This is a genomic window from Massilia aerilata, from assembly GCF_042656905.1.
Classification (GTDB): Bacteria; Pseudomonadota; Gammaproteobacteria; order Burkholderiales; family Burkholderiaceae_D; genus Telluria; species Telluria aerilata.
In genome coordinates, this window is the sequence record NZ_JBHSMZ010000006.1 from 508011 (window position 1) to 563974 (window position 55964).

General features: G+C 67.5%; 53 protein-coding genes (2 of these 53 cut by a window edge). 11 read left to right on the forward strand and 42 right to left on the reverse strand.

Going from position 1 to position 55964, the window contains the following annotated elements; all coding sequences use genetic code 11:
- Together ACFPO9_RS11390 and ACFPO9_RS11395 are read left to right on the forward strand one after the other, a co-directional pair.
- A protein-coding gene (locus ACFPO9_RS11390) for an aromatic ring-hydroxylating dioxygenase subunit alpha (protein ID WP_379770692.1) crosses the window boundary here: on the forward strand, positions 1-44 show its 3' portion. It extends 1357 nt beyond the left edge of the window; 44 of the gene's 1401 nt are visible here — the last part of the coding sequence; its start codon lies beyond the left edge, outside the window; it ends in the stop codon at positions 42-44.
- Between the two features lie 41 nt (positions 45-85).
- Entirely contained in the window at positions 86-655 is a 570-nt protein-coding gene (locus ACFPO9_RS11395) for a 3-phenylpropionate/cinnamic acid dioxygenase subunit beta (protein ID WP_379770695.1), read from the forward strand.
- Positions 656-687: 32 nt separating this feature from the next.
- Here ACFPO9_RS11395 and ACFPO9_RS11400 read toward each other — a convergent pair whose 3' ends face one another.
- The 18 genes from ACFPO9_RS11400 to ACFPO9_RS11485 all read right to left on the reverse strand — a co-directional run bounded on the left by ACFPO9_RS11400 (position 688) and on the right by ACFPO9_RS11485 (position 20994).
- Positions 688-1908 (reverse strand): multidrug effflux MFS transporter, encoded by a 1221-nt coding sequence (locus ACFPO9_RS11400; protein WP_379770698.1) that lies wholly within the window; start codon positions 1906-1908, stop codon positions 688-690.
- The gene (locus ACFPO9_RS11405; RefSeq protein WP_379770700.1) at positions 1908-2942 is read right to left on the reverse strand and encodes an oxygenase; all 1035 of its coding nucleotides are present in this window, start codon (positions 2940-2942) and stop codon (positions 1908-1910) included. The genes ACFPO9_RS11400 and ACFPO9_RS11405 overlap by 1 nt, the downstream gene beginning before the upstream one ends.
- Complete coding sequence (locus ACFPO9_RS11410; protein ID WP_379770702.1) at positions 2929-3876, reverse strand: Rieske 2Fe-2S domain-containing protein; 948 nt, start codon at positions 3874-3876, stop codon at positions 2929-2931. The genes ACFPO9_RS11405 and ACFPO9_RS11410 overlap by 14 nt, the downstream gene beginning before the upstream one ends.
- A gap of 21 nt (positions 3877-3897) precedes the next feature.
- The gene (locus ACFPO9_RS11415) at positions 3898-4824 is read right to left on the reverse strand and encodes a quinone oxidoreductase family protein (RefSeq protein ID WP_379770703.1); all 927 of its coding nucleotides are present in this window, start codon (positions 4822-4824) and stop codon (positions 3898-3900) included.
- Positions 4824-5666, reverse strand: a complete 843-nt coding sequence (locus ACFPO9_RS11420; protein ID WP_379770705.1) for an SDR family NAD(P)-dependent oxidoreductase — start codon at positions 5664-5666, stop codon at positions 4824-4826. Before ACFPO9_RS11420 ends, ACFPO9_RS11415 begins: the two co-directional genes overlap by 1 nt.
- Before the next feature lie 24 nt (positions 5667-5690).
- Positions 5691-6497, reverse strand: coding sequence for an enoyl-CoA hydratase/isomerase family protein (locus tag ACFPO9_RS11425; RefSeq protein WP_379770708.1), 807 nt, complete (start codon positions 6495-6497; stop codon positions 5691-5693).
- Between the two features lies 1 nt (position 6498).
- Positions 6499-7464: a VOC family protein gene (locus ACFPO9_RS11430; protein WP_379770710.1), complete on the reverse strand. Its 966-nt coding sequence runs from the start codon at positions 7462-7464 to the stop codon at positions 6499-6501.
- A complete protein-coding gene (locus ACFPO9_RS11435; RefSeq protein ID WP_379770712.1) occupies positions 7457-9913 on the reverse strand; it encodes an efflux RND transporter permease subunit in 2457 nt (818 codons plus the stop codon). The genes ACFPO9_RS11430 and ACFPO9_RS11435 overlap by 8 nt, the downstream gene beginning before the upstream one ends.
- Position 9914: 1 nt before the next feature.
- Positions 9915-11063, reverse strand: a complete 1149-nt coding sequence (locus tag ACFPO9_RS11440; protein ID WP_379770715.1) for a WD40/YVTN/BNR-like repeat-containing protein — start codon at positions 11061-11063, stop codon at positions 9915-9917.
- 99 nt (positions 11064-11162) lie between these two features.
- Positions 11163-12518: a DUF1329 domain-containing protein gene (locus ACFPO9_RS11445; protein ID WP_379770718.1), complete on the reverse strand. Its 1356-nt coding sequence runs from the start codon at positions 12516-12518 to the stop codon at positions 11163-11165.
- A gap of 25 nt (positions 12519-12543) precedes the next feature.
- Positions 12544-14223, reverse strand: coding sequence for a DUF1302 domain-containing protein (locus ACFPO9_RS11450; RefSeq protein WP_379770720.1), 1680 nt, complete (start codon positions 14221-14223; stop codon positions 12544-12546).
- A gap of 211 nt (positions 14224-14434) precedes the next feature.
- A complete protein-coding gene (locus tag ACFPO9_RS11455) occupies positions 14435-15286 on the reverse strand; it encodes an SDR family oxidoreductase (RefSeq protein ID WP_379770722.1) in 852 nt (283 codons plus the stop codon).
- 88 nt (positions 15287-15374) lie between these two features.
- A complete protein-coding gene (locus ACFPO9_RS11460; RefSeq protein ID WP_379770724.1) occupies positions 15375-16547 on the reverse strand; it encodes a thiolase family protein in 1173 nt (390 codons plus the stop codon).
- Complete coding sequence (locus ACFPO9_RS11465) at positions 16544-17449, reverse strand: 3-hydroxyacyl-CoA dehydrogenase (RefSeq protein WP_379770726.1); 906 nt, start codon at positions 17447-17449, stop codon at positions 16544-16546. Before ACFPO9_RS11465 ends, ACFPO9_RS11460 begins: the two co-directional genes overlap by 4 nt.
- 12 nt (positions 17450-17461) lie before the next feature.
- Positions 17462-18334, reverse strand: coding sequence for a fumarylacetoacetate hydrolase family protein (locus ACFPO9_RS11470; protein ID WP_379770729.1), 873 nt, complete (start codon positions 18332-18334; stop codon positions 17462-17464).
- Complete coding sequence (locus ACFPO9_RS11475) at positions 18331-19425, reverse strand: amidohydrolase family protein (protein ID WP_379770731.1); 1095 nt, start codon at positions 19423-19425, stop codon at positions 18331-18333. The genes ACFPO9_RS11470 and ACFPO9_RS11475 overlap by 4 nt, the downstream gene beginning before the upstream one ends.
- Positions 19426-19558: 133 nt before the next feature.
- A complete protein-coding gene (locus tag ACFPO9_RS11480; RefSeq protein ID WP_379770733.1) occupies positions 19559-20191 on the reverse strand; it encodes a TetR/AcrR family transcriptional regulator in 633 nt (210 codons plus the stop codon).
- A 2-nt stretch (positions 20192-20193) separates the two neighbouring features.
- A complete protein-coding gene (locus ACFPO9_RS11485; protein ID WP_379770736.1) occupies positions 20194-20994 on the reverse strand; it encodes an SDR family NAD(P)-dependent oxidoreductase in 801 nt (266 codons plus the stop codon).
- A gap of 76 nt (positions 20995-21070) precedes the next feature.
- On the opposite strand from ACFPO9_RS11485, the gene ACFPO9_RS11490 reads away from it, so the two are divergent.
- Positions 21071-21832, forward strand: coding sequence for a DUF2889 domain-containing protein (locus ACFPO9_RS11490; protein ID WP_379770738.1), 762 nt, complete (start codon positions 21071-21073; stop codon positions 21830-21832).
- On the opposite strand, the gene ACFPO9_RS11495 is transcribed toward ACFPO9_RS11490, so the two are convergent.
- Genes ACFPO9_RS11495 through ACFPO9_RS11510 form a run of 4 tightly spaced genes read right to left on the reverse strand, consistent with a single transcriptional unit; the run spans position 21804 to position 26105 of the window.
- Positions 21804-23036: an NAD(P)/FAD-dependent oxidoreductase gene (locus ACFPO9_RS11495; RefSeq protein ID WP_379770740.1), complete on the reverse strand. Its 1233-nt coding sequence runs from the start codon at positions 23034-23036 to the stop codon at positions 21804-21806. The genes ACFPO9_RS11490 and ACFPO9_RS11495 overlap by 29 nt on opposite strands.
- Positions 23037-23063: 27 nt before the next feature.
- The gene (locus ACFPO9_RS11500) at positions 23064-24341 is read right to left on the reverse strand and encodes an MFS transporter (RefSeq protein ID WP_379770742.1); all 1278 of its coding nucleotides are present in this window, start codon (positions 24339-24341) and stop codon (positions 23064-23066) included.
- Between the two features lie 20 nt (positions 24342-24361).
- Complete coding sequence (locus ACFPO9_RS11505; protein ID WP_379770745.1) at positions 24362-25348, reverse strand: fumarylacetoacetate hydrolase family protein; 987 nt, start codon at positions 25346-25348, stop codon at positions 24362-24364.
- A 49-nt stretch (positions 25349-25397) separates the two neighbouring features.
- Entirely contained in the window at positions 25398-26105 is a 708-nt protein-coding gene (locus ACFPO9_RS11510) for an SDR family NAD(P)-dependent oxidoreductase (RefSeq protein ID WP_379770747.1), read from the reverse strand.
- Positions 26106-26238: 133 nt separating this feature from the next.
- On the opposite strand from ACFPO9_RS11510, the gene ACFPO9_RS11515 reads away from it, so the two are divergent.
- The 6 genes from ACFPO9_RS11515 (at position 26239) to ACFPO9_RS11540 (ending at position 30753) form a co-directional block, all read left to right on the forward strand.
- Complete coding sequence (locus ACFPO9_RS11515; protein WP_379770749.1) at positions 26239-26637, forward strand: Zn-ribbon domain-containing OB-fold protein; 399 nt, start codon at positions 26239-26241, stop codon at positions 26635-26637.
- Positions 26634-27827 carry a thiolase family protein gene (locus ACFPO9_RS11520; protein WP_379770752.1) on the forward strand — a complete coding sequence of 398 codons (1194 nt, stop codon included), beginning with the start codon at positions 26634-26636 and terminating at the stop codon, positions 27825-27827. The genes ACFPO9_RS11515 and ACFPO9_RS11520 overlap by 4 nt, the downstream gene beginning before the upstream one ends.
- A gap of 74 nt (positions 27828-27901) precedes the next feature.
- Positions 27902-28690: an IclR family transcriptional regulator gene (locus tag ACFPO9_RS11525; RefSeq protein ID WP_379770754.1), complete on the forward strand. Its 789-nt coding sequence runs from the start codon at positions 27902-27904 to the stop codon at positions 28688-28690.
- 85 nt (positions 28691-28775) lie between these two features.
- A complete protein-coding gene (locus ACFPO9_RS11530; protein ID WP_379770756.1) occupies positions 28776-28991 on the forward strand; it encodes a ferredoxin in 216 nt (71 codons plus the stop codon).
- A gap of 16 nt (positions 28992-29007) precedes the next feature.
- Positions 29008-29766 carry an SDR family NAD(P)-dependent oxidoreductase gene (locus tag ACFPO9_RS11535; protein WP_379770759.1) on the forward strand — a complete coding sequence of 253 codons (759 nt, stop codon included), beginning with the start codon at positions 29008-29010 and terminating at the stop codon, positions 29764-29766.
- 36 nt (positions 29767-29802) lie between these two features.
- The gene (locus tag ACFPO9_RS11540; protein WP_379770761.1) at positions 29803-30753 is read left to right on the forward strand and encodes a VOC family protein; all 951 of its coding nucleotides are present in this window, start codon (positions 29803-29805) and stop codon (positions 30751-30753) included.
- Positions 30754-30822: 69 nt separating this feature from the next.
- Here the strand turns inward: ACFPO9_RS11540 and ACFPO9_RS11545 are convergent, their stop codons facing one another.
- Genes ACFPO9_RS11545 through ACFPO9_RS11555 form a run of 3 tightly spaced genes read right to left on the reverse strand, consistent with a single transcriptional unit; the run spans position 30823 to position 36080 of the window.
- A complete protein-coding gene (locus ACFPO9_RS11545) occupies positions 30823-31755 on the reverse strand; it encodes an electron transfer flavoprotein subunit alpha/FixB family protein (RefSeq protein ID WP_379770763.1) in 933 nt (310 codons plus the stop codon).
- Between the two features lie 18 nt (positions 31756-31773).
- A complete protein-coding gene (locus ACFPO9_RS11550) occupies positions 31774-32523 on the reverse strand; it encodes an electron transfer flavoprotein subunit beta/FixA family protein (protein WP_379770765.1) in 750 nt (249 codons plus the stop codon).
- An 11-nt stretch (positions 32524-32534) separates the two neighbouring features.
- Positions 32535-36080 (reverse strand): indolepyruvate ferredoxin oxidoreductase family protein, encoded by a 3546-nt coding sequence (locus tag ACFPO9_RS11555; RefSeq protein ID WP_379770767.1) that lies wholly within the window; start codon positions 36078-36080, stop codon positions 32535-32537.
- A gap of 96 nt (positions 36081-36176) precedes the next feature.
- Between ACFPO9_RS11555 and ACFPO9_RS11560 the strand changes: the two genes are divergently transcribed.
- Positions 36177-37088: a LysR family transcriptional regulator gene (locus tag ACFPO9_RS11560; RefSeq protein ID WP_379770769.1), complete on the forward strand. Its 912-nt coding sequence runs from the start codon at positions 36177-36179 to the stop codon at positions 37086-37088.
- 25 nt (positions 37089-37113) lie between these two features.
- Here the strand turns inward: ACFPO9_RS11560 and ACFPO9_RS11565 are convergent, their stop codons facing one another.
- From ACFPO9_RS11565 to ACFPO9_RS11640, 16 genes are all read right to left on the reverse strand, one after another.
- Positions 37114-38238 carry an acyl-CoA dehydrogenase family protein gene (locus ACFPO9_RS11565; RefSeq protein WP_379770772.1) on the reverse strand — a complete coding sequence of 375 codons (1125 nt, stop codon included), beginning with the start codon at positions 38236-38238 and terminating at the stop codon, positions 37114-37116.
- A 26-nt stretch (positions 38239-38264) separates the two neighbouring features.
- Positions 38265-39065: a crotonase/enoyl-CoA hydratase family protein gene (locus ACFPO9_RS11570; protein ID WP_379770774.1), complete on the reverse strand. Its 801-nt coding sequence runs from the start codon at positions 39063-39065 to the stop codon at positions 38265-38267.
- Positions 39062-40108, reverse strand: coding sequence for an acyl-CoA dehydrogenase family protein (locus ACFPO9_RS11575; protein ID WP_379770777.1), 1047 nt, complete (start codon positions 40106-40108; stop codon positions 39062-39064). The genes ACFPO9_RS11570 and ACFPO9_RS11575 overlap by 4 nt, the downstream gene beginning before the upstream one ends.
- An 11-nt stretch (positions 40109-40119) precedes the next feature.
- Positions 40120-41265, reverse strand: coding sequence for an acyl-CoA dehydrogenase family protein (locus tag ACFPO9_RS11580; protein ID WP_379770779.1), 1146 nt, complete (start codon positions 41263-41265; stop codon positions 40120-40122).
- A 90-nt stretch (positions 41266-41355) separates the two neighbouring features.
- Positions 41356-42663, reverse strand: a complete 1308-nt coding sequence (locus ACFPO9_RS11585) for an amidohydrolase family protein (protein ID WP_379770782.1) — start codon at positions 42661-42663, stop codon at positions 41356-41358.
- 120 nt (positions 42664-42783) lie between these two features.
- Positions 42784-44058 (reverse strand): cytochrome P450, encoded by a 1275-nt coding sequence (locus ACFPO9_RS11590; RefSeq protein WP_379770784.1) that lies wholly within the window; start codon positions 44056-44058, stop codon positions 42784-42786.
- A 91-nt stretch (positions 44059-44149) separates the two neighbouring features.
- The gene (locus ACFPO9_RS11595) at positions 44150-44920 is read right to left on the reverse strand and encodes an SDR family NAD(P)-dependent oxidoreductase (RefSeq protein ID WP_379770786.1); all 771 of its coding nucleotides are present in this window, start codon (positions 44918-44920) and stop codon (positions 44150-44152) included.
- Positions 44921-44941: 21 nt separating this feature from the next.
- The gene (locus tag ACFPO9_RS11600) at positions 44942-46141 is read right to left on the reverse strand and encodes an MFS transporter (RefSeq protein ID WP_379770788.1); all 1200 of its coding nucleotides are present in this window, start codon (positions 46139-46141) and stop codon (positions 44942-44944) included.
- A complete protein-coding gene (locus tag ACFPO9_RS11605; RefSeq protein WP_379770791.1) occupies positions 46134-47207 on the reverse strand; it encodes a phosphotransferase family protein in 1074 nt (357 codons plus the stop codon). The genes ACFPO9_RS11600 and ACFPO9_RS11605 overlap by 8 nt, the downstream gene beginning before the upstream one ends.
- Positions 47204-48478 carry an acyl-CoA dehydrogenase family protein gene (locus ACFPO9_RS11610; protein ID WP_379770793.1) on the reverse strand — a complete coding sequence of 425 codons (1275 nt, stop codon included), beginning with the start codon at positions 48476-48478 and terminating at the stop codon, positions 47204-47206. Before ACFPO9_RS11610 ends, ACFPO9_RS11605 begins: the two co-directional genes overlap by 4 nt.
- Before the next feature lie 38 nt (positions 48479-48516).
- Positions 48517-49254, reverse strand: a complete 738-nt coding sequence (locus ACFPO9_RS11615) for an SDR family NAD(P)-dependent oxidoreductase (protein ID WP_379770796.1) — start codon at positions 49252-49254, stop codon at positions 48517-48519.
- Entirely contained in the window at positions 49251-51518 is a 2268-nt protein-coding gene (locus ACFPO9_RS11620) for a CoA transferase (RefSeq protein ID WP_379770798.1), read from the reverse strand. Before ACFPO9_RS11620 ends, ACFPO9_RS11615 begins: the two co-directional genes overlap by 4 nt.
- The gene (locus ACFPO9_RS11625) at positions 51515-52030 is read right to left on the reverse strand and encodes a carboxymuconolactone decarboxylase family protein (protein ID WP_379770800.1); all 516 of its coding nucleotides are present in this window, start codon (positions 52028-52030) and stop codon (positions 51515-51517) included. Before ACFPO9_RS11625 ends, ACFPO9_RS11620 begins: the two co-directional genes overlap by 4 nt.
- Before the next feature lie 172 nt (positions 52031-52202).
- On the reverse strand, positions 52203-52571 hold the full coding sequence (locus ACFPO9_RS11630; protein WP_379770802.1) for a Cif family virulence factor: 369 nt from the start codon (positions 52569-52571) through the stop codon (positions 52203-52205).
- On the reverse strand, positions 52568-53620 hold the full coding sequence (locus ACFPO9_RS11635) for a hypothetical protein (protein ID WP_379770804.1): 1053 nt from the start codon (positions 53618-53620) through the stop codon (positions 52568-52570). The genes ACFPO9_RS11630 and ACFPO9_RS11635 overlap by 4 nt, the downstream gene beginning before the upstream one ends.
- A 4-nt stretch (positions 53621-53624) precedes the next feature.
- A complete protein-coding gene (locus ACFPO9_RS11640) occupies positions 53625-54899 on the reverse strand; it encodes a cytochrome P450 (RefSeq protein ID WP_379770806.1) in 1275 nt (424 codons plus the stop codon).
- Between the two features lie 148 nt (positions 54900-55047).
- Between ACFPO9_RS11640 and ACFPO9_RS11645 the strand changes: the two genes are divergently transcribed.
- A complete protein-coding gene (locus ACFPO9_RS11645) occupies positions 55048-55755 on the forward strand; it encodes a TetR family transcriptional regulator (protein WP_379770809.1) in 708 nt (235 codons plus the stop codon).
- On the opposite strand, the gene ACFPO9_RS11650 is transcribed toward ACFPO9_RS11645, so the two are convergent.
- Positions 55752-55964, reverse strand: the final stretch of a protein-coding gene (locus ACFPO9_RS11650) for a phytoene desaturase family protein (RefSeq protein WP_379770811.1). Its footprint extends 1371 nt past the window's final position; only the last 213 of its 1584 coding nucleotides appear in the window; its start codon lies off the right edge, out of view — the gene reads right to left on this strand; the stop codon is at positions 55752-55754. The two genes, ACFPO9_RS11645 and ACFPO9_RS11650, sit on opposite strands and share 4 nt — an antisense overlap.

Consider the following 55964-nt stretch of genomic DNA (forward strand, 5'->3'; position numbering starts at 1 on the left):
CATGGTGGAAGTACTGGCACGAGCTGATGACGAGCGAAAAATGAACCAGCCGCCGGAAACCCTACAACGCCCTCAGGAGACACCTATGGAAAAGAATCCGCTCGAGCCGACGCCGCTGCCGCTTTCGCTGCGCGCCAACCGTGTGCCGGTCGGCAGCCCGCTGTACAACGACATGGTCGAGTTCATGTACGACGAAGCCGAGATGTTCGACACGCTGCGCCTGCGCGACTGGATCGCGATGGTCGCCAAGGACATCGAATACACCGTGCCGCTGCGCCACACCCGCGCAACCCGCGACCAGGACAAGTCCGTGGTGCGCACCGTCCAGCACATGTACGACGATTACCGCTCGATCATGCTGCGCGTGATGCGCGTGATGGACACCCGCAGCGCCTGGGGCGAGGACCCTCCCTCGCGCACCAAGCACCTGGTCTCGAACATCCGGGTCTACCGGACCGACAAGGAAGACGAGTTCAAGGTGCAAAGCTACCTGCTGTTGACCCGCAACCGCTTCGACAGCGCCAGCTTCGACCTGATCCCCTGTGAGCGCCACGACGTGATCCGCAAGACCGAGTCGGGCTACCAGCTCGCGCGGCGCGAAGTGATCATCGACCAGGCGGTGCTCGGCACGCCGAACCTGGGTATTTTCCTGTAACTATCCGGGAGTCCCGAGAACCGTTCGCAGCTTCAGGCCGCGGACGGTTTTTTATTGGACAGGCGCGAGGCAAGCAGCACGCCGGCGCCGGCGCACAAGAACAAGACGGCCGCGCCGAGCGCAAGCGAAATCAGGGATCCCCACAACAGCGGTGCCAGCACGGCGGCGATCAAGGCGTTGAACCCAGTCTGGACGAACAACTGCACGGACGAGCCCATGCCGCGCCGTTCGGGCACGCAGTCGAGTCCCCGGATGGTGATGGTCGGGACCACCAGCGACATGCCCACATTGAACACGAACAGGTGCAGGACATACCATCCGGCGCCTTCCGGGGCCGCCAAGCATACCGCAAGGTCGTAGGCGATCGCAGCACCCATCAGCGCAAACCCGGCCTGCAGGGTCCGGGCCACATGCCAGCGCGCCGCGACCTTTCCGGCCAGCGCCGAGCCGGCAACCAGGCCAAGCGTCGCCGGGCCGAACAGCCACAGGAAATCGGCTTCGCCCAGCCCGAGGTGACGCATCAGGAACACTGGCGCCGACAGTACGTACACGAAGAAGGCGCCGAACATCAGTGCGTAGGAAAGCGACCATGTCATGAAGGCGCGGTTGCCCAGCACGCGCGCATAGCCATGCGCAAGCGGCGCGAACCGGAAAGGCTGGCGCGCCTCGGCGGGCAGCGTCTCCGGCAGGCGCATGGCCACCGCCACGAACAGGCTGGCCGCCAGCAGCGCCAGGAACAAGAATACAGCGCGCCATCCGAAGCTCCGCTGCAGCGCGCCTCCAACCAGCGGCGCGATCGCCGGCGCGAGCCCATACATCATCACCACCTGCGACATCATGCGCCGCGCCAGCGGGCCCTCGTGCAGGTCCCGCACCACCGCGCGGCCGATCACGATGCCGGCGCCGGCGGACAGCCCCTGCAAGGCCCGCAAAGGCAGGAGATGGCCGACGCGCGTCGCGAACGCGCAGCCCAGCGAGGCCAGCGCATAGGCGGCCAGCCCGGCCAGCACCACCTTGCGCCGCCCGCAGGCGTCGGAAATCGCGCCGTGCCACAGCGACATGAACTCGAAGGCGGCGAAATACACCGATATCGTCTGCTGCAGCGCCACCCGGTCAGTGTGCAAGGCCTGTTCCATCTCGGGGAAGGACGGCAGGTAGGCGTTGATCGAGAACGGGCCGAGCATCGCCAGCCCGGCCAGGATCAGCGTAATGCCCGGCTGGCCCGGCATGCGGGCGGCGCCGACCGTCTCCACTAGCGCCGCATGCCGAGGATGTCTGCTATGTCGAGGCTCGGATCGGCGTCAGGGCCATAGCTGAAGTCGCCCTCGCGCTGGCGTTCGGCCAGGCGCGTCATCAAGACCCGGTATCGGTTGCCCGGCGCGTCGAAGCGCGAGCTCAGGTCGCGCCGCTGGCCGGGATCGAAGTAGCGCGCGTTCTGCGGCCGCAGCACCGAGTTGTCCTGCGGCTGGATGACGTAGGAGATACGCGGCATCAGCCAGCGGAAGGGCGCCGGCGCGTGCACCGTGTAATTGGTCTGGTCGACGCGCGAGCGGTGCCTCCCGACCGGCACGAAGGGCTGTACGTTGGGAATCGCATAGCCGGGCGTGAAGCTGGGATAGGAAATGCACAGGTTGTTGCGCAGGTGGACGTGCAGCACCGCGCGCAGGTCCTGGTACTGGGCGCGCACGCCGCCGATCCAGCGCATCACCGGCGCCACCGACTTGCGCGTGACGATGCGGGTGCGGGTCAGGGTCTCGGAGGTCGAGCTGAATTCGACCACGTCGCTTTCCGACTGGCCGTCGCCGATCGTGTTCGCATGCAGGAAGTCGGCGTGCGTGAGGTCGATCAGGTTCTCGACCGACAGCGGCGAGGCGGCGTCGAAGCGCACCGACCGCTGGGTGTAGCGCGGGATGCCCACGCCATCCTCAGGCAGGAACGGGATCCGGGGAATCAGGTCAGGGTGCGCATTGTCCGGATTACCGTACCAGACCCAGACGTAGCCGTAGCGCTCATGCACAGGATAGCAGGCGGACCCGCCAGTGAACGCGCTGGCCCTGGCACGCTGGCGTTCCAGCAGCTCGGGCCGGAACTCGGCCGCGCGTACCCGTCCCAGTTCGCGCCATAGGTAGACGTCCTGCGCATGCACCACCCGGCGCAGGGCGCGGTTTCCGACATCGGCGCTATAGGCCACCGGGAACCAGGTGTCGCGCAGGTCGAGGTTGCCGGGTATCCAGTCGCGCTTGGCGTCCGGCGCGGAGAAGCGTGCCGCCTTGTCATCCATATTCATGCGAAGTCTCCTGTACGGGCCGGGTCGATGCCTCGCCGCCGCCGCGCCGTTCACGCGAGGGCGCCGCTTCGAGCGCCGCGATGGCACGCCCGTCGACGATTGCGTGCACCGTGAAGGGCGCTGCGCCGGCCAGGCGATGCAGGCGCCAGCCCAGCGGTCCCGTTTGCGCACGCCCATGGGCGAAGCCACGCCACACCAGGCTGGTCGTCCCGCGCCTGTTGCGGGTGGCAGCGATGAACAGGGTCACCAGCGCCTGCTCGGCGGCGTCCAGCAGTTCCACGACGACGTCGCCGCCCGCCAGCGGCACGCGCGTACGCAACAGCAGCGGATGGTCGCGCACGAAGGCCGGGCCAAGTCCCCTTCCCTTCCACACGGCGCCGCGGTCGAGCACGAGATAGCCGCCATCGCGGCGCGGATCGCCGATGAAGAAGTCGGTGATCGTCACGCCGGGGAAATCCAGCAGGCATTCGGGGCCGTCGAGCATCACGTCGAGGTAGTCCTCGAAGGCGACGGCAGTCACCGCGCTGCCGGTGAACTCGCGCCCCGCCGCCTGGTAGCCGGCGCCGGGCAGCGCCTCCTGCGCCTCGCCGCTTCCCGAGTACACGTGGAGGAAGCCGTTCAGTTCGGCCACCGGGTAGGCGCGCGCCGCGGCCGGCGGAATCTTTTCGTCGCGCCGCAGGTTCGGAATATCGGTGCAGCGCCCGCTCGTCCCATCGAAGGTCCAGCCGTGGTAGGGGCATTGCAGGCCGCCCGGCCTGACCTGCCCCGGCGACAGCAGCACGCGCCGGTGCGGGCAGCGGTCTTCCAGGGCGAAGGCCTCGCCTTCGGCGCTGCGAAACAGCGCCACCTGCACGCCGTCGCAGACCACCGCCAGCGTCTTGCCAGGCGCGAGCTGCTCCGACAGCGCGACGATCCACCATTGTCCTGATGTCATATGGCCCTCTTCAACCATGCCTCAGGTGCGCACGCGCGCGGTGATCTTCGCATGCGGTCCGCCGACCTGGGCCGCCCAGGCCGCGCCGGCGTCGTCGAAGGCGAAATCGGTGTAATCGATCTGGATGTCCTGTTCGCGCGCGATGCGCAGCAGGCGCTCCCAGATCGCGCGGCGGTCGGCCGGCGGTCGCTGGCCGGTGCCGATGCAGGACAGGGTGCGGAACAGCAGGTCGGCAATGTCCAGGTTGACCTGGCGTCCGGCGCCCGTGCCGATGGTCATGATGCGGGCGCCCCAGCGCGTGGCCTTGAGCGCGCTGAGCATCGGCTGACCGCAGACCAGGTCGAGCACCACGTCGAAGCCGCCGTCCGTGGCAGCCTTGAGCGCGGCGACATCGTCTTCGCCGCCCATCACCACGACCTCGTCGGCGATGCCGCGCTCCTTCAGCCGCGCCAGCGCCTCGCGCGAGCGCGCTGCCGCCACCACGCGCCCGGCGCCGAGGAAACGCGCCAGCTGCAGCGCGATCTGGCCCAGGGTCCCGGTCGCGCCCAGCACCAGCACCTGTTCGCCGGGCTGGATCTTCGCCTGCTCGAGCGGCACCAGCGCGCCGGTGGCGGCGATGCCCATCGCAATCGCGGTGCGGTCGTCGACCTCATCCGGCACGTCCCAGACTTCCTCGGCCGGCACCAGCGTTCGCTCGGCCCACGCGCCGTAGGGCAGCACCGAGCGTTCGCCGAAGTAGACGCGGCGTCCATCCTGGGTCCGTCCCACGCCTTCGCCGCGAATCACGCAGGGATAGGCCACGCCGAGGCGGTAGGCGCCCAGCACGTCCCAGCCGCCCAGGCCGGCGGTATCGACATCGATCAGCACAGCGCCTTCGCGCGGGGCGGGTTCCGGAAACGCGCCGATGACCGGCGCAGCGCCGCGTTCATGAATGATGGCAGCCTTCATCACATTCCTTTCGCGCCGGTCTGCGCAAACAGAGCTTTCATGGCCACCAGCGACGGCGTATGGCTGCCGAAGCCGCCGTCGGCCACCAGCGTGGTGCCGGTGACGAAGGCCGATTCGTCGGATGCCAGGAAGGCCACCACGTCGGCGATCTGGCGCGGCGTACCCAGTTCGGGCGTCAGATGGTTTTCGCGCAGGATCTCGAGCAGCGGCGCCGGCATGCTCTCGTGCGCGTTTTCGGCGGGCGCCAGGCCGATCTGCAGCGCGTTCGAGCGGATGCCCTGTTTGCCGTACTGCGCCGCCACCGAACGCGCCAGCATAATGAGTGCCGCCTTCGAAGCGGCATAAGCCGTCAGCGACAGGTCGCCCTGCACGCCGAGTCCTGAAGTGACGAAGATCACCGAACCGCGCCCATGCTTGAGCATTTCGCGAATCGCGTATTTACTGCACAGCATGGCGCCGCGCAGGTTGACCGCCATGGCGCGGTCCCAGGCCTCGACGTCCATGTTCACCACGTCGCGGTCGCGCCGGCGCTGCTCCACGCTCAGGATGGCAGCATTGTTGTGCAGGACGTCGACGCGGCCGAAGCGCGCCACCACCGCCTCGACCATGGCGCTGACCTCGGCCTCGCTCGAGATGTCGCATTGCAGCGCCAGCACTTGCCCGCCCTGCGCCTCGATGCCGGCCGCGACCCTCCGCGCGGCGTCGCCGTCGATGTCGACGATGGCCACGTGGGCGCCGTGCGCCGCCAGCACGCGCGCCGCTTCGGCGCCCAGGCCGCCGCCGGCGCCGGTCAGGATTGCGACCCGCCCGTCCAGCTTTCCTTTGTTCACTGCGTCATCCATTCCGGTCTCCATCAGGGGCCGCGCTCAGCGGCCGATAAAATTGGGCGGCCGCTTCTCGCTGAAGGCCAGCGCGGCTTCTCTTGCATCCTCGCTCGGCTTGAGCATGGCGAAGAGGTCCAGTTCGAGGTCCAGGCCCTGCTTCAGTTCCAGCTCGAGGGCGCTGCGTGCCGCGCGCTTGACCGACAGCGTGGCGGCTGGCGCACGCGCCGCGATGCGCTGGGCAAAACTGCGGACTTCGTCGATCAGCGCTTCCGACTCGTTCGCCACCCGCGTGACCAGTCCGATGTCCCTGGCCGCGCGTGCGTCGAGGCGCTCGCCGGTGAGCAGCAGGTCCATCGCCCGTCCAGGCCCGACTACGCGCGCCAGGCGCTGGGTGCCGCCGCCGCCGGGAATCAGGCCGAGCGCCGTTTCCGGCAGGCTGAACACGGCGTCCGGCGCGGCGTAGCGGATGTCGCAGGCCAGCGCCAGTTCCAGGCCGCCGCCCATGCAGTAACCGTGCACCGCGGCGATTACCGGCTTCTGCACGGCGTCGATCGCCTCGATCCAGCGCGCGCCCTGCATGCGGCTGCGCACTTCGATCGCCGTTTCGGGACCGCGCTTTTCCTTGATGTCGGCGCCGGCGCAAAATCCGCGCGCACCGGCGCCGCGGATCGCGATGACGCGGATGCCAGGGTCGGCGTCGAGTTCGCGCAGCGCCTGCGGCACGCCGGCGCGGATCTCGTCGTTGATGGCATTGATCTGGCCCGGGCGGGTCAACACCACCCAACCCAGGCTGCCCTCGCGCTCCACGCTGACGGCATCGTTGACGACTTGTAGTTCGCTGTTGGCCATGTCAGGCTTCCTCGAACTCGATGACCTGGCCGCGCAGCTCCGACGGCTCGATGCGGATCAGCGGGCGCCCGCCGGCCGACTCCGATTCCTCGACCCAGGTAAAGCGCGTGCCGCGCGCACGCAGGTCCTCGGCCTTGGCCTGCAAACCGTTGACCGCGATGCGGATGTAGTACAGGCCAGGACCCCAGTTGTTGAGGTAGTGGGCGGCCGGGGTGTTCCACGCAGTCGGCTGGATCACGTGCAGGGCCGCGCTGTTGGCGACGGCGAAGGGCATCACGGCGCGGCGCTGGCCTTCGCGTTTCAACAATTCGACGCCGCCGCGCGGTTCCCAGTCCAGGTTGCTCGAGCAGCAGCGCAGGGTGTGGTCGAGGTCGCGCACCAGGAAAGCGCGCGCACTGATCCTCACCATATCGCCCGGCTTCGGCTCGCGCGGCTGGGCCGGCGGGCTGGCGAAGGTCTCGGGAGGCATCTGCAGCGGCTCGGTCGGCATCACCTCGATGCACAGGCCGCCGTCCACATCCGGCGTATAGCGCGGACGCTCGGGGGTCGCGCCCAGCCACAGGCGGTCGAAGGGCATCTCGGGCGTGCGCTGGGCCATGCGGAAGGCCAGGCCGCGGCGCATCAGCTTGTCGACGAAGACGTCGAACTTCGGTCCCTGCAGGGCCAGCACCACCGAGTGCGTCAGCATCGGGCGGTGGCGCCCCTGGTAATCCTTCAGGCTCTCGAGGAATTCGTGGAACATCGGATCGCCCGGATTATCGTGATCCAGGTGCCACTGGGGTTCCAGGCGCGTCGGCGCCACCGCCAGCGACTTGTGGACACGCAGGAAATGGGCGATGTAGGGATGGTTATCGAAGGCCTGGCGCCAGTTCGGATGGCTGTGCACTCCCAGTTTGTTCACCAGCAGGTCGGTCATGCCATCCGGATCGGGCAGCATCATGTCGGCTGACAGCAGCAGGTCAAACATAGTTTTTCTCCAAGGTAGGGCTGACGCGCGTATCGTCCTGGGCGCGGCGGGGATTGAGCAGGAAATAGGACAGCGCCGGGGTGAGCACCAGGGCGCCGAGCATGTTCCACAAGAACATGAAGGTCAGCAGGATGCCCATGTCGGCCTGAAACTTGATCGGCGACCAGGCCCAGGTCACGACGCCGGCTGCCATCGTCATGCCCACCAGGGCCACCACCTTGCCGGTGAAATCGAGCGAACGACGGTAGGCCGCGCGCAGGCTGTCCCCGCGGCGCTGGCAGGCCAGCTGCACCGACAGCAGGTAGAGCGCGTAGTCGACCCCGACCCCGACCCCGACCGCGATCACCGGCAGCGTCGCGACCTTCAGGCCAATCCCAAGCCAGACCATCAGCGCCTTGCACAGGATGGTCGTGATCACCAGCGGGATCAGGGCCACGACTGTGGCGCGGATGCTGCGGAAGGTGATCAGGCACAGCAAGGCGGTCGAGCCATACACCGCCAGGTACATCATCACGATGCTTTTTCCCACCTCGATGTTGGTGGCGGCTTCGATACCGGCGCTGCCGGCCGCCAGCAGGAAGGCCACCGGCTCCTTGGCCCCGGCCGGGGTATTGTTGGCCTGGGCGTACTGGCTCGAGGTCTTGAGGATGCGCGCCACCGTGTCGGCCTTGTGGTCGCGCAGGTAGACCACCAGCGGCGACACCGAGCAGCTCTGGTTGGTGATGTCGGGCGTGGCAATCGCCGCCGCCGACATCGCGCCGTCCGTGATCGACTGGTTGCGGCTGATCGTCATCCACTTGCCGCTGCCTTCCGACATCGCGGCGGTGGTGAAGCGCACGGTCTCGGCCAGCGACGTGGTGGCCTGCACCGCCGGATCGTCGCGCAGGAGCTGCGCCAGGCCGTCCATCTTGGTCAAGGCCGAATACAGGCGGCAACCTTCGTCGTCGGTCTTCATGATCACCACGAACTGGTCGCTCGACAGGCCGTAGTTGCGCGTGATGTAGGCGTTGTCGCGGTTGTAGCGCGAGTCGGGACGCAGTTCGGGCGCGCCGGCGTCGAGATCGCCGATGCGCAGGCCCTGCATCGCGATCGCCGAGACGGCGGTCACCACCAGTGCCACGGCGGTCGTGGCGATGGCCATGCGGCGCCCGGTCAGCGCGTCGAGGCGCCCCCATACGCGGCCCAGCGCCGACTGGCCCTCGGCCATGTCGCGGTCGGCCTCGAGCGCGCGCTGCGCCGCCTTTGATCCAATGCCGATATAGGACAGGGCCACCGGGATCAGGAACAGCTTGGTGAAGACCAGCACCGTCACGCCGATGCTGGTGGTGATCGCCAGGTCGCGGATCACCGGAATGTCGATGATGATCAGCACCGCAAAGCCGACGATATTCGCCAGCAGCGCGGTGACGCCGGCCACGAACAGGCGGCGGAAGGTGTAGCGCGCGGCGACGTACCGGTGGGTCCCGCGCCCGATGTCCTGGATGATGCCGTTCATCTTCTGCGCGCCGTGCGACAGGCCGATCGCGAAGATCAGGAAAGGCACCAGGATCGAGTACGGATCCAGCTCGTAGCCCAGCAGCTGCATCAGCCCCAGCAGCCAGACCACGCCGAGCACCGCGGCCGACACCAGCAGTGCGGTGCTGCGCAGGCAGCGCGTGTACAGGTAGACGAACATCGTGGCGACGGCGACCGAGACCGCGAAAAACAGCATCACCGCCTTCAGGCCATCGATCAGGTCGCCGACGATCTTGGCGAAGCCGACGATATGGATGCCGATCCTGTCGCTCTCGTAGCTGCGGATCTTCTCCTCCAGCTTGCGCGAGAAAGCGCCGTAGTCGAGCGGCTGGCCGGTCTTCGGATTGGTATCGAGGAGCGGCGCAACGATCATGCTCGACTTCATGTCAAGCGCGACCAGGCGTCCGACGATGCCGGCCTTGCCCACGTTGTCGCGCAATTTGGCCACCTCAGCGGCGCTGCCGTCGAACTGGGCCGGCATCACGGGACCGCCGGTGATACCGTCCTCGGTCACCTCGCGCCAGCGCACGATCGGCATCCAGATCGATTTCATCCACGAGCGATCGACGCCGTCGATCATGTACAGGTCGTCGTTTACCTTGCGCATGAGCTCCAGGTAGGCGGGGTCGTAGATGTCGCCGCGCTTGTTCTCGACCACGATCCGCACCGTGTTGCCGAGGCCCGGCAACTGCTTCTTGTAGGCCAGGTAGTTCTGGATGTAGGGACTGCCGAGCGGGATCATGCGCTCGAAGTTGGCGTTGACCTTGATCCGCGTGGCCGAATAGCCGAGGAACAGGGTGGCCAGCAGGCAGGCCAGCAGCACCAGCACCCGGTGGTTGAAGATCAGGCGTTCCAGGAAGTTTCCGGAACGACGGTCGAAGTCTTGCACGTCCCGGATCACGGGCATGCGGGGTTGTTCGCTGTGCGCTGTCATGTCAGTTCTTCCCAATCCTTGCGCTGTCCGCGCCACAGCCCGGAATCCGGGCCAATCTTGCGCCGGCGCTGCCGGCCAGCGCCAGCTGGCCCCGTCCCGCCAATGCGGCTCCGGCCAGGTCGCCGCCGCGCGAAACGCCGGCGTCGGTGACCTGGCCGTTGCGGCTTACCAGTACCTGGCCGGCCTGGGTCACGAAGGCCAGCTCGCCCGGCGCGCAGGCCAGGGCGTCGACCACGGTGGCTTGCGTGGCGAGCGGGATCCGCTGCCAGCTGGCGCCCTTGTCGGCGCTGATGTAGGCATTGCCGCGCAGGCCATAGGCCGCCAGTCCGGCTTCGCTGGCTTTCAGCCCGAAGAAAGTGCCCGCATACGGGGATTCCAGCGCCACGAAACGCCCGCTTGCACGGTCGTAGCGCCGCAGCAGGCCCTGCTCGCCCGCCAGGTAGAGTGTACCGTCGGCGGTCTGTTCGAGCGCATACAGGTGCATGCGGCGGTCGTTGGCGGCGCGCTCGAGCCACGGTTCCCAGCTCTTGCCGGCATCGCGGGTGTGCAGCAGCAGGCCGAAGGCGCCGGCCAGGAAGCCTTCGCCCCCGGCGTCGATGCGGATGTCGAGGAAGGGATGGGTCAGCACGCCCGGCGTGGCCGACTGTGCGGCCGCGCGTGCGACCTCGTCCAGCATGGCCGCCGCACCGACGTCGCCGCCGGCGGAGAGTTTGCGGTAATGCGCGTTCAGGAGGGCCAGCAGGCTGCGCCCGTCGAGGACCTTGCTCCAGGTCGCGCCCTGATCCAGGCTGTGCAGCACCACGCCGTCATGGCCGAGGACCCAGGCGCTACCGGGCGCCGTGAAGCGCACCGTGGTGAGGTCGGTGCTGACCGGCGATTGCGCCTGCTTCCAGTTCTTGCCGGCGTCCCGGGATACCAGGATGGTGCCGCGCGCGCCGACGGCGACCAGGGTGTTTTCTTGCGCCGCGATACCCGACAGCGGCCGCTTGAGTGCTGCCGGCGACATCGCGGCGGGCAGGTCGATGGGATCGTGGCTTGCCGGAGCGGCAGGGACGAGCGTGACCAGGCTGGCCAGTAGGAGCGCCAGCGCGGGGCGCAAGAGCCCGGTCGGTGCTGCCGGCCGTGGGCGAAGGGGATTGAGAATGTTCACAGCTGACTCCGTCGTGATGCGTGGTTCCGGGCAGCCGGCCGCGGCGCCTAGGCCACGGCCGGCACAGGCCTACAAGGCCTGTCAGGCTGGTCGCCCGGCTCAGCGAGCCGTTTCCTTGGCCACGATGGTTTCCGGGTTCAGGTCGCGGTTCGAGCGCGGCTTGGTGACCACGCCGTAGCCGCCGACCAGGCCGTCATTGACCAGTGCATACATACCCTTGTTGAAGTCGAAGATCACGTTCTTGACGGTGTACGGCGCATTCACGTCATACAGCTGGACCATCGAGTTGAAGATCGAGCGGTACAGCTGGCCGCTGCGGTCGTAGGCGTCGTACAGCATCGCGCCGTAGGTATCCTCGTCGATGTAATAGGTGCGTTTCGCGTAGGCGTGGCGGAAGCCCGGCTTGAGCGTCGCCTCGACCACCCACATGCGGTGCAATTCCCAGCGCCAGCAGGCCGGATTCGGATACTTTTCCTTGAATTGCTCTTCGACGCCGCAGCCGAAATACAGCTTGTAGGCGTTGTAGGGCACGTACATTTCCTTCATGCCGGCCAGCTTGAAGTCGAAACGGTCCATCGTGCCCGAGAACACGAACAGTTCGTCGAACAGGGTTACGCCGCCCATGCTCGCCACCGGGGTGTCGTACGAAAACTCGGGGGCCAGCTTGATGCGGCGCTGGCCGGGCGCGTAGCTCCAGGCACGGCGCGGCTTCTCGGTCGGATCGAGGAAGTCCATCAGGCCGGTCACCTCGCCCGCCTTGCGGATCGGCGCGCTGGTGACTGAATAGGTGCGCCAGTACATCTGCGGGTCGCGTCCGTCCAGGTCGGCGTGGTAGTAAGGAGTCTCCTCGAAAGTCTGCTGCTGGGCCGTCATCACCGCCTTGCCGCTGGAATCGACCACCCACGAGCGCGACGACTTGGTCGTGGTGTCTGCCTTGTAGCGCAGCTGCTGGTTCCACATCATTTCATGGCCGGACTTGGCGATCGGGAACGGGATGCCGCCGCGGCATTCCTGCTCCACCGCCAGCCCGCCCTTGGTCGTCTTGCACGAGGTCGCGTTGCGTACCGTCTTGGCCAGCACCGCTTCCGGCAAGGCGGCCGTGCGATGGCTCGGGTAGACGTCCATGTAGAAGCCGGTGTTCTTCTTGAACAGCTCCTTCTGGCCGTCCGACAGCTTGTCGGCGTGCTGCTGCCAATTCTTGGCGTCGATGCGCAGGATCGGCGCTTCATCCTTGAACGGGTCCACCCAGACGCCGCTGCCGGGCTTGAAGCCGGCCGGGGCCTTGGTCAGCCCACCGGTGTAGGCCGGGATCGTGCCCTCCTTGTTGCCGGCCTTGATGGCGCCGACCTGGGTCAGCGTGTTGCCTAGCTGCTTGGCTTCCTCCGGCGTCACCTCGGCCCGGGAAGTGGCTGCGAGGCAGGCCAGCAAGGCCAGTGCGAGTCTTTGCTTATTCATGTCTTGTCTCCTGTTTGCGGCGCTTTTAGAATGCCGTCTTGAAGGTTAACGACAGCCAGCCGCGGTCGATGACCCCGACCGACGAATTGCTGTGTGCCGCACCACCCGTGATCTTGCCGTTCAGTTCACGCACGGGCAGGTTACGGTCGGCGTAGTTGAGCGCGAATTCGTATTTCGATGCGTAGGTCATGGTCGCCCCGACGGACCAACGCAGCTCGCCCTCGGTGCCGCCGCCGGACGTCGGCGCATTGCCCGACAGGCCATAGTTGACGCTGACGGGAATGCTCAGGTCCCAGGACGGCAGCACGTTCAGGTACTGGGGCGTGAATTTCAGGGCCATGATCCACGCGTCCCTGGTCGAGCAGCCATCGTCCTTGGTGCCCGAGCCGGCCTTGCCGGTGCGTGAGTCGACGCAGGTCGCCGCGCCAACCGTGCGATACAAGGCGGGATTGGTGGTGACCTTGTCGAGCCGGTTGTAGGCCAGCTCGGCGACGAAGGTGCCAGTCTGCCAGACCGGCGTCGCCGGCAGCATATAGATCCCGTTCACCACCGCGTGCCAGGTATTGCCGCGCGCGCCGGTGTCGGTGACCACGGAGGACGGCGTGTTCAGCGCGCCGTTCTTGCGGTAGGAGAGTTCGGCGCCGACGGCGACGGAATGGATGACGCGTCCAAAGGAGAGGCTCATCTGCTTGACGTCCTGCGGATACAGGAAGCGCGCCCGGGTCGGCAGCGGGCCGCTGAAGTTGAGCAGCTGGACGCCGAGTTCCGGTGAATAATCGTCGAAGTGGCGGTAATAGGCGCCGAAGGTCGATTCGAGCGCCTCGACGTTCCAGCGCGCCCCGACGCCCCAGTTGCCGCGCTGGCCAGGCTTGCGCGCCTCGATGATCTGGGCCGCGACCCCGGAGATCGGGAAAGCCAGGAAGTCGGACGAGGGCGCGGTATCGGCGCCCATCAGGTAGGTGCCGGCGTGCGGGATGCGGGTCGGCTTCCACTCGTAATAGTACTGGCCGACCAGGGTCAGGTTGTCGGTGACCTGGGCGCTGGCGTGGATCTGCCCGACCGGCAGGAATACTTCCTTGGTTTCGACACCCGGGTTGATCGCTGCCTTGACCCCATCCACCGGCGACTGGCCATACGAGATCGCATGTGCCCCCAGCAGCAGGCTTTCGCCCCAGACGTTGGTCTGGCGTCCCACCTTGACGTTGACGGGTACCTTGCCCAGGTCGAGGTTGGCCCAGACGAAGGCGTCGAGGATTTCTCCCGAGGGGCCGTTTACGTAGCGAGCCACCTCGTTGTTGTATTCGTTATTGCGGTAGGCGGTGGCAAAGCCGGCCGGCGACCTGACCGAATGGTCGTCGTAAGCATGGTCGTACCAGGCGGCCGCCGAGACGCGCGCACCGACCGTGTTCTTGTACCTGATATCGAACTCCGTCAGCAGGTCGAGACGGTTGGTCACCATATCGCCTTTGTCGAACTTCGAATCACCCTCGTCATAAATGTAGTTGTTCAACAGCCGGCTGTCCGGCTTTTCGGTACGGACGCCACCGGTGTAGCGCACGGTGGCGTCAAGCCTTACCTTGAGGTCGGGATTGCTCATCTCGATTTCGCCCGCCAGCGCCTGGCCGGCGCAGGCAAAGGCGGCTGCCGCCGCGATGCCGCGCAAGGCGCAGCCGGCGAGGATGGGAATACCGCTTGCATGATTCATGGACCTGTCTCCTGTCGTTATCGTTATGGCCGATTATTGAAAAATCGCTCAGCACTGCTTGTTCAGTCCTTCCCATGAACCGTGCTGCTCGACTGTCTTCGGCCCAACGGAAACGAGACTCTTGACGCGTTCTGATTGTAGCAAGAATAAATCAGTTATTCTACTGTCCGATTAAGATTCTATATTTAGAATTTTAAAGGAGACATTCGGCTCATTCGGCGGGGATGCCGGCGCAGCGTTCCCTGGCCATTTCCGTGAACTCGCGCTTGAGCGTCGGGTAGTAGGCAATCTGTCCCTGCAGCCCGCCCGCGATATCGATCGAGGCCGCGCTGATGAAGGATGCGTAGTCACTGGCCAGGAACAGCGCCATGCCGGCCACGTCCTCCGGCTTGCCGAAGCGCCCCAGCGGCACGACCTTCAACACCATCCGGTCGAATTCCTCGCGCGTGACGCCCGGCCCCACTTCGCGGAAATGGCGCTCCCACTGGCCGGTATCGATCCAGCCCATGTTGAGCGAGTTGACCAGGATGTTGTCCTTCGCGAGCGACATGCCGAGCGACTTCGACAAGGCCAGGCAGGCGGCGCGATTGATCACCGAAGGGATGCCGTCTGGCGTGGGGATGGCGCCGGCCAGGGCATTGATCTCGACGATGCGCCCCCAGCGCTGGCGGCGCATGTGCGGCACCACCGCCTGCACGAAGCGGAAATGCCCCATCTGCAGGATGTTGGCGTGTTCGAGGATCTGCTCGGGCGTGAGGGTGTCGAGGTTGCCGCCGCGGCCCTGCCCTGCGTTGTTGATCAGGACGTCGACGCCGCCCCAGCTGGCCGCGACCTCCTCGACGAATGCCTTGACGCCGGCGCTGTCGGTCACGTCGACGGCGCGGGCGATGACCGCCTGCGCCTGCCGCGCAAGTTCGGCGCCGGTTGCCTCGATCGCCTCCCTGCTGCGGGCGCAGATGGCCACGCGCGCACCTTCGGCCGCAAATGCACGGGCGATCGCCAGGCCGATGCCGCGCGAGGCGCCGGTGACGATGACGCGCTTGCTGCTCAAGTCGATATGCATTGCTGTCTCCTGTTGTCGTGCTGCCGTACTGCCGTACTGACTGCGGCGGCCGGTTCTGTGCCGGTCCTGCCGTCCTGCGCTCAGGTGCTTACATCCGCTCGATCAGGGTTGCGGTGCCCATGCCGCCCGCGCAGCAGATCGCCTGCAGGCCGTAGCGCGCATTGCGCCGCTCCAGTTCGTGCAGCAGCGAGGTCATGATGCGGGCGCCACTGGCGCCAAGCGGATGCCCGAGCGCGATCGCGCCGCCGTTGACGTTCAGCCGGTCCAGCGGTACGTCCAGTTCCCGCGCCCACATCAGCGGCACCGGCGCGAAGGCCTCGTTCACCTCGAACAGGTCGATGTCCCCGACCGCCAGCCCGGCCATGTCCAGCACCTTGCGGGTCGCCGCAACCGGGCCGGTCAGCATCAGGGTCGGGTCGGAGCCGACCGTCGTGAAAGCACGGATGCGGGCGCGCGGCTTGAGGCCGAGCCGGTCCACGGCTTCCCCGGACATCAGGAGCAGCAGCGCCGCACCGTCCGAGATCTGCGAGGAGTTGCCGGCGCTGAGCTTGCCGTTCTCGCGAAAGCTCGACTTGAGCGTGGCCAGCTTCTCGGCGTTGGTGCCGGGACGGATGGTCTCGTCCGCATCCAGGGTCGCTGGCGCCGCCTCCGCCCAGCCGCGCTCCACCAGCGCCGCCACCGGCACGCTGGCGATCTCATGCTGGAAATAGCCGGCCTGCGCGGCCGCGGCGGCGCGCCGGTGGCTCTCGACCGCGTACGCGTCCAGCTCGGCGCGGCTGAAGTTCCACTTGTCGGCGATGCGTTCGGCCGCCTCGCCCTGGCTGGTCAGTTCGTATTTGTCAGAGGCCATCCAGCCGAAGGCTTCGCCATAGATCTCGCGGTTGCCGCCCATGCGCACCCGGCTCATGTTCTCGGCGCCACCCGCCACCACGACCTTGGCGGCGCCGGCGGCGATCAAGCCGGCCGCCAGGTGGACGGCGACCTCGCCCGAACCGCACTTGCGGTCGATCGTCAGGCCGGGAATCGAAGCCGGCCAGCCGGCGCCAAGCAAGGCCGTGCGGGCGATGTTGGCGGACTGCTCGCCGACCTGGGTCACGCAGCCTAAGATGACGTCGTCGACCGCGCCGGCATCGATCCCGGCACGCTCCATCAGCTGATTGAGCAGGTGCGCCGCCAGGTGATCGGCGCGCACGCCCGCCAGGCTGCCCTTGTACTTGCCGACCGGCGTGCGAAGCGCCTCGACGATGTAGATGTCCTTCATAGCGCGCTCGCCTTCAGGCCCGAACCCGGCACCCGCTGTCCGGCTTCGTCGTAGCGGTAGACCCCCTGGCCGGTCTTGCGGCCGTGGCGGCCGGCCGCGACCATCTTGATGATCAAGGGGCAGGGACGGAACTTCTCGCCCAGCGTCGCATGCAGGTAGCGCAGCACCGACAAACGGGTGTCCCAGCCGGTCAGGTCGCCCAGTTCCAGGGGTCCCATCGGGTGGTTGAAGCCCATCCGCAGCGCGGTGTCGATATCCTCGGCGCTGGCGGTGCCTTCCTGCAGCATCCACATCGCCTCGTTGCCGAGCATGGCCGACATGCGGCTGGTGGTCAGGCCCGGCGACTCGTTGACCAGGATCGAGGTCTTGCCGATCGCATCGCACCACGCGCGGCTGCGGGCGACGGTATCGGCATCGGTGGCGATGCCCAGCACCAGCTCCACCAGCTTCATCTTGTGCACCGGATTGAAGAAGTGCATGCCGATCACCCGCGCCGGCTGCGGCACCGAAGCCGCGATCTCGGTCACCGACAAGGCCGAGGTATTCGTCGCCAGCAGCGCCCCTTCGGCCAGCAGCGGCACCGCTTCGGCCAGCACCGCCTTCTTGACCGCGAGGTTCTCGGACACCGTTTCGACCAGCATGCTGGCGCCGACGGCACCCTCCGCGAGGGCGGTATGGACGCTCAGGCGCTGCTTGGCGGCCGCCGCCGCTTCCGGTACCAGCTTGCCGAGCTTGACGCCGCCGTCGATGATCGCATGGATGCTCTGCAGCGCCTTGTCGAGGGCCTGGCCATTGCTGTCGACCAGGCGCGTCGCGAAGCCGCTGCTGGCAAAGGCGTGGGCGATGCCGGTACCCATCAGTCCAGCCCCGACCACCACCACGATTTGGTTTTTATCGATCATTATCCTGTCTCCTCAGGCGCCGGGCTTGGGTCCGACGACGTTTTTGATTGTGCCGATGCCTTCCACGCTCGCTTCGACCACGTCGCCAGGCTGCAGGAACAATCCGGTGCCCTGCCCCACGCCCGCGGGCGAGCCGGTGAACATGATGTCGCCGCCCGCGAAGCTGGAACGCGCCTCGACGAAGCGCAGCAGCTGGCCGACGTCCCAGGTCATCTCGCCGGTGTTGCTGTCCTGGCGCACATCGCCGTTGACCTTGAGCGTCAGGCCAAGGCGCGGACTGCCGGCCGCGAATTCGTCGCGCGTCACGATCCAGGGCCCGACCCCGGTGCTGCGGTCCTGGCTCTTGGCGGCGAACAAATCCATGCCGATGCCGGTCGGGCCACTGCGCTGCAGGTCGCGCGCCGACACGTCGTTGCCGACCGTGTAGCCCAGCACGCTGGCGAGCGGATTCTCGGGGTCCACCGGCGCGTCGCCGATCACCACCACCAGCTCGACCTCGTGGTCCAGCTCCGAAGTCAGCGGGGGATAGCGGATCGGGTCGTTCGCGCCGATCAGCGCGCCATAGGCCTTCAGGAAGGCGATCGGCTGCTGCGGCGACTTCAATCCGAAGTCCGCCGCGAGGTGCTTGGCATAATTGGCGCCGGCCACGACCACGCGGTTGACCGGCTCGACCGGGGCCAGCAGACGCACGCCGGAGAGCGGGCGCGCCGGGCCGGCCAAGGGCAAGGCTTCCCTCCCCTCGTCGGCGCGGCCGGCGGCGATCGCGCGCGTCAGCGCCGGGCCCCAGTCGGCGAAGGCGCCGGCGATCGGGCGCAGCGTCTGCCCTTCGGCATCCACCAGCGCCCAGAACGGCGCACCGCCATCGCTGCAGCGTGCGATCTTCATGCCGCCAGCGCCGACGGTTTCGCCACGTCGATCAGGGTCGACGGGTCGATGTGCAGCAGTTCGCAGGCATTCTTCCAGCGGATCTTCTGCAGGTCCTCGTCGGACAGGCGCAGGCCGTCGGTCAGGTCGTGGCGGACGGCGTCGCTGCCGCCGAAGTTGGAACCGTACAGCACGCGGTCGGCGCCAATGACCTCGATCATCGCCTGGCGCATCGGCAGCTCGTGCAGTTCGACGTCGAAGTAGAAGTTCTTCAGGTACTCGAGCACCGGCTTCTTGTTGTGCGCCACGTCCAGGTTCGGGTTGGTCTGCGCCAGGCGCCCGAGCTGGTAGGGCACGAAGCCGCCGCCGTGGGTGATGTAGACCTTCAGGTTCGGGAAGCGGTCGAACACGCCGCCGTTGATCATGTTCCAGAAGCACTTGGTCTCGTCGTAGTTCATGCCGACGATCGCGGTGGTTTCGTAGTTGTCGCTGTTGGCGTCCTCGCCCCAGGTGACGGACTGGTTATAGCCGTGCACGAACATCGGCAGGTCGAGGTCGCACAGCGCCGCCCACACCGGGTCCAGTTCGGGCGAATCGAACTCCAGGCCGCCGAAATTGGCGCCGCCCGCCACCAGGCCCTTGGCGCCCAGCGTGGTGCAGGCGCGGCGGATTTCCTTGGCCGCCTCGATCGGCACGTTCAGCGGCGCATGGGCCCATGCCATCAGGCGGTTCGGCGCGGCCGAGCAGTACTCGGCCAGCACATCGTTGACCTTCTGGGCGAAGGGCACGCCAAATTCCGCCTCGGCCCAGTACATGTAGCAGTGCGAAGGCACCGACACCACCTGGGCGCTCTGCCCCGCCGCATCCATGCCGGCCAGGCGCGTCTTCGGGTCGGCCCAGCGGTCGAGGTACTGGTTGATGTCGAGCTTCTTGCCCTCGGCCTGGGCCTTCTTCAGCGCGGCGCGCCGTTCCGGCGAGCCGAGCGAGAGGATCCAGTGGCCGACACGCAGCTTGATGTCGCCATCGGGACGTTGTTCGAAGAAGGGACCCCAGTGCGGGTGCTGGTTGTAGTAACCGGGGTGCGGGGCGTGGGCGTGAAGGTCGATGAGCATGCGGCGTCTCCCTGTGAGAATTGATTATCCCGACCGCAGGCGTTGGGTGTCTCCATCAGTCTGCACTCGGTCGGTGCTTTGCATCAGGACCCATCATGCCAAAAATAGACAGAAATGGCAAATGTGTTTAATTTTATTTTTTCAGCGTTGCGCGCGACTCGCATTCGACGATCGAATACAGGAAGGCGACGATGCGCTGGACGCCATCCTCCGGCCGCTTGTTCGGCACCACCAGCTCGCTCAGCACGCAGCGGATCAGCAGCTCGCAGATCAGTTCGCGATCGATACGGATGCCCAGGCGCAGATCCCAGGAATCGAACACGCCGTGCATCAATTCATCGATGCGCACCAGCGACTCGTGGAACAAGCGCCCGAACAGGCGCAGCGCGTACTCCGGGGCAGCGCGGAGCAGGAGCCGTGCCTGCCCGTGCGCCGCATAGTCGTCGAGGTAGCGCACCAGGGCAAGAAAGCGCTGGTCCGGCTCCTCGTAGGGGACGACGGCGTCCGCCATGGCCTTCTGGAAGGACGAGCGCTTGTGGCGCGCGAACGCGTCCAGCAGCTCGTCCTGCGACGAGAAATAGCGGTAGAAGGTGCCGCGCGACACCTGCGCCAGCTCGCACACGTCGAGTATCGAAATACGCTCCGATCCTTCACGCAGCAGCATCGCTTCGGTTGCCACCAGAATCGACGCGATGGTCGACTCGGCGCGCCGGTTGCGCTTGCCGCTCGCGGGACGGGTGACGCTGGCGCCAGTTGCCGTGTACACCGTCAATAATCCCTGACCGCCACATGGGCTGGCCGCGAGTTATAGCCGGGTAGGTGCAAGCCGCCATCGACGTGGAAGGACTCGCCGGTGACGTAGCGCGACATGTCGCTGGCCAGGAATACCACCACCGGGCCGATGTCGTCTTCCGGGTCGCCGCAGCGACCCAGCGGGCGCATCGCCGCCGAGCGCTCCGCGAATCCCGGGTTCTCGGCCGCCAGCTTGTGGAAGGTCGCGCCCATCGCCGTCGGCGCGATCGCGTTCACGGTAATATTGAAGCGCCCCCACTCAGCCGCCGCGCTGCGCGTCAGGCCGACGATGCCGGCCTTGGCGGTGTTATAGTCGGCATGCAGCCAGGCGCCGATGTCGACGTCGATCGAATAGAAGTTCACGACCTTGCCGCCGCCGCGCGCGCGCATGTGCGGCAGCGCGGCGCGCATCGCCCACCAGCAGGCCTTGACGGTCGAGGTCAGGGTCTGCTCCAGCATTTCGTCGGTCTTTTCTTCGAGCAGGACGTTCGGGGTCGGCACGAAAGCGTTGTTTACGAGAATGTCCAGGCCGCCGAAATGCGCGACCGCCGCCTCCACCGCGGCCAGCACGGATTCCTTCTGGAGCACGTCGGTATGCACGAACAGCGCCCTGCCGCCCAGCTCCTGCACCTCGCGCGCCACCTGGGCGCCGCTTTCGCGGTCGATCTCGGCGATCACCACCGCCGCACCCTCGCGCGCGAAGCGGCGCGCCACGCCGCGTCCGATGCCGCCGCCGGCGCCGGTGATGAGCGCCACCTTGTCTTTCAGAAGGTCCATGCCAGTCTCCTCACTTTTGAACATATTTTCTGTTATTGTACACATTCAAGCCAATAACTCATACCGGGAATCACGCATGCAACGCTTTCGCAGGCGCATCGAGCTGGCCGGCCGCCGGGACCAGCAGGGCGGGCAGGTGCGCGCCGTCCTCGAGGACGACTTCCATCATTTCCGGGTCGTGGTCGACCACCGCGGCGGCGTCGTCACCGCGGTGCGCGGGGAAACGCCGCGCCATCCCTTCACAGCCTGCCCGGGCGCCGCGCCGGAGCTGAACCGCCTGGCTGGAATGCACCTCGACCGCATCGCCAATTCGGTCACGCTGCATACCGACGCGACCCAGCAGTGCACCCACATGTTCGACCTGGCAGGCCTGGCGATCGCCGCCGCCGCGCGCGGCGACCGCTACCGGCGCTACGACATCGAGGTGCCGCGCCACGTCGACGGACGCGCGCCCGCGCGCCTGATGCGCGACGGCGTGCTGGTGCTCGAGTGGGAAGTCGAAGGCAGTGCGATCCTCGGGCCGGCGCCGTATGCCGGGGTCGACATGCGCAAGGGGATGGCGCGCTGGGCGCTGGGCGCCTTGCCGGCCGAGGAAGCCGAAGCGGCCCTGGTGCTGCGCCGCTGCGCCCTGATCTCGCTCGGACGCCTGAAGGACATCGACCGCGAACCGCATGCCCACCTGACGGGCCGCTGCTACGCCCAGCAGCCCGAGCGCGCGCCGCAGGCGATCCGGATCGTCGGCTCGACCTGGGATTTCAGCGAGCGCGCCGATGCGCTGTGCCTGGACGACCAGGCATGGCTGGGCGACTTCAGCGATTCTGCGCTTCCCACGTCTTGAGTTCGAAACCGGGTGCGGCCGCCACGGCCGGCGTCAGCGCCGGCGGGCGGGCCAGGATCTTGCGCGCCGCCATGTGGTCGCCGATCCGTCCGCAGGACTCCACCGCCAGCAGGCGTTCACCGGCAAAGCACAGCACCGAGACCTGCTGCGCGGCGGAGTCGCCCAGCACGACGTGATTGTCGGCGCCCATCGCCAGCCCCGCGATCTGCAGCTTCAGCTTGCCCTGGTCGGTCCAGAACCAGGGCAAGGCGGTATACGGCGCCGGCTTGCCAGCCAGGCGTGCGGCGATAAGGCGGCCCTGGTCGACGGCGTTCTGGACCGATTCGAGGCGGGTCAGCCGTTCGCCGTTCTGCAGGCAGGGAAAGGAGGCCACGTCGCCCAGCGCGGAGATGTGCGGATCGGAGCTCAGGAGGTTGGCATCGACCGTGATGCCGTTGTCGATGGTCAGGCCGGCTTCGAGCGCCAGCGCTACGTTCGGGACGACGCCGATGCCGTACACGACCAGGTCGGCCGCCAGACGCTCGCCGTCGGACGCCAGCACCGCCACCGCCCTGCCGTTGTCGCCTTCGATTTCCGAGACTGCGGTGCGGAAGCGGAAGTTGACGCCCCAGGCCTCGTGCGCCGCGCGGAACAGCGCGGACATCTGCGGTGACACGGCGCGCGCCATCGGACGCTCGCCCAGCTCCAGTACCTCGACCGCGGCGCCGGCCGCCGCCGCGACCGCCGCGAATTCCAGGCCGATGAAGCCGGCGCCGATCACGACCACCCGCCTGGCCTGGGCCAGCAGCGGCGCCAGCGCCTCGGCGTCGGCCCGGGTCTTGAGCCCGAACACGCCGCCCAGTGTGGCGCCGGGCACGTTCAGCGGACGGTTATGGGCGCCGGTGGCCAGCACCAGGTGATCGTAGTCGAGCGCCTGGCCCGAAGCCAGCAGCAGCCTGCGGTTCTGGCGGTCGATCGCGGCGCCGCGGTCGGCCACCAGCTCGATGCCCTGGTCGATATAGAACTGCGCCGGGCGGAATTGCATTGCCGTGGCGTCGATCTTCCCCAGCAGGTAGGCTTTCGACAAGGGCGGGCGCTGGTAGGGCAGCCAGGGTTCGTCGTTGACCAGGGCGATCCGGCCGGCATAGCCCTCCTGCCGCAAGGACAGCGCCACCTGTACGCCGGCATGCCCGGCGCCGGCGATCACGATTGAATTGAGCGACATGTTGCTTCCTCGTTGTTCGGAAAGGTTTCAGGCGGCCGCGCGCGCCTGGACCGCAGCCTGCGGGCTGCGCCCCAGCGTGAGCAGCAGGAGCGAGCCTGCCAGCGTGCTCGCCGCGCAGTAGCCAAGCATCATCGTGTAGGCGCCCGTCGCACTGAACATGGCGCCGAACATGAGGGGCGCCCCGGCCGATGCCACCGTGATCAGGCCCTGGTGCAGCCCGAAAATGCGGCCGTAGTCTTTCAGGCCGAAGTAGCGTGCGATGAGAAATGCCGCGATGTCGAATTCGGCGCCGGCGCCCAGGCCGGCCAGCGCCGCGGCGACGCTGAGCAGGACCATGTCGGTGCTTCCCGACAGGAAGATCGCGGCGCCGGCGGCCGGCAAGGCCAGGCTGACGGCCGCCACGGCCGGTGGCCATAGCCGGTCCAGCAGGTAGCCGACCAGCAGGCGCCCCAGCACCAGCGCGATGCCGAACCAGGTGAAGACCTGGGTGGCGCTGGCCAGCGCCAGGCCGCGGTCGCGCAGCATCGGCACGGTGCTGGTGACCATGCCCATCACCGCCGAGACCACCAGGCACAGAGCCAGGTTGCAAATCCAGTACTTGGGCGAGGCCAGCGCGGCGCGAAAGCGCATGCCGGCCAGCGCCGGCGCCACCGCGGCGCTTTGCGGTGCGGCGCCAGGGTCGGCCGCGGCGAGGGCCTGCGGCAGGCGGAACCAGGCCAAGGTCAGCGGCACCCCGATCAGGACGTTGACCAGCGCCAGGATCACGAACGGCGCCTGCCATCCCCAGTTGGCAACGCCCCAGGCGAACAGCGGCGGCGTGAGTGCCGCTGTGATCCCGGTGCCCGACAGGCCCAGCGCCAGCGCCAGGCCGCGGTTACGGACGAACCAGAGGTTCAGCAACTGGGTCCAGGTGACCGCCAGCGCACCCATGCCGACGATGGGAAGCAAAAAGAAAGCGGCGTACAGCGACCATACCGAGCCCTTGATCTGCGTGGTGGCGAGGTAGCCCAGCGCCATCGTGAACAGCGAGACCAGGGTGACGCGCTTGATGCCGAAGCGCAGGTTGAGCCAGCCGACCAGCTGCAGGCCGATCACCGCGCCGCCGAACAGGAAGCTGATCGCCGCCTGCAAGGCTGGGCGCTCCCAGCCGAACTGCTGCTGCAAGGGGATCACCAGCACCCCGAAGCCGTACAAGAGTGCGGCATTAATGCTGATCATGACGCCGGCAATCGCCAGCAGCAGGATGCGCCAGCCCTGCCTGAATTCGGCGAAGTCGATCGCCGCGCCGTTCCTGGTTCCGACCATGCTTGTCTCCTTTGGGATGTTCAGGGCTTGATGATGCGGCTGCGCAGGATGCCGATACCCTCGACCTCGAGTTCGATCAGGTCGCCCGGCTTCAGGTAGCGCAGCTGTTCGAGTCCGCAGCCGTTGCCGACCGTACCGGATCCGAGCACCTCGCCCGGGTACAGCGTCTCGTCACGCGAGATATGTTCGATCACGTCCTCGAATTGCCAGCGCATGTCGCGCGTGCTGCCCCTGCCCCACTCCTCGCCATTGACCCGGGCGATCATGCCCAGGTCGTAGGGGTCGGGCAGCTCGTCGGCGGTGACCAGGCAGGGCCCCATCACGTTGCCGGTATCGAAGTCCTTGCTCTTGGCCGGGCCCAGCATGCCCCCCATCTCCACGGCCTGGGCGTCGCGCGCGCTCATGTCGTTGAAGATGGTGTAGCCGACGATGTGATCGCGTGCCCGGTCGCGCGGGATGTTCTTGCCCTTGCGTCCGATATAACAGGCGAATTCGAGTTCGAAATCCATCGCCTTGCTGTACGAAGGCCAGATCACATCCTCGTCCGGCCCGACCACGGCAAAGCGGTTGCACTTGTAATAGATGGGCTGGCGGTTGAAGGTGGCGATCACGCGCTCGTCGGCGCGGGTGTTCATCTGCGCCAGCGCTTCCTCGGGATTGGGCAGGTGGGCCACGCGGGCGCGGCGCGCCGCCGCGAAGCTCTGCTTCAGGTGCAGTTCGAAGCAGGAGCAGTCGCGCATCTGCGGCGGCGGCTGTATCGGTGCGCACAATTTCACCGCTGCGCGCTCGACGACCGCCCCCGCGGGCGCACGCGCGACCAGGCGGCGCGCCTCCTGCATGGCTTCGTCGCCCGCCTCGACTAGCGCCAGGATGCTGGCGAAGGCCGGCCACCCACCCAGGCCAGTGGCGCTGGCGGCCTTGCTCAGGTCGACGATCGCCGTGTCGGATTCGATCAAGGCGCCAGGGCGCATGGTCCCGGATGCGTCGCGGTAAGTAACCAGTCTCATTCCTGTCTCCGTCCTTTGTTATATGTGTCCACGGGCGCGCCGTGGCTTGCTACACCCGGCCGTTGACCGGGATGCTGGCGCCGGTCAGCGCCGAAGCGTCGTCCGACAGCAGGAAGGCGATCACCGCCGCCAGCTTGTCGGGCGCCACCCAGCGGCTGAAGTCGGCGTCCGGCATGTCGGCACGGTTGGCCGGCGTATCGATAATGCTGGGCAGGACGGCGTTCACCGTGACCCCGCGGTCCTTCAGTTCTTCCGCCAGTGCTTCGGTCAGGCGCGCCACGCCGGCCTTGGACGCGGCATACGCGCCCATGCCCATGCCCGCCTTCTGCGCCGCGGCCGCGCCCACGTTGACGATGCGTCCGTCCGTTCGACCATTTCGACCGGCCAGCAGGTGCGGCAGCGCCGCGCGGCAGCTGGCCACGGCGCTACGCAGATTGGTTTCGTACATGCGGTCCCAGGACGCCAGGGCGCCGCCCTCGACCGTCTCCCAGGTAAAGCCGCCGGCCACGTTGACAACGCCGTCGACTGCGCCGAGAGCCTCGACGGCCTGCGCGTATGCCGCCTGGCAGGCGGTCTCCTGGCCCAGTTCGACGCCGCCGAACGCCAGCACGCCGCCGGGAAGGCCGCCAGGTGCCGGCGCCCGGTCCAGCAGGGCGACGCGTGCGCCTTCGGCGAGCAGCCGTTCGGCGACAGCACGCCCCAGAGCGCCGAAGCCGCCGGTTACTACGAAATTACGGGAATCGAGTCGCTGCGGCATGGCGGAGTCTTTCTTCTGTGCTAGGTTTGAGGGTGCGCCTTGCTGAAAACTTTAAACATATTTTCAATTTCTGTCTACATAGTTGTAGAATCTTCCCACCGATAGTTCATCAGCACTCGCCGGAGGCCAAGGCATGACTAGAAAACTCCCCGCACTCACTCCCGACAACCGGGCCTTCTGGCAAGGCGGCGCCGAGGGCAGGCTGCAGATGCACCATTGCGATGCCTGCGCACGCTTCTTCCATCCGCCGGCGCCGATCTGCCCGCGCTGCCTCAGCATGGCCGTCGGGCCGCGCGCGGTTTCCGGACGCGGCAAGGTGCTCACCTATACCGTCAACCACCAGCCCTGGCGCCCGGACCTGCAGCTGCCCTACGTGGTCGCCATCGTCGAGCTGGCCGACCAGGAGGGCTTGCGTTTCGTGAGCAACATCGTCGGCACGGAGCCGGGCCAGGTCGCGATCGGCATGCCGGTCCAGGTCCGTTTCGAGCAGGTCGAGGATGTCTGGCTCCCATTGTTCGAAAGGGCTGCATGATGTTCGACCGGATCTTTGAGAAAGACGTGGCGATCACCGGCATCGGCCAGTCGGAAGTGGGCCGCCCGTCGGCGAAGTCGGCGATGCGCCTGACGATCGACGCCTGCCTGGAAGCGATCGGCGATGCCGGCTTGAGCCGCGACGATATCGACGGCGTGGCCTGCTGGCCGGGCGACAACAACAACGGCGATGCATTTTCCCCGGTCGGGCCGAACGCGCTGATCGGCACGCTCGGCCTGAAGGTCAACTGGTTCGGCGGCGGCTATGAAGGACCGGGGCCGCTGGCCGGCGTCATCAACGGCGCAATGGCGATCGCGGCCGGACTGTGCCGCCACGTGCTGGTGTTCCGCACCATTACAGAAGCAAGCCGGCGCCAGACCGACAAGGGGGCCGGTGCGCTGACCAACAAGACCGTCGGGCGCGACAGCAGTTTCTTCTGGCAGTGGTACACGCCGTTCAATGTGCTGTCCGGGATTAATCTGATGGCGATGTATGCGCAGCGCCATTTTCACGAATACGGCACCACGCCCGAACAGCTGGCGCAGATCGCCCTCACCTGCCGCGCCAACGCGGCCCTGAACCCGAAGGCGATCTACCGCACGCCCTTGAGCATGGACGACTACATGGCCTCGCGCATGATCTCCACGCCGCTGCGCATGCTGGACTGCGACGTCCATTGCGATGCCTCGACCGCCATCATCCTGTCGCGCGCCGATGCGGCCAGGGATCTTCCGAATCCGCCGGTGCGTATCGAAGCGATCGGTTCCGCCCTGCGCCAGCCGTGGTCCTGGGACCAGATCGACCTGACCGCAATGGCCACCTGCGACGCCGCCGACATGATGTGGTCGCGTACCGACTTCAAGCCGGGCGATGTCGGCAATGCCCAGTTGTACGACGGCTTCTCGATCCTGACCATGATGTGGATGGAAGCGCTGCGCCTGTGCCCGCGCGGTGAAAGCGGCCGCTTCGTCGAAGGCGGCAGCCGCATCGCCCTAGACGGCGTGCTGCCGGTGAACACGAATGGCGGACAGTTGTCGGGTGGCCGTACCCACGGCCTCGGCTATGTGCACGAAGCGTGCACCCAGCTGTGGAATCGCGGCGGCGCGCGCCAGGTGAAGCCGCACCAGGTCTCGGTGGTCGCTTCCGGCGGCGGTCCGCTGGCCGGCAGCCTCCTGCTGGTGCGCGAATAAGGCATACTGCTGCGCCGCGCGGCGCTTGCTCCGGAATGATTCTAATATTAGAATTGCATTTTCCGGAGCATTCCATGCCTAGCGCTACCAGCAACGACGACCTATCCGATTCCTCGACCGGCGTGACCGTCAAGCCGGTCGTGAATGCGGTACGCATCCTGCGCTTCCTGACCGCCTCCGGTTCGCCGGAGCGCGCATCCGACATCGCACGCGAATTGTCGATCAATCCGAGCACCTGCTTCAACACCTTGCGCACCCTGGTGGCCGAAGAGATGCTCGACTTCGACCCGCTCTCGAAAACCTATACCACCGGGCTGGGCCTGGCCAAGCTGGTCGAGCACCTCGTCACGCAGGGCCAGCGTCTGGACGTCGTGCGCCCGCTGATGCAGGAATTCGCCGCCGCGCACCACGTCACGGTTACCTTGTGGCGGCGCATGGGCAACGACCGGATCGTGCTGGTCAGCTCGGAAACCAGTCCGGGCGACCTGCGCATCGACATGGCGATCGGCCAGCGCCTGCCGGTACTGATGGGCGCCAGCGGACGCCTGTTCGCCGCCAGGCTCGGCCTCGACGCGGAACGCCTGCGCGCCGTGTTCGACAAGGTGCGCTGGGCGCGTCCGCTGCGCTTCGAGGATTACCAGCGCCAGGTGGCGGATGCCAGCGCCAATGGCTGGGCGGTCGACGATGGCTATTTTTCGACGGGTATCCTCGCGGTCGCGGCGCCGGTGGACGACCGTACCGGTGCGATTGCCTACGCGATGTCGGCGGTGACCTTCCGCGGCCAGTATGCCGACGCCGAGGTCGCGAAGCTCGGCCAGTCACTGAGCAAGGCGGCGGCGAAGGTCGGCAACATCCTGTTCTGATCGCACAAAACGTGACAGTTTTTTGATTTGTGTGCATAATCGTCTCACGGTCGACGCGGCCGGACAATTATTAAAGAGACGAATCATGAGCGATCAAGTGCTTCACCGCGTAATCATCGAACGCAGCCGCTGCTGCGGTTACGGCCTCTGCGCCGCCATCTGCCCCGAGATCTACAAGCTCGATTCCGGCGGCATCGCCTACGTCGACAGCGATGTCGTCCCCGACGAGCTGCTGGAGAGCGCGCGCGAAGGCGCCGCCGCCTGCCCGGCCGAAGCCATCATCATCCAGCCGCAGTCCTGAGCCCTGGGCCCTTACCATGAACCGATTAGCTGGGAAGGTCGCCCTGATCACGGGCACTGGCGGCGGCCAGGGCCGTGTCGCGGCCCTGCATTTCGCGCGCGAAGGCGCGACCGTGGTCGGCAGCGACGTCGACCGTGCCGGGCATGAGGAAACGGCGCGCCTGATGGCGGCCGAGGGCTACAGGCTGCGCGGCAGCGCCCCCATCGATCTCGGCGACCACGAGCAGGCCAGGCGCTGGGTCGAGGCCGCGGCCGAGGAATGCGGCCGCATCGACATCCTGTACAACAATGCCTCGGCGGCGAAGTTCGGGCCGGTCGGCGAGATGTCGGTGGAAGACTGGCACTACACCATCCGCAATGAGCTGGACCTCATCTTCTTCACCACCCGCGTCGCCTGGAAATACCTGGCGATGCAAGGGGGTGTGGTGATCAATATCGCCTCGACAGCGGCCTGGGGCGGCTCGCGCGCGGCCGGGATCAGCGCCCACAGCGCGGCCAAGGGCGCGGTCGTGTCCTTCACGCGTCAGCTCGCGGTGGAAGGCGCGCCGCTGGGCATCCGCGCGGTCAGCATCAGCCCCGGCTTCGTGCGCACGCCCGGCACCGCGGCCTTCGTCGACAACCCGGCCACGCGCCGCATCATCCTCGACGGCGTGCTGCAGGACCGCCCCGGCGAGCCGGAGGAAGTCGTCTCGCTCGCACTCTACGTGGCATCGGACGAAGCCCGCTTCATGACCGGCTCGGACCTGGTCGTCGACGGCGGCCTGCTGGCCATCTAGCGCTCACGCACAGCTCATAAACAAAGGAGGAGACAAGTGGACATCATCGGCATCGGCTACCTCGGCTTCGAGACTGCCAACCTGGACGCCTGGCGCGAATACGGCCCCCAGGTGATGGGTTTCCAGACGGGCCCCGCCCCCGAAGGCGACCAGGACTCGCTGTACTTCAGGATGGACGACCGGCGCCACCGGATCGCCCTTCACCCGGGGAAGATAGACCGGCTGGCCTACATCGGCTGGGAAGCAAAAGGGAAACTCGAATTCCAGGCGGCGGTCGAACGCTTTCGCGAGCATGGGGTCGAGCTCATCGTCGCCGACGAAGCCTTGCGTGAGCGCCGCGGCGTCAAGGAGCTGGTGCGCTTCCGCGATCCGGTCGGCTACCAGCATGAGCTGTTCTACGCACAGAAATGGATGCCGCGTTCCTTCCAGCCCGGCCGCCCCCACGGCGGCTTTACCTGCGGCGAGCGCGGGGTCGGCCACGTGGTCCTGATCACGCCGGAATTCGGGCCCGAGCTCGAACATTTCCTGACCGTCGTGATGGGCATGCGCTACTACGGCGCCGGCGCCGGCAAGGGCAAGACCGGCTTCTTCCGCGCCAAACTCAACGACCATACCAGCCACGACATCGCCTACGGCTTCGGCCCCGGCAAGGCCGGCGTGCAGCACGTCGGCATCACCGTCAACTCGGTGCGCGACGTCGGCGAGACCTATGACCTGGTACGCAAGAAGGGCTTGCAGATGATGATGACCCTGGGCCAGCATACCCAGGACCCGCACATGTCCTTCTACCACTTCACGCCGTCCGGCTTCGCCATCGAGTGCATCGCCGAGCTCGAGCCGTGGGACGACGACGGTTTCGAACTCAATCCCGAAAAGCTGTCGACCTGGGGCCACGAGCTGGTCGGTCCGATCCTGGGTCCGAGCGTGCGCACGCCCCAGGAAGTGTTCGATCCGGAAGTGGTGGCGAGCAAGTACACGCAAGCATAGAAGGTCGTTCCCGCACGGGCGGGAACGACGGTATTCGAGGCGCGGTTCGTATCACGCGCCCTTCCCTCTTCATCCCAGTTCGGCCACCAGCGCCGGCACCACCTCGAACAGATCCCCGACCAGCGCATAATCGGCCACCGAGAAGATTGGCGCTTCCGGATCCTTGTTGATGGCGACGATGGTCTTCGAGTCCTTCATGCCGGCCAGGTGCTGGATCGCGCCCGAGATGCCGACGGCGATGTACAGGGTCGGAGCGACGATCTTGCCGGTCTGGCCGACCTGCCAGTCGTTCGGCACGTAGCCGGCGTCCACCGCGGCGCGCGACGCGCCCATGGCGGCGCCCAGCTTGTCGGCCAGCGGCTCCAGGATCTTGAAGTTGTCGCCCGAGCCCATGCCGCGGCCGCCGGAGACGACGATCTTGGCGCCGGTCAGTTCCGGGCGGTCCGACTTGGCCAGCTCGCGGCCGACGAAGGACGACTTGCCGAAATCGGCGACGGCCGCTACCGATTCCACGGCGGCGGAACCGCCTTCGGCGGCTGCGGCATCGAAGCCGGTGCCGCGCACGGTGATGACCTTGACCTTGTCGCCCGACTGCACGATGGCGATGGCGTTACCGGCGTAGATCGGACGCTCGAAGGTGTCGGGCGCATCGACCTTGGTGATTTCCGAGATCTGGGCGACGTCCAGCTTGGCGGCCACGCGCGGCAGGATGTTCTTGCCGTAGGCCGAAGCCGGGGCCAGGATGTGCGAATAGGCGCCTGCAAGGGCGAGGATCTGCTCGGCGACGTTCTCGGCCAGGCCGTCGGCGAAATGCGGCGCATCGGCGACCAGCACTTTCGAGATGCCCGCGATCTTCGCAGCCTGCTCGGCAACGGCGCCGCAGCCCGAACCGGCGACCAGGACGTGGACTTCGCCGCCGCACTGCGAAGCGGCGGTGACGGTGTTCAGGGTGACGCCCTTCAGCGAGGCGTTGTCGTGTTCTGCAATGACGAGTGCGACCATGATGTTTTTTATCCTAAATTAGATGACTTTGGCTTCGGTACGCAGCTTGGCTACCAGGGTCGCCACGTCCGGCACCTTGATGCCGGCCGAACGCTTGGCCGGCTCCGACACTTTCAGCGTCTTCAGGCGCGGGGTCACGTCCACACCCAGGTCTTCCGGCTTGATGGTCTCGAGCGGCTTCTTCTTGGCCTTCATGATGTTCGGCAGCGTCACATAGCGCGGCTCGTTCAGGCGCAGGTCGGTGGTGACGATGGCAGGCAGGCTCAAAGCCACGGTTTCCAGGCCGCCGTCGACTTCGCGGGTCACGGTAACCTTGCCGTCTTCCAGCACGACTTTCGAGGCGAAGGTCGCCTGCGGCCAGCCCAGCAGGGCGGCCAGCATCTGGCCGGTCTGGTTCGAATCGTCGTCGATCGCCTGCTTGCCCAGGATGATCAGCTGCGGCTGCTCCTTATCGGCCAGGGCCTTCAGCACCTTGGCCACGCCCAGCGGCTCGATTTCCGCGCTGGTCTCGACCAGGATGCCGCGGTCGGCGCCGATGGCCATGCCGGTACGCAGGGTTTCCTGGGCCTGGGTCACGCCGCAGGTCACGGCCACGATCTCGGTGACCTTGCCGGCTTCCTTCAGGCGGGTCGCTTCTTCGAGGGCGATCTCGTCGAAGGGGTTCATCGACATTTTGACGTTGACGATATCGACACCGCTGCCGTCGGATTTGACGCGGACCTTGACGTTGTAGTCGACCACGCGCTTGACTGGTACCAGTATTTTCATGCCTATCTCCTTCAAGTCTTGTTATGGGGGGCCGAAGCCCCATAGAGCGCCATGAGGCGCGCACGCCGTTCCGCCGCCGCGTCCATGGCCTTTTCCTTCACGTGGCCGTAACCACGTATCTTTTCCGGCAAACGCGCCAGCTCAAGGGCAGTGTCGAGCCGATCCGGGGTCAAGGTCTCGCAGAACAGCCGCAGCATGGCGAAGTAGTCTTCGACCAGTGCGCGCTCGCGGCGCCGTTCGGCGGTCTTGCCGAAGGGGTCGAGCAGCGTGCCGCGCAAGCCATTCAAGCGGGCCAGGACGGAGAACGCCTGCATCATCCAGGGGCCGTAGCGGCGCTTGACGAGCCTGCCGACAGCATCGCGCGCAGCCGTCATCGGCGGCGCCAGGTGGAAATGCAGCTGGTAGTCCTTGCCCGGCTCGCCCTCGAACTGGCTGCGCAGCTCGGCCAGGAACTCGGGGGCGCTATGCAGGCGCGCTACTTCGTATTCGTCCTTGTAAGCCATCAGCTTGGCGAGGTTGCGCGCCACCGCTTCCGTCAGCGCCAGCCTCCCGCCGGGGTCGACCTCGGCCTCGGCCTTGCGCAGGCGCTCCAGCACTGCGCGGTAACGCAGAGCATAGGCAGGATTCTGGTAGGCCGTCAGCAGTTCGACCCGCTGCTCGATCAGGCGGTCCAGCGTCACCGGCATCGGAAGCAGCCTGGCCTGCGCGGCTGGGGTGGCGGGTGCAGTGCAAGCAACCGGATCGTGCGCCGCCAGACGGCCGACCTCGAACGCCTGCTGGTTCTTCTCGACCGCCACGCCGTTCAACTCGATTGCGCGCAGCAGCGCGGCGCGTCCCAGCGGCACCCAGCCCTTTTGCCAGGCGTAGCCGAGCAGCAGCGGGTTGGCGTAGATCGTGTCGCCGAACAGGCGCAGGGCCAGCGCATTCGCGTCCACGAACTCGCAGGCGTCGCCGATGGCGGTGCGCAGGTCGCCCTCGGCCGCCGCGCCCGGGAAGGTCCAGTCGGGATTCGACAGGAAGGCCGCCGACGGCACCGACGCGCTGTTGACGATGGCCCGGGTCCGGCCGCGCCGCACCCGCGACAAGGCGTCGCCGGACGCCGCCACCATCGCGTCGCAGCCGATCAGCAGGGCCGCTTCACCCGTCGGCACGCGGGTCGCATGGATGCTGTCCGGATGCGCCGCGATCTGCACGTGGCTCAGCACCGCGCCGCCTTTCTGCGCCAGGCCGGTGATGTCGAGCACCTTGACGCCCTTGTTTTCCAGATGGGCCGCCATGCCCAGCAGCGCGCCGATGGTCACCACGCCGGTGCCGCCCACGCCGGGCACGACGATGCCGCAGACACCCTCGAGCGGGGCTTGCACCGGTTCCGGCACGGATGGCGCTTCGGCGGCGGCTGCCGCAATGCGGGGCCGGCGCAGCTGGGCGCCTTCGGCGGTGACGAAACTCGGGCAAAATCCGTTCACGCAAGAGAAATCCTTGTTGCACGAACTCTGGTTGATCCTTCGCTTGGTGCCGTAAGGGGTCTCGAGCGGTTCGACCGACAGGCAGTTCGACGCGACCGAGCAGTCGCCGCAGCCCTCGCAGACCGCCGGGTTGATGAAGGCGCGCCGCGCCGGGTCCGGATAGTCGCCGCGCTTGCGCCGGCGCCGCTTTTCGGTGGCGCAGGTCTGGTCGTAGATCATGACCGATACGCCGGCGACTTCGCGCAGCTCCAGCTGCAAGGCGTCGAACTGGTCGCGATGGTGCACCGTCACAGCGTCGGGCAGACCGGTGCGCGCGGCATATTTTCCCGGCTCGTCGCTCACCACCAGCACCCGTACCGCACCTTCGCTCACCACCTGCTGGGCGATCTGCGGCACGCTCAAGCTACCGTCCACCGGCTGACCACCGGTCATCGCGACCGCATCGTTGTAGAGGATCTTGTAGGTCAGCGTGGCCTTGGCCGCGATCGCCGCACGGATCGCCAGCAGGCCGGAATGGAAATAGGTCCCGTCGCCGAGGTTCACGAACACGTGCTTGTCGCGCGTGAAATGCATCTGCCCGAGCCAGCTCACGCCCTCCCCGCCCATCTGGGCCACGGTCTCGGTGCGGCGGTCCATCCACAAGGCCATGTAGTGGCAGCCGATGCCGGCCAGCGCGCGCGAACCCTCCGGCACCCTGGTCGAGGTATTGTGCGGGCAGCCGGAGCAGAACCACGGCTTGCGCTCCACCGTCACGCGCGGCCGCGCCGCTTCGCGCTCCTTGGCCTCGATCACGGCGATGCGCGCGTCGATCGCGGCGCGCAGCTGCTGCGGCAGGCCGGCCTGGCCCAGACGGCGCGCGACCGCCTTGGCGATCAGCGCCGGCGACAGCTCGTAGCGCGCGGGCAGCAGCCATTCACCGCGCGGCGAGGTCCATTCCCCGCCCTCCATGCCGCGCTCGTCGAACTTGCCGTACACCCGCGGACGCCGATCGTTGGGCCAGTTGTACAGCTGCTCCTTGATCGCATATTCGAGCACCTGGCGCTTTTCCTCGACCACCAGGATTTCCTCGAGCCCGGCCGCGAATTCGCGCACGTCGTCCGCGTGCAGCGGCCAGACGCAGCCGACCTTCAGGATGCGGATGCCGATGGCGCGGCAGGCCGCTTCGTCCAGGCCGAGGTCGGCCAGCGCCTGGCGCAGGTCGAGGTAGGCCTTGCCGGCGGCGACGATGCCGAAGCGCGCATCGGGCGCATCCAGTACGACCTGGTTCAGCTTGTTGGCACGGACGTAGTCGAGGGCGGCATACCACTTGCGTTCGACCAGGCGTGCCTCCTGCTCGAGCGGGCCGTCGGGCCAGCGGATGCCAAGGCCGCCCTCGGGCAGGGGCGTATCCGGCACCACGATGCGCAGGCGCTGCGGGTCCATCTCCACCGACGCCGAGGATTCCACCACGTCGGTCACGCATTTCATCGCCACCCACAGGCCGGCATGGCGGCTCATCGCCCAACCGTGCAGGCCGTAGTCGTGGAATTCCTGCACGCTGGACGGATACAGTACCGGAATGCCGCAGGCGACCAGCAGGTGTTCCGACTGGTGCGCCACGGTGGACGACTTGGCGGCGTGGTCGTCGCCGACCAGCATCAGCACGCCGCCCCTGGCCGAGGTCCCGGCGGCGTTCGCGTGCTTGAGCACGTCGGCCGAACGGTCCACGCCCGGCCCCTTGCCGTACCACATGCCGAACACGCCGTCGCGGGTGGCGCTGTCGTACAGATTCACCTGCTGGGTGCCCCACACCGCGGTGGCCGCCAGGTCTTCGTTCAGGCCGGGCTGGAATACCACGTCGTGGCTGTCGAGGTGCTTCTTCGCCTTCCATAGCGCGAGATCCAGTCCGCCCAGCGGCGAGCCGCGGTAGCCGGACACATAGCCGCCCGTGTTCAGGCCCGCAGCGAGATCGCGCTCTTTCTGCAGCATCGGCAGGCGCGCCAGCATCTGCACCCCGCTCAGGTAGATGCGTCCCTGGTCGACCGTGTATTTGTCGTCGAGCGCGACGGCGCGTAGCGCTAGTCCGGCGGCAGGCGTTAGCGGCGAGTTCATGCGGTGTCTCCGTCAAGAATTTTTATGAACAGAGTCTACAAAACTGTGCAACTATCGTAAAATCAAAAATCATGAGCCCAGGTATCAGAAAAACGCATGCCCGGCACCGATAACGTCAGCCTGCGCCAGTTGCGCTACTTCGTGGCCGCCGCCGAGACCGGCCGCTTTTCGATGGCCGCCACGCGCGCCCACGTATCGCAGTCGGCGATCACCAACGCGGTGCTGCTGCTGGAACAGGAACTGGGCGTGCGGCTATTCGATCGCAAGCCGCATGGGGTAGCCCTCACCGCCGACGGCCAGCGTTTCTACCACCGCACGCGCGGCATCCTAGACTCGCTGGCGGACTGCCTGCGCGAACAGCACCTGCCGGCCCTGCAGCTGGCGGGCCCGCTGCGGGTGGGCGCCTCCTACACCCTGCTCGGCTATTTCCTGCCGCCGCTGCTGGCGCGCTTCCGCGACCAGTATCCCGCTGTCGAGATCGACCTGGCCGACATGCACCGCCATGCCATCGAAGACGAAGTCGAGTCCGGACGGCTGGACATGGGCGTGGTGATCCTGTCGAACCTTCCCGAGCGCGAACGCTTCGGCCACCATGTGCTGGTGCGCTCGCGCCGCCAGCTGTGGATGGCGGCCGACCATCCGCTGCTCGGGAAGGACAACGCCGCCCTGTCCGACATCGCGGCCTACCCGTATATCCAGGTGACGGTGGACGAAAGCGAGGAGTCGACGCGGCGCTACTGGGAAGCGCGCGGCGTGCAGCCGCACATCGCCTTCCGCACCAGCTCGATGGAGGCGCTGCGCGGCCTGATCGCCCATGGCTTCGGAGTCAGCATCCTGTCGGACATGGTGTACCGCCACTGGTCGCTCGAGGGCAAGAAGATCGAGGCGCGCCCGATCCTCGACGTCGTGCCCGACATGGAGGTGGGGCTGATCTGGCACCGCGACCGGCCGCTGGGGCAGCCGGGCGAAGCCTTCCGCCAGTTCCTGATACGGACCAGCGGCGGCTGAGCCGGGTCTGCCGTGTGTTACGGCGCTACAGCGAGCGGGAGATGATCTCTTTCATGATCTCCGAAGTGCCGCCGTAGATACGCGCCACGCGGGCGTCGACCCAGGCGCGGCTGATCTTGTACTCGCTCATGAAGCCATAGCCGCCGTGCAGCTGCAGCAGCTCGTCGAGCACCCTGCCCTGCATTTCCGACCCGAGCAGCTTGCACATCGCGCCCACTTCGGCCGACAGCTCGCCGCGCATGGCCTTGGCCAGGCAGTCGTCGACGAACACACGCAGCATCGTGGCCTGGGCCTTGCATTCAGCCAGCTTGAACCTGGTGTTCTGGAAGTCGAACACGGGCTTGCCGAACACCTTGCGCTCGCGGACGTAGGCCAGCGTGTCCTCTAGCAGCGCTTCGATGCTGGCGGCGGCGCGCAGGCCGATGATGGTGCGCTCCCACGCCAGCTGGTGAGTCAGGTAGGAGAAGCCCTTGTTTTCCTCGCCCAGGCGGTTCGCTGCCGGCACCCGCACTTCGTCGAAGAACAGCTCCGAGGTGTCCTGCCCTTTCAGACCGATCTTTTCCAGCAGCTTGCCCTTCGAGAAGCCCTGACGGTCGGCCTCGACGCAGATCAGGGTCAGCTCCTTCGCGCCCGGGTCCAGCTTGGTGGCGGTGACCATCAGGTCGGCGTTGCCGCCGTTGGTGATGAAGGTCTTCTGGCCGTTGATCACATAATCGTCGCCGTCAACCCTCGCGCTGGTGCGCATCGAGCGCAGGTCCGAGCCGATGCCCGGTTCGCTCATCGCGATCACCCCGATCATCTCGCCGCTGACCATTTTCGGCAGCCAGCGCTGCTTCTGCTCCTCGCTGCCATACGCGACGATATACGGGGCCACGATCTCGGAATGGGTGGTGAAGCCGATCGCGGTGGCGTTCACGCGCGCCAGTTCCTCGATCATCACGGCCGAGTGGCCGAAGTCGCCGCCAGCGCCACCATATTCCTCGGGCACGGTGGAGCACAGCAGTCCCACCTCGCCGGCCTTGCGCCATACGGACTTCGGCACGATGCCGGCATGCTCCCACTCCGGCAAGTGGGGCACGATCTCGTTCTCGATGAACCGCCTGGCCATCTCGCGGAACATGTGGTGGTCTTCACGGAACACACTGCGCATGCTGCTTCTCCTGATGTTGTTCGGACCTAGCAGCCCTTGTATTGCGGTTCGCGCTTGCCGAGGAAGGCCGACACCGCTTCCGCGTGGTCCTCGGTGTGATGGGCCAGCGCCTGGTAGGCGGCCGACATCTCGAGAAGCGAATCGAGCCGCATGTGCTGACCCTCGCGCAGCAGGCGCTTGGTCAGGCGCAGCCCGTGCGACGGATTGGCGGCCATGCGCCGCGCAATCGCCAGCGCGGCCTCCTGCAGCTGCGCCGCCGGCACCACCTCGGTCACCAGCCCCCAGGCCAGGGCGGTGGCGGCGTCGATGGTGTCGCCAGTCAGCGCCATCAGGCTGGCCTTGGGCATGCCGACGATGCGCGGCAGCAGCCAGGCGCCGCCGTCTCCCGGAACGATGCCCAGCTTGACGAAGCTCTCGGCAAATTTGGCGCTGTCGGCCGCGATCCGCACGTCGCACATGCAGGCGAGGTCGAGGCCGGCGCCGATCGCCGGGCCATTCAAGGCCGCGATCACCGGCACCTCCAGGCTGTACAGGCACAAGGGGATGCGCTGGATGCCGTTGCGGTAGCTTTCGCTGACTTCATAGGGCGAGCCGGCGAAGATCCCGCCACGCTCGGCCATGTCCTTGACGTTGCCGCCCGCGCAAAAGGCCGGGCCGCTCCCGGTCAGGATCACCACCTTGACGCTGCGGTCCAGGCGCACCGCCGCGCACAGATCGACAAATTCCTGCATCTGGGATGGCGTGCTCAGGGCGTTGCGGGTCTCCGGGCTGTCCATGCGCACGGTCAGGATCGCGTCCTCGCGCTCGATATTCAGGAAGGGGCTCATGCGCGCTGCTCCTGCAAGGTGTCGAAATGGCCGGCGGTGACGCCGGGCCAGAAATTTTCCGCGCCGGCGGCGCAAACCGCCCTCCCCAGCCGCTGCGACCAGGCGCTGGCCGACCCGAACTCGCTGCGCCAGGACCACAGCCGGCGCGTGCTCAGGTGCAGCGTATGTTCGTGCGTGAAGCCGATCGCGCCGTGGACGGCATGGGCCACGCCGGCGCCGATGCCGGCCGCCTCGGAAGCGCAGATCTTGGCCGCGATCGCCTGCAGCCGGACGATGCGCGTTTCCGCCGCCGCGAACGCCGCTTCGGACGCCATGACCGCCGAAGCCGTGTGCTCGGCCAGCACCGCAAGCTGATGCTGGATCGCCTGGAAGCTGCCGATCGGTTTGCCGAACTGGACGCGCTCGCCGGCATAGGTACTCGCCAGCGCCAGCACGCCCTCCAGCGCACCGGCGATCTGGGCCGCGCGCACCATGGCGCCGCCCAGCAGCAGCACATCGGCCGGCCAGCCCTGCGGCAGTTTGGCCTGCGCCACCGGCGCCACGTCCTGGAACAAGAGCGTCGCGCGCGGCTCGGCGGCGGTGTTGGCGCCAGCGCGCCGGCTGGCCGCCTCGGTCGGCAGCAGTACCACGGCCGGCTCCGGGCCGCCGGTCACCGCCACCACCAGCGGTACGGCGTCGCCCCAGGGCACCTCGAGCGCTTCGCCGCTCACCACACCGTTTTGCAGGCGCAGCGAGCCGGCGCCCCCGACGCTGACGGCGCCGGCGGCGGGCGCCAGCCCGGCCGCGCCCAGCAGCCAGTTGGCGAGCATCGCTTCCGGCAGCGGCAGCGGCAGGTTGTAGCGCCCGGCCAGGCGGATCACGCCGCACACGTCGGCCCAGCTGGCGCCGGCCCCGCCCAGCGCCTCGGGCGCCAGCGCCAGCGGAAAGCCGGACTCCTCGACAGCCGCCCACATCGCTTGCGGCCAGGCGCCGTCCTCGCACGCCAGCACCGCTGCGGGGCTGGCCAGGTCGGCGAACAGGCGCTCGACCGTCGAATCGAACATTTGTCTCATGATTAACGCATTCCCAGTCCGCGCGCGATGATCCCGCGGAGTATTTCGCGCGTACCGCCGCGCAGTGAAAATGAAGGAGCCTCCTGCATCAGGTAGGCCAGTATGCGCGCATGCTCGCTGCCGCCGCGGGTCGCGGGTGCGACGTCCAGCAGCGCCTGGGCCATCTCCGGGATCTCCTGCTCGAAGCTGGTGCCCAGATCCTTGACGACCGAGGCTTCCCAGGCCGGGTTGCGGCCGGCCGCCAGGTGTGCGGTGACCGCGAGCGACATCTGGCGCAGGTTGATGAGCCGCGCCGTCAGGCGCCCGATCTCCCTTGCCTGCAGCGCGTCGGGTTCGGGGCCGACCGTCCCGACAAGCGACTGCAGCAGCGCGATCGAACTCAGGAAGCGTTCCGGCCCGCTGCGCTCGAACGCCAGTTCGGCCGTGACCTGGGCCCAGCCCTGGCCTTCGGTGCCGATCAGGGCGCCGGCCTCGAGTTCCACATCGTCGAAGAAGACTTCGTTGAAGTGGCTGGCGCCGGTCAGGTCCTTGATCGGACGGATCGTAATGCCGGGCAGCGACAGGTCGATGATGAACTGCGACAGGCCCTCGTTGCGCCGGCTGTCGGGATCGGTGCGCAGCAAGGCGATCATGTAGTGCGAGCGCTGGGCGTTCGTGGTCCACACTTTCTGGCCGTTGACGATCCATTTGTCGCCGGCGCGCCGTGCGCTGCTCTTGATCGAGGCCAGGTCCGAGCCGGAGTTCGGCTCGCTCATGCCGATGCAGAAGAACCGCTCGCCGCGGCAGATCGCCGGCAAGTGGAAATCCTTTTGCGCTTCGCTGCCGTAATGCAGGATCTGGGGACCGCTCTGGCGGTCTGCAAACCAGTGCGCGGACACCGGCGCGCCGGCCGCCAGCAATTCCTCGATCACCACATAGCGTGCGAAGGGACTGGCATCGGCGCCGCCATAGCGTTTCGGCAGCGCCATGCCGATCCAGCCGCGCTCGCCCAGGCGGCGGCTAAAGTTGGCATCGAAGCCCATCCAGGATTCGGCGCGCCGGGTCGGCGGGACCTCGGCCAGCACGTCGGCGAGGAAGCTCCGCACCTCCGCGCGGATTGCCTCCGCCTCCGGCGGAATGGGACTGTAGGTGAACTGGTCAATGGACATGGTCGCTCATGGTTCGAATGGGCGTGGATCGACCGCTGCGCGCGCAAGCCGGGCGCGCAGCGACGAATGCCGGCCTGCGCCGGCGTGCGCTCAGAGTGCCGTCTGGGCGTCGGCGGCGGCGAACATCTTGTTGATGTCGCCCGAGGTCACCGGACGGGTCGGATCGCGCTCCGGCGCCGCGCCGCCCAGGCCGAGCGCGGGCTCGATGCTGACGTGGGTGGCCTGCGCCTTGAGCGCGCCGACCGTGCAGTTTTCGCGTCCCAGGATCGCGAAGGGGTCGTAGGAGAACTCGCGCATCGCGTTCAGGTGGGTGATCTTGTTGATCACCTCGTCCGACAGGTGCTGCGCCTGTTTCCAGAAGACGTCCGCGGAATTCGGCCAGGTGCAGTCGGAGTGCGGGTAATCGCATTCCCAAGTCACCTTGTCGACGTTGATCGAATCCAGGTTCTTCAGGCCGAAAGCGTCTTCGATGAAGCAGGTGATGATGTGCTCATTGAAGATCTCGCTCGGCTTCTTGCCGCCGAAGTTGGAGTTGGTCCACTCGTGGTGGTGGCTGTGGGTGAAGTCCGCGCGCTCGAGCAAGTAGGGAATCCAGCCGATCCCGCCTTCCGACAAGGCCATGCGCAGCTTCGGATACTTCTTCCACATCGGCGCCCAGATCCAGTCCGCCGCCGAGTTCGAGATCGAGATCGGCATCGAGGTGATCCAGGCGTCGATCGGCGATTCGTCCGAGGCATGGGCGGCCTTGACGCCGGTGCCGATGTGGCAGCAGATGACGACGTCGTTGTCGGCGCAGGCCTTCCACAGCGGGTCCCAGTGGTCGTTGTGGATCGACGGGTAGCCGTGCACGGTCGGGTTATCGGACAAGGTCAGCGCATGCACGCCCTGGGCTGCCAGGCGCTTGACCTCGGCCGCCGCGGCCTGCATGTCCCACCAGGGCACCATCATGAGGGGGATGAAGCGGCCGGGCGCGGCATTGCACCAGTCGTGCAGGTGCCAGTCGTTGTAGGCCTGGATCGCCGCCAGGCTGACTTCCTTGTCGTTCATCACCTGGAAGCGCTGGCCAGCGAAGCCCGGGAAGGTCGGGAAGCACAGCGAGCCGAGCACGCCGTTGGCGTTCATGTCGTCCACGCGCGCCTTGATGTCCCAGGTGCCGCGGCGCATCTGCTCGTAGGAGAGCGGTTCCATGCCGTACTCGTCCTTGGGGCGCCCCACCACCGAGTTCAGGCCCATGTAGCCGGTCGCACGGTCTTCGAAGACCCAGACGTCGCGGCCCTTGATATTGTCCACCCGCGGCTGGCGGCCCTTGAATTTGGCCGGCATGTGGCGGTCGAAAGCGCCGCGCGGTTCGATCGCATGGTCGTCCACGCTGACGAGGATCAGGTCTTCAAATTTCATGTTTGTCTCCAAGGAAATGGAATTCGCCGCAACAGCGAAGGGTTTTCTTCTGCCGTCAATTCTAGAACAGAAAACAAAAACATTAAACACTTTTTCGTTTTCTGTTCATTTATGGATCGATCAATCCCAGATCACATGAACGTGCTTCGGTCCGCGCAGTTGCGCGCCGGTAATGCGCGGTGGCGCCTGCTCCGGATCCAGGCGCAGGTTCGGCATCAGGTCCAGTACGGCGTTGAGCGCAACCTGCAGCTCGGTCTTGGCGATGAACTGGCCGATGCACATGTGCGGACCGAAACCGAAACCAAAGGAGGGCTTGGGCTTGCGGTCGATATCGAATTCCTCGCTGCGCTCGAAGGCCTCCTCGTCACGGTTGGCGGACGAGACGATGCATTGCACCATCGCCCCTTTCGGGATCGCCATGCCGGCCAGCTCCAGGTCCTGCGCCGCCTGGCGTACCTTGAAGGTGGCCACCGGCTCGAAGCGGATCGCCTCGTCGATGGCTTTCGGCACCAGGCTGCGGTCGGCGCGCATGCGCGCCAGCAGTTCCGGCCGTTCCAGCAGCAGGGTCATCAGGGTGCCGAAAGTGCGCGTGGTGGTTTCGGCAGCGGCCGGCAACAGCGAGCGCACGAAGGTCGTGACTTCGTGGTCGTCGAAGCGGCGGCCGTCGCTTTCGGCGCGGATCAGGCGGCTGATCAGGTCATCACCCTCCGCCCCCTTGGCGCGCACCTCGACCACGGCCTCATGGGTAGCGTCGTACAGCGCCTTAGCCGCCTCCATGGCCGCCTTGCGCGCCTGCGCGGCTTTTTCGGCGTCGACCTGGGGCCCGGCCAAGATCGCCAGCGCCCACGCCGCGTATTGCTTGATCTTCTCGGGATCGTTGCCCGGGAAGCCGATCAGCGAGTAGATCAGGCGGATCGGGAACAGCAGCCCGAAGTCCATCAGGTCAGCCTTCTTGTTCGCGACCAGCGGCAGCAGGAACTCCTCGCGCACGATCGGATCCATCTTGGTGTCGCGCCAGCTGTTCACGACCTCGGGCATGAAGATCGGCTGCAGCAGCGCGCGCGCCTTCTTGTGCGCCTCGCCATCCATGCCGGTCAGGATCAGGCCGTCGAAGAAGGCGCCCAGCCCTTCGGCGATGAAGCCGCTGGTGTAGTTGGCGGCATCGCGCAGCACCGCCATCACCTCCTTGTACCGGAACACCGTGAAGGTCGGCCGGTTCGGGTCGAGCCCCGCGATGTTCGGCACGCCCAGCTTGCCCATGAAGTTCTCGGCGATGATCGGCGAGTTCCTGCGCATGTCGCGGTAGATCGCATGCAGGTCCACGTCCTCGCCGCGGTAGTTGTCGGCGACGCCCGAGTAGGCGCTCTCCAGGCTCACGTTGTTTGCACTGCTCATGTCTTCCTCCATCGTTATTTGAACACTTTTCAAGATAGTGCTCTATTTATGGAGAATTGCCAAGCAATACGCGCGGCCCCTCGCCCCACGCTCAGGGGATCATCAGGCCCCCGTCCACCGCCAGCGTCTGGCCGGTGATGAAGCGGGCGCCCTCGCCCATCATGAACACCACGAAGGGCGTCATGTCGCGGTCCGGATCGCCCAGCCTGCCGCCGAGCGGGATCAGGCCGGCCATCATGCGGTCGTGCGCGGCCAACGTCTCCGCATCCATGCGCGCACGGTGCGCCTCGTACATCGGCGTCCACATGCCTGGCGCGGCGGCGTTGACGCTGATGCCATGCCGTCCCCACTCCTTGGCCACGGTGCGGCTCCAGCCGAGCACCGCCGCCTTGGCCGCCGAGTAATGGGCGCAGCCGGGCAGGCCCATGACCCCGGCCGCCGAACCGAAGTTCAGGATGCGCCCGCCGCGCTCGCGCAGGTGCGGGAAAGCGACCTGGTTGGTGTTGAGGGTGCCGCGTGCGTTGACGTCGAACATCAGATCCCAATCGGCGTCGCCGATCGTCTCGGCGGGCGCGGCACGCTCGATGCCGGCGATGTTGACCAGCCCGTCGAGGCCGCCCAGCCACGCCACGGCGGCGCCGAAGGCGTCCTCCACCTCGGACCGGGCACGTACATCGCAATGAAAATAGCTGGCGGCCCCCGGCCCGGCCGCATCGGCGCGCGCGGCCTGTTCCCGGCCCGCCGCGTCGCTCACGTCCATCGCCGCCACCCGCGCACCGGCCGCGACCAGCTCGCGCAACACGCTGGCGCCGATGCCGCCAGCGGCGCCGGTGACGATCAAACGCTTGTCCTTGAGTTCCATGTGTTCTCCTCGATAATGGATTCAGCTGCCGCGATCGGCATGAATGGTGCGTGCCTGCAGGCTGCCCAGCCCGAGCGCGGCCGACATCAGCCAGAACAGGGCCGCGGCGCCGATGCCTGCGCCGATCGCGCCGAACAGCAGCGGCATCACGGCCATCGACGCGTGCAGGGTCATCGAGCGTAGCGCCAGGCCCTCTCCCTGGCGCTCGGGCGGCGTCACCTCATGCAGGGTAGCAAGGATGGCCGGCTGCACCAGGCCCAGCCCGATGCCGAGGATGGCCGCGCAGGCCGCCATGGCCCACGCGCTGCGGAACAGGGGATAGGCCGCGAACACGGCGCAGGTGAGCAGCAAGGCGCCGCACAGCAGGGCGCGGCGCGACAGGCGGCCCGCGACCAGCGGCATCAGCAGCCGCACCGTCATCGACGCCGCCGCGTAGGCCGCCAGCACCAGGCCCAGGGCGGAAGCGTTCAGGCCGCGTTCGACGCCCAGTAGCGGCAGAGCGAAGCCGTGCACGTCCCAGCTGAGCGACACCACCCAGCTGACGAACAGCAGGCGGCGCAGGGATGGCAGCCGCAGCAGGTCCCAGGCCGAGGTCTTGCGCACACCCGGCGCCGGGGCCGGACGCGGCGCTTCGCGCGGCACCGCCCGCGCCGCCAGCAAGGTGGCGGCGGGCAGCAGCGCCAGCGCCAGGAAGGCGGCGGAAAATCCGGCGTGATCGATCAACAGGCCCGCCAACATCGGTCCGAACAGCCCGGCCAGCGCCGGCGCCAGCGCGATCCAGCTGAACACCCGCAGGCGCTCGCTGTCGCTCTGGGCCAGCCGGCTGGCGCTGCGCTGGATCGCGATCATCCCGAAACCGGACCCTGCGCCGCACAAGGCGGCGGCCACGCACAGCGTGAAGAGGTTCTGCAGTGCGGCCGCCAGCAGGGTCCCGCCGAGCGAGCAAACGGCGGCGACGCGTACCGGCAGGTGGTAGCCACGGCGGTCCGCGAGCCGACCGGCCGGCAGCGCCAGCAGCGCCGGGAACAGCGCGAACATCGTCATCACCAAGCCCACCGACCAGGCTGAGTAGCCGAGGCGCAGGACGTTCAGGGGTGCAGCCAGACGCACGCCCTGAACGCAGGCATGCAGGCCCACCTGGCAGGCAACCATTGCGCCCAGCGCCAGGTGCATGCCGCGCGGCGCCGCCGTTTCATCCTTTTCCGCCGCGCTACTATGCATGACCGGCCCCGATCGCGTCCCGCGCCTGTTCCAGCAGCCGCACGGCGGAGGCGTGGTGCTGCTCCCCGGTGTCGCGCGCGCCCATGCCGGCGCACGAGCGGGCATGGCTTGCCTCCAGCATGATGCCGAGCTTGAAGCGCGCCAGCGCCACGTACCAGTCGACGGCGCTCAGGTCGCGCCGGCTGCCGGCGCCGTAGCGCTGCACCAGCTCGGCCGGCGTAGCTAGGCCAGCCGCTGGCGCGATGCGGATGGTGCCGGCCCCGCGGCCCTGGGCATCGGGCCAGGTGGCCACCAGCCAGCCCAGATCGAGCAGCGGATCGCCGATAGTGGCCAGCTCCCAGTCGATGATGGCCGCCAGGCGCGGGCTGTCGCGCCGGAACATGACGTTCCCGAAGTGATAATCGCCGTGCAGGATGCCGGGCGTGAAGCGGGCCGGCACGCGCTCGCGCAGCCACTGCGCCACCTCATCCACCCCGGGCAACGCCTGCCTTCCCGGCCAGCCGGCGTACTGCCGGCATTCGTCGAGGTGGCGCAGCCAGCGCGGCACCTGGCGCTCGAGGAAGCCCTCGGGTTTGCCGAAGTCCGCCAGCCCGGCCTGGCCCGGGTCGATCTCTCCCAGGCTAAGCAGGCCATCGACCATCTCAAGCCCCAGCTGCCGGCGCCAGGCCGCATCGTCGGCGTATGGCGGCGGCAGCGGATGGGGCGTGGCCGTGAAACCCTCCACCGGCGCCATCAGGTAAAAGGGCACGCCCAGCACGGCGCCGTCGTCGCAGGCGGCGATCAGTTCGGGATGCGGCACCGCGCTACCGCCCAGCGCCCGCAGCAGCCGCGCTTCACGCAGGAAGCCGCGCCGGGCCTCCGGACCGGCGCCCGGCCGCGGACAACGCAGGACGTACTCCACGCCGGCGCCGCGCCGGAAGCGCAGCAGGATGTTCTGTGTACCGCCGGTCAGGGCCGTGGCCTTGCCGATTGGCCCTTCGCCGAGGCCCTGCCCGTCCATCCAGTGCGCCAGCGCGTCCAGGTCTAACGCCCTATGTGCTTCGGCCTGCGCTGCGGTGGCGCTCACGCGAGCACCGCGCGGAACTTGTCGGCCGCCGCGGCCGCTGCGGTCGGACGGTGATAGGCGGGGAACAATTCCTCGCACGGCGCGTAGGCGCGCAGCAGCTGGCGCGCCAGCGTCACCTTGTGCACCTCGGTCGGGCCGTCCGCCAGTCCCATCTGGTAGGAGCGCACGATCATGCCGACGAAGGGCATCTCGGTCGAAACGCCGATCGAGCCGTGCACCTGCAGCGCGCTGGACGCGATGTCGTGCAAGACCTTCGGCATGGCCGCCTTGACCGCCGCGATGTCCTTGCGGACCTTCTGGTAGTCGTGATATTTGTCGATGCGCCAGGCGGTGCGCATCACCAGCAAGCGGAACTGCTCGAGCTGGATCCAGGCGTCGGCGATCTTTTCCTGCACCATCTGCTTGTCCGACAAGGCCGATCCCTGGGTGCTGCGTGACAGCGCGCGCTCGCACAGCGCATCGAGCGCCTTCTGCGCCTGGCCGGCGACGCGCATGGCGTGGTGCACGCGCCCACCGCCCAGGCGCACCTGGGCGATCGCGAACGCCTCCCCCGGTGCGCCCAGCATGCAGTCGGCACCGACACTCACCCCGCGGAAATCCAGGTAGGCGTGCGTGGCCTCGGGATCGTCGGCGACCCCAACGTTGCGGATGATTTCGATGCCCGGCGTGTCGGCCGGCACCACGAACATGCTCATGCCCTGGTAGGGAGAAACCGCCGGATCGGTGACCGCCATGACGATGAAGAAGGCGGCATAGCGCGCGTTCGAGGCGAACCACTTCTGGCCGTCGATCACCCAGCCGTCGCCGTCACGCACGGCGCGCGAAGTGAATACCTTCGGATCCGCGCCGCCCTGGGGCTCGGTCATGGCGAAGCAGGAAACCACTGCGTTGGCCAGCAGGGGCTCGAGAAAGCGCTTTTTCTGGTCCGGCGTGCCGTAGGCGGCCAGGATCTCGCAGTTGCCGGAATCGGGCGCGTGGGCGCCGAACACGATCGGGGCGAACAGCGCGCGCCCGAGGATTTCGTTCATCAGCCCTAGCTTGACCTGGCCGTAGCCAGCCCCGCCCAGCTCCGGCCCCAGGTGGCAGGCCCACAGGCGGCGCTCCTTCACCTGGCGCTGCAAAGGGCGCACCAGCAGCTCGAAGCGCGGATCGTGGATGTTCCAGGGACTTCCCAGGACGTGTTCGAGCGGTTCCACCTCGTCGCGCACGAACTGCGCCATCCAGTCCAGCTCCGCCTGGAACTGCGGGTCGGTCTCAAAATCCCATGCCATGTCGTGTCTCCCGATGATGTTAGTTCGGCCGGCCGCGCTCAGGCCAGCAGCAGGCCGCCGTCGACCAGCAAGGTCTGGCCGAGCACATACGCCGCCAGCGGCGAAGCAAGGAAGAGCGCGGCCCCGGCCATGTCGGCGGGGGTGCCGAGCCGTCCCAGCGGAATCTTCCTCAAGGCCGATTCGAGGCGGTCCGGATGATCGGTCGTCACGCGCGTCAGCTTGGTGGCCACCAAGCCGGGCGCAATCCCGTTGACCCGGATGCCGTCGCGCGCCCAGGCCTCGCCCAGGGTACGCGTCAGGCCATAGGCGCCGGTCTTCGATGCGTTGTAGGCCGGTGTCCCGACCGTGGAGTGGAAAGCGGCGGCCGAGCTGACGATGATCATCGATCCCCCGGCCCGCGCCAGCATGCCGTGGAAGCGGTCGCCGCAGGCCATCAGGCTGACCAGGTTGACGTTGACCACTTCGCGGAAAGCGTCGACCTTGAACTCCTCGCGCCGGTAGCGCACGATCCCTTGCGCGCAGACCAGCACGTCGAGCCGCGCGAAGGGCGGCGCTGCCGCCGCAACCGCCGCGGCGTCGCCGACGTCGACCCGGGCGTAGTGCAGCCCTTGCAGGTCCGAATCGGGCGAATCGGCATAATCGGCGGCGCCGGGACGCGTGCCCCACACGTGCACCTCGGCGCCGCGGGCGCGGAAGGCCTGGGCAATGCCGTTGCCGATGCCGCTGGAACCGCCGACGACCAGCACGGTCTTGCCTGAGAAATCAAGTTCGTTCATGGGTGTCCATTCGATGGTTGCAAGGTGCTGCTCAAGCCCTGTTGCTCGAGCGCCGCGACCTGGGCGGCGTCCAGGCCGAGCAGCTTCCAGACTTGTCGGCTGTGCTGGCCCAGGGCCGGTGGGGCGCGATCCAGCGTCAGCGGCAGGTCGCCGAAGTCCCAGAATGCGCCGACCTGCTCGAGTTCCCCGTACACTGCATGCCGGTAGCGCGCGTGCAGGCCGGCCGCCGCATGGCCGGGATCGTCGTGGAAGGCCTCGCCCTGCCGCTCCAGCGCCGGCTCGGCCGGCACGCGCGCAGCACTCAGCAGCGTCAGCGCCTGTTCGCGCCGGCGCGCCGCGAACCAGGCTTCGCGTTGCCCGGGCGCGCCTGCCAGCGCGGCCAGGGCCTGCGCTTCGCATGCGTCCAGTGCCGCCACCGCCAGCCAGCCGTCCAGGCAGCGGTAGAGCCGATGGTCCGGCGATACGCCGGTCTGGGCCGCGTCCAGTGCCGCGATAGGGGTCACCGAGCCATCCGCCAGCATCACCGCTTCGGCGACGGTCGGCAGGGTGGCGCCAAGCAGCGAGGCGCTGACCATCTGCCCTTGCCCGTCCTCGCTTTGCCGGTACAGCGCCAGCAAGACCGCGAACACCGAAGACAAGGCGGCGAAATAGTCGCCAACCCCGAAGCGCAGCCACATGGGAGGATTGCCGGCGCCGCCGCACGCGGTCTCCCAGCCGCAGGCCGCCTGCATCAACTGGTCGAAGCCCGGCCAGTCCTTCTGTTCGCCCGCTGGGCCATACGCGCTGATATGGCAGAACACCAGCGAGGGTTTGATCGCACTGAGGGCGGCATGGTCGACGCCAAGCTTGCGCGCAGCCGGCAGCCGGATGTTGTGATGGACCACGTCGGCCCAGCGCACCAAGGCGGCGAGCGCAGGCTCGGCCCCGGGTTCGCCGAGCTTGAGGGTGACGCCCAGCTTGCCGCGCTGCGTACCCGCAAAGACGCGTTCCAGGCGCCGCATCGCGTCGCCGTCCGGCGGTTCGACCTTGATCACCTCGGCGCCCAGGTCCGCCAGCAGCATGGTGGCAAAGGGACCGGCAAGGTAGGCGCCGAGGTCGAGCACCTTGACGCCGGCAAGCGGCGGCAAGGCGGCGTCGCCGGCCGGCGCCACGGGCGCAGCTTGGAGCCGGGCCCGGGGCGTTGCCGGCGCTACCTCCTCGAGCCCCTGCAAGGGCCCACGCACACGCGGCGGCGGCGCGCCCGTATAAGCCGGCCCAGGCTGCAGTACCGTGCCGCGCCGCGGATCGTCGAGCGCGAGCACATAGCCGTTGACCCGGGCCTGCGTGCTGGCATAGATCGCGCCGAAGGGGGCCGCCACCTGGGCCGCGACGTCATGCGCCCAGAAGTGTTCGACCCAGTCGCGTGCCGGGCGGGTCGCCATGATGGCCTTGTTGGCGCCGAAATTGGGCGCGACGTGGCTGGGCGGGTATGTGGCGTTTTCGGCCGCTACCGCCGCAGGCCCCATGGCCGCCAGCGCCTCGGCCATCCAGGGCGCCTTGTCGGGAGAATAATGGACGTGGACCCAAACGCCATCCAGGCAGCGGTGCAGCGGGATCGGCGTACTTTTCGACAGACCCCGGGCGAACGCCGGCGTCGGCTGCTGCGCACGCGACCAGTGCATGCTCATCGGCGCCAGGGCGGCCTGGGCCAGGCTGGTGTGGGCGACGCCGCCGCGGCCGTCGCGGCGGCGCGCGATCAGGCGCGCCATGATCCCGATGGCGCAGAACCATGCCGCCAGCCAGTTGGCGAAGGGCATGCGCACGAAGATAGGGCCGTCGCGATGGCCGGGCTGCTCGTCGAGCAGGCCCAGACGCGCCAGCACCAAGGTCTCGCGCGCCGGCGCGTTCGCCAGCGGATGCCTGGCCGGCCATCCGCCGATGGCGGAGACAATAAGGCGCGGATAGTTGCGGCTCAGCGCGACGTCGTCCAGGCCATGTGCGAGGGCCTGCGCCGGACCGAGGTCATGCAACAGCACGTCGGAGTGGTCCAGGAGTCGCGCCAGGCTCGCGCGTCCGGCCGGGCTGTCGAGGTCGAGCGCCAGGCGCCGCTTGCCGCGGTTGAGCACCGAGAACAGCACGGCCTCGCTGTCGGGTGCGCCGCCGGGAGGCTCGATCCGGATCACGTCGGCGCCGGCTTCGGACAATTGCAGTCCGGCGGCCGGACCGGCGATGCCGCCGGCAAGTTCGATCACGCGGATGCCTTGCAGGATGGGCAGGTCGTTCACGGCTTGTCCTCATAGGCCTGCTGCACATAGGTCATGCGTCCGCCGGCAAGCATCAGCGCGCAGAACATGTTCAACTCGACGATCTCGGGAATGGCGAAGTGACGCTCGAGCGACTCGAACAAGGCGTCGTCGATCGCCGTGTAGTCGGCCGCGAACAGCTCGGCGTAGCGTAATGCGGCCTGCTCGGCCGGCGTGAAGCGCGCCGCGCTCGAGGACAGGCAGGCCAGGTCTTCCTCGCCGACGCTATCGTCCTTGCGCGCCAGCTGGCAGGCCTTGCAGTTCGTGATCGAGGCGATCCTGAGGCGCACCAGTTCCTTCAGGCGGCCGGGCAGCACGCCGCGCAGATGCATCGCCTCGAGGGTGGCGAGCCAGGCCGCCGCCGCTTCCGGCCGGTGCGCCCAGACCTGGACCGGGAGCGTGGAACTGAGCATGCGGCTGGCGCGGCCGCGTTCGACCGCCGCGCCCAGTTCCGGCGGCAATGCGTCGAGTGGCACCAACGGCAGACGGCTCATGCCGCCGGCCCTGTCACCGGTTTTGCGTCATCGTGCGAGAGTCCGGCCATGCTCGTCTCCTCTCCCGCTGTCGTTTTGGACGATCTCGCGCGGGCAGCTTTGAATGAACAGATTTTGTATTTCTGTTCAATATAGACGCATTTTCCGAAAATGTCGACCGCTCTCGTGAATCTTATTCCTGCCTGATGAAGTAGCGCACCAGCAGCCCGCCGTCCCGCTCGAAGCGATACAGTTCGATCGTGTCGATGACCCTGCCGCCGCTTCTCAGCCGGTTGCGGTTATGGCAGGCCGCTTCGTCGCCGTTGACGATGAGCACGGCTTCCTCGATCTCGACGGCCGCGTTCTGCCCCTCCCACATCGCTTCCAGCACCGCCCAGCCATCGGCCGCCGGGCGGCCGACGTATTCGATCAGCAGGCCGCGCGGCGCGGCCTCGCGATAGGCCGCGAGGAAGCCGGCCTTGTCGCCCGCGTTCCAGCACGCGATCTGGGCGTGCAGGAAGCGCCGGATCGCCTCGGCGCCCATGTTCCCTGTCGTGTTCATGTCGATGCTCCCTCGTCATGCGGCGACGGCCGCAGGTTGCGCGCGCTGCCGTTGCGCCGGTCGGTCTCGCCCCAGCCGAGCGAGCGGTCGGGCTCGCGGGTGTCGCCACGCCGCCGCCAGCGGCCTTCCTGCTGCGCGGTGATCGGGAAGCCGCCGACGAAGTCGATCATCTCGCCCTTCGGGTCCGGTACGAACTCCCAGACCTCGGCGCCGTCGAGCACGATGTGCGCGCGTTCGACGAAATAACTGCCTGGCTTATGCACCACCTCGCCCTCGATATCCGTGGTGCAGCGGATCTCGCCCTTTTCGTTCTGGAAGATGGCATAACCGAGCTTGCCGTGGCCGACCATGAAGGAACCGAGGTCCCAGCTGCCGTCCGTGTAGACGGTGGCGAAGGTCCACCAGATCACATGCATGCCATTGTTGACCACCAGGTCCTTCTGGAAGTGGATGGCGCCACCCTCGGCCATCCATGCCTGGTCCAGGGTGATGAAACCTTTTACCGCCCGGCCTTCGCAAATGCCGGCGACATCGTACAGCTGCGAGACGTAAAACGTGCCCCAGTCGCGGCCCGGCAGATACCATTGCATGCCATTCCCGAGCAGGCGCCCCTCGAGCGCAAACAGCCCTTCTTCGCGCCAGCTGAAGCGCGAGCCGGACGCCGTGATCCGCCATGGCTGGCCAGCTTCGTCCTCGAGGCTGGCCCAGCCGGCGACATCGCCATCCAGCCAGCGCCGCGGGAACATCGTCAGGGCCTGGGCGGCGCTGCGCTCCCTGTCGACGCGCAGCTGACTGCCATCCCCGACCCGGGTCGACTGGTAGATGAATTTGGTCGGGTTCGGGCTGCTGCCGGGCGCGTTGAGCGCGCGCACCATCGCGTAGATGTCCCCTTCCGCGTCGCGCACGCAGCCGAAGGGCATGTGCTTGGTCAGCTTCAGCCCGAAGTGGTCGCGCAGGTCGGCCAGGCCGGCACCCGTCACGCGCTGCGGCCCCACCAGGCACTGGTAATCGAAGTCGGCGCGCGCCGGCACTTTCGTGAATGCCTTCATGGTCTCAGTCCCAAAGTACGTGGATGTGGGCAGCGCCCCGCAACTGGGCGCCCTCGATGACCGGGGGCGGCATGTCCGGGTCGAGGCGCAGGCCGGGGAGCAGGTCGAGGATGGCATTGACGGCGCAGCCAAGCTCCAGCTTCGCGACGAACTGGCCGATGCACATGTGCGGGCCGAAGCCGAAGCCGAACGACGGCCTGGGTTTTCGGTCGATATCGAACACGTCCGGGTTCTCGAACACGTCCTCGTCGCGGTTGGCGGCGACGACCATGCACTGGACGAAGGCGCCTTTCGGGATCGTCACCCCGTGGAATTCGACCTCTCTGGCGGTTTCGCGCACCTTGAAGGTAGCGACCGGCTCGAAGCGGACCGCCTCGTCAATCAGCTTCGGCACCAGGCCGCGGTCGGCACGCACGCGGTCCTGCAGGCCCGGGGTCGTCAGCAGCAGCGTCATGACCGAGCTGAACGTGCGCGTCGTGGTTTCGCCGGCCGCCGGCAGCAGGGAACGTACGAAGGTGGTGACCTCGTGGTCGTCCAGCATGCGGCCCTGGTGCTCGGCGCGCAGCAGGCGGCCGATCAGGTCGTCGCCCAAGCTGCCCTCCGCGCGCCGCCGCACCACGACTTCCATGATCGCGTCGTACAGCGCCTTGACCGCGATGCCGGCGTTGCGGCGCGCCTCGTCGGCCTTGGCGGGATCGACCTGGTTACCGCCGACCATCGCCAGCGCCCAGCCGGCATAGCGCCGATAAGCTTGCGGGTCATCGGTGGGGAAGCCCATCAGCGCGTACATCTCGCGGATCGGGAACGCCAGCCCGAATGCCATCAGGTCGGCCTTCTTGTCGCCCGCCATCGGCTCGAGGAAGTCCTTGCGGATGACGGCGTCGATCTGGCCGCGCCACTTATTCACCGTCTCCGGCATGAAGGCCGGCTGCAGCAGCGCGCGTACCTGGCGGTGCTGCTCGCCGTCCATGGCCAGCACGATCAGGCCGCCGAAGAAGGCGCCCAGTCCCTCGGCGATGAAGCCGCTGGTGTAGGCCTCGGCATCCCGCAAGACCGCCATCACGTCCTTGTGGCGGAACAGGGCAAAGGTCGGACGCGACCCCTGCTGCATGCCGGCATTCGTCGGCACCGCGAACTGGCGGATGAAGTCGCCGATGAAGATCGACGAACGCTCCCGTGCGAGCCGGCATGCGGCATGGATGTCGCCCTTGCCCTTGTAGGTGTCGGATACCGCCGAATAGGCGCTTTCCAGGTCGATCGTGTCGCTGGCGGTGTTCATCCTGTCTCCTTATATGGACAATTTCTTTAATCGTGTTCACATGTTAGCGCCAGGAGGGCGGTCCGCGGACATTGGCGCCAGCTGTTTTATTTGACTGAGGGTCAAGCGGCGTGGGATAACATCGCTTGCCTCCATCGAACCGATTGCCATGCCCGACCTGCCGGAAACCAGCAACAGCCCCGTCGCCAGCCCCGCTTCGGCCAAGGCGCCGCCCAACAAGCGCGACACGCTCAGGCGCATCGCGGCGGCTGCGCGCCGCGAGTTCGCCGCCAGGGGCCTGGCAGAGGCGCGCGTGGACGACATCGCCCAGGCGGCCGGCGTCACCAAGCAGCTGGTCTACCACTATTTCCGCAGCAAGGACGAGCTGTTCGCCTGTGTGCTGGACGAGTCGTCGGCGCTGGCCATGGACGCGCTGCTGGCACTGGAGCTGGACCACCTGCCCCCGCGCGAAGCGCTGCGCGCCCTGCTCGACCGGATGCTGCTGCCCTACCACGATGAGGAATTGCGCGCGCTGGCGCAGGAGGGCATCCGCTATCACCAGACGCATACCACGCCGCGCAACAGCTTCACCGGCATGGCGCCGCAGCTGAACGAAAAGATGCGCGCGACACTGGCGCGCGGGATTGCCAGCGGCGCCTTCCGCGCCGACATCGACGCCGACCTGCTGCTGGCGATGGCGGCGCTGGCAACCACCAGTGCCTATGTCAACCGTTACACGGTGGCGACGCTGGCCGGACTGGACGTGGCCACCGGCACGGGCGCCGATACCTGGCGCCGGTTCGCGGTGGCGTTCGTGCTGTCGGCGGTCGAGCGCGAGCGCAGCGCGCTGGATCCGCTGACGCGCGACGCGGCCTAGCGTCCCGAAAGGAAACGCTCGACCCGTTGCGCCGCGATCCTTCCGGGCAAGCCGTTGATGCCGCCGCCCGGGTGGACGCCGGCGCCGCCGAGGAAGAGGCCGGCAACCGGCAGCGTAGCGCCGCCGAGCCCCGCCGCCGGGCGCATCAGTGCGCTGCGCGCCGGGCTGGTATCGATATGCACCACGCAGCCGCGATGCACGTTCAGCCG

What these genes read in the sequence shown, in the direction of transcription:
- ACFPO9_RS11395 (WP_379770695.1), top strand. Translation starts at nt 86, where the DNA reads ATGGAAAAGAATCCGCTCGAGCCGACGCCGCTGCCGCTTTCGCTGCGC.
- ACFPO9_RS11405 (WP_379770700.1), bottom strand. Translation starts at nt 2,942, where the DNA reads ATGAATATGGATGACAAGGCGGCACGCTTCTCCGCGCCGGACGCCAAG.
- ACFPO9_RS11410 (WP_379770702.1), bottom strand. Translation starts at nt 3,876, where the DNA reads ATGACATCAGGACAATGGTGGATCGTCGCGCTGTCGGAGCAGCTCGCG.
- ACFPO9_RS11415 (WP_379770703.1), bottom strand. Translation starts at nt 4,824, where the DNA reads ATGAAGGCTGCCATCATTCATGAACGCGGCGCTGCGCCGGTCATCGGC.
- ACFPO9_RS11420 (WP_379770705.1), bottom strand. Translation starts at nt 5,666, where the DNA reads ATGGATGACGCAGTGAACAAAGGAAAGCTGGACGGGCGGGTCGCAATC.
- ACFPO9_RS11425 (WP_379770708.1), bottom strand. Translation starts at nt 6,497, where the DNA reads ATGGCCAACAGCGAACTACAAGTCGTCAACGATGCCGTCAGCGTGGAG.
- ACFPO9_RS11430 (WP_379770710.1), bottom strand. Translation starts at nt 7,464, where the DNA reads ATGTTTGACCTGCTGCTGTCAGCCGACATGATGCTGCCCGATCCGGAT.
- ACFPO9_RS11435 (WP_379770712.1), bottom strand. Translation starts at nt 9,913, where the DNA reads ATGACAGCGCACAGCGAACAACCCCGCATGCCCGTGATCCGGGACGTG.
- ACFPO9_RS11445 (WP_379770718.1), bottom strand. Translation starts at nt 12,518, where the DNA reads ATGAATAAGCAAAGACTCGCACTGGCCTTGCTGGCCTGCCTCGCAGCC.
- ACFPO9_RS11450 (WP_379770720.1), bottom strand. Translation starts at nt 14,223, where the DNA reads ATGAATCATGCAAGCGGTATTCCCATCCTCGCCGGCTGCGCCTTGCGC.
- ACFPO9_RS11455 (WP_379770722.1), bottom strand. Translation starts at nt 15,286, where the DNA reads ATGCATATCGACTTGAGCAGCAAGCGCGTCATCGTCACCGGCGCCTCG.
- ACFPO9_RS11460 (WP_379770724.1), bottom strand. Translation starts at nt 16,547, where the DNA reads ATGAAGGACATCTACATCGTCGAGGCGCTTCGCACGCCGGTCGGCAAG.
- ACFPO9_RS11465 (WP_379770726.1), bottom strand. Translation starts at nt 17,449, where the DNA reads ATGATCGATAAAAACCAAATCGTGGTGGTGGTCGGGGCTGGACTGATG.
- ACFPO9_RS11470 (WP_379770729.1), bottom strand. Translation starts at nt 18,334, where the DNA reads ATGAAGATCGCACGCTGCAGCGATGGCGGTGCGCCGTTCTGGGCGCTG.
- ACFPO9_RS11475 (WP_379770731.1), bottom strand. Translation starts at nt 19,425, where the DNA reads ATGCTCATCGACCTTCACGCCCACGCCCCGCACCCCGGTTACTACAAC.
- ACFPO9_RS11485 (WP_379770736.1), bottom strand. Translation starts at nt 20,994, where the DNA reads ATGGACCTTCTGAAAGACAAGGTGGCGCTCATCACCGGCGCCGGCGGC.
- ACFPO9_RS11490 (WP_379770738.1), top strand. Translation starts at nt 21,071, where the DNA reads ATGCAACGCTTTCGCAGGCGCATCGAGCTGGCCGGCCGCCGGGACCAG.
- ACFPO9_RS11495 (WP_379770740.1), bottom strand. Translation starts at nt 23,036, where the DNA reads ATGTCGCTCAATTCAATCGTGATCGCCGGCGCCGGGCATGCCGGCGTA.
- ACFPO9_RS11500 (WP_379770742.1), bottom strand. Translation starts at nt 24,341, where the DNA reads ATGGTCGGAACCAGGAACGGCGCGGCGATCGACTTCGCCGAATTCAGG.
- ACFPO9_RS11505 (WP_379770745.1), bottom strand. Translation starts at nt 25,348, where the DNA reads ATGAGACTGGTTACTTACCGCGACGCATCCGGGACCATGCGCCCTGGC.
- ACFPO9_RS11510 (WP_379770747.1), bottom strand. Translation starts at nt 26,105, where the DNA reads ATGCCGCAGCGACTCGATTCCCGTAATTTCGTAGTAACCGGCGGCTTC.
- ACFPO9_RS11515 (WP_379770749.1), top strand. Translation starts at nt 26,239, where the DNA reads ATGACTAGAAAACTCCCCGCACTCACTCCCGACAACCGGGCCTTCTGG.
- ACFPO9_RS11520 (WP_379770752.1), top strand. Translation starts at nt 26,634, where the DNA reads ATGATGTTCGACCGGATCTTTGAGAAAGACGTGGCGATCACCGGCATC.
- ACFPO9_RS11525 (WP_379770754.1), top strand. Translation starts at nt 27,902, where the DNA reads ATGCCTAGCGCTACCAGCAACGACGACCTATCCGATTCCTCGACCGGC.
- ACFPO9_RS11530 (WP_379770756.1), top strand. Translation starts at nt 28,776, where the DNA reads ATGAGCGATCAAGTGCTTCACCGCGTAATCATCGAACGCAGCCGCTGC.
- ACFPO9_RS11535 (WP_379770759.1), top strand. Translation starts at nt 29,008, where the DNA reads ATGAACCGATTAGCTGGGAAGGTCGCCCTGATCACGGGCACTGGCGGC.
- ACFPO9_RS11545 (WP_379770763.1), bottom strand. Translation starts at nt 31,755, where the DNA reads ATGGTCGCACTCGTCATTGCAGAACACGACAACGCCTCGCTGAAGGGC.
- ACFPO9_RS11550 (WP_379770765.1), bottom strand. Translation starts at nt 32,523, where the DNA reads ATGAAAATACTGGTACCAGTCAAGCGCGTGGTCGACTACAACGTCAAG.
- ACFPO9_RS11555 (WP_379770767.1), bottom strand. Translation starts at nt 36,080, where the DNA reads ATGAACTCGCCGCTAACGCCTGCCGCCGGACTAGCGCTACGCGCCGTC.
- ACFPO9_RS11560 (WP_379770769.1), top strand. Translation starts at nt 36,177, where the DNA reads ATGCCCGGCACCGATAACGTCAGCCTGCGCCAGTTGCGCTACTTCGTG.
- ACFPO9_RS11565 (WP_379770772.1), bottom strand. Translation starts at nt 38,238, where the DNA reads ATGCGCAGTGTGTTCCGTGAAGACCACCACATGTTCCGCGAGATGGCC.
- ACFPO9_RS11570 (WP_379770774.1), bottom strand. Translation starts at nt 39,065, where the DNA reads ATGAGCCCCTTCCTGAATATCGAGCGCGAGGACGCGATCCTGACCGTG.
- ACFPO9_RS11575 (WP_379770777.1), bottom strand. Translation starts at nt 40,108, where the DNA reads ATGTTCGATTCGACGGTCGAGCGCCTGTTCGCCGACCTGGCCAGCCCC.
- ACFPO9_RS11580 (WP_379770779.1), bottom strand. Translation starts at nt 41,265, where the DNA reads ATGTCCATTGACCAGTTCACCTACAGTCCCATTCCGCCGGAGGCGGAG.
- ACFPO9_RS11585 (WP_379770782.1), bottom strand. Translation starts at nt 42,663, where the DNA reads ATGAAATTTGAAGACCTGATCCTCGTCAGCGTGGACGACCATGCGATC.
- ACFPO9_RS11590 (WP_379770784.1), bottom strand. Translation starts at nt 44,058, where the DNA reads ATGAGCAGTGCAAACAACGTGAGCCTGGAGAGCGCCTACTCGGGCGTC.
- ACFPO9_RS11595 (WP_379770786.1), bottom strand. Translation starts at nt 44,920, where the DNA reads ATGGAACTCAAGGACAAGCGTTTGATCGTCACCGGCGCCGCTGGCGGC.
- ACFPO9_RS11600 (WP_379770788.1), bottom strand. Translation starts at nt 46,141, where the DNA reads ATGCATAGTAGCGCGGCGGAAAAGGATGAAACGGCGGCGCCGCGCGGC.
- ACFPO9_RS11610 (WP_379770793.1), bottom strand. Translation starts at nt 48,478, where the DNA reads ATGGCATGGGATTTTGAGACCGACCCGCAGTTCCAGGCGGAGCTGGAC.
- ACFPO9_RS11615 (WP_379770796.1), bottom strand. Translation starts at nt 49,254, where the DNA reads ATGAACGAACTTGATTTCTCAGGCAAGACCGTGCTGGTCGTCGGCGGT.
- ACFPO9_RS11625 (WP_379770800.1), bottom strand. Translation starts at nt 52,030, where the DNA reads ATGAGCCGTCTGCCGTTGGTGCCACTCGACGCATTGCCGCCGGAACTG.
- ACFPO9_RS11630 (WP_379770802.1), bottom strand. Translation starts at nt 52,571, where the DNA reads ATGAACACGACAGGGAACATGGGCGCCGAGGCGATCCGGCGCTTCCTG.
- ACFPO9_RS11635 (WP_379770804.1), bottom strand. Translation starts at nt 53,620, where the DNA reads ATGAAGGCATTCACGAAAGTGCCGGCGCGCGCCGACTTCGATTACCAG.
- ACFPO9_RS11640 (WP_379770806.1), bottom strand. Translation starts at nt 54,899, where the DNA reads ATGAACACCGCCAGCGACACGATCGACCTGGAAAGCGCCTATTCGGCG.
- ACFPO9_RS11645 (WP_379770809.1), top strand. Translation starts at nt 55,048, where the DNA reads ATGCCCGACCTGCCGGAAACCAGCAACAGCCCCGTCGCCAGCCCCGCT.